Annotated in this window: 44 protein-coding genes and 1 tRNA gene (1 of these 45 only partly in view); 22 read left to right on the top strand and 23 right to left on the bottom strand. The window is 40.9% G+C overall.

Annotated elements, in window-relative coordinates; translation table 11 throughout:
• A partial coding sequence (locus AACU25_RS03160; RefSeq protein ID WP_339381998.1) for an AAA family ATPase occupies positions 1-2,103 on the top strand: 2,103 nt, incomplete at its 5' end.
• Between the two features lie 436 nt (positions 2,104-2,539).
• Here the strand turns inward: AACU25_RS03160 and minE are convergent.
• The 9 genes from minE to AACU25_RS03205 all read right to left on the bottom strand — a co-directional run bounded on the left by minE (position 2,540) and on the right by AACU25_RS03205 (position 10,563).
• Positions 2,540-2,851, bottom strand: a complete 312-nt coding sequence (minE, locus tag AACU25_RS03165; protein WP_045869513.1) for a cell division topological specificity factor MinE — start codon at positions 2,849-2,851, stop codon at positions 2,540-2,542.
• 33 nt (positions 2,852-2,884) lie between these two features.
• On the bottom strand, positions 2,885-3,691 hold the full coding sequence (gene minD, locus AACU25_RS03170; RefSeq protein WP_045869512.1) for a septum site-determining protein MinD: 807 nt from the start codon (positions 3,689-3,691) through the stop codon (positions 2,885-2,887).
• A gap of 44 nt (positions 3,692-3,735) precedes the next feature.
• A complete protein-coding gene (gene minC, locus AACU25_RS03175) occupies positions 3,736-4,977 on the bottom strand; it encodes a septum site-determining protein MinC (protein WP_096573871.1) in 1,242 nt (413 codons plus the stop codon).
• A gap of 237 nt (positions 4,978-5,214) precedes the next feature.
• On the bottom strand, positions 5,215-6,546 hold the full coding sequence (locus tag AACU25_RS03180) for a four-carbon acid sugar kinase family protein (protein WP_096573872.1): 1,332 nt from the start codon (positions 6,544-6,546) through the stop codon (positions 5,215-5,217).
• Position 6,547: 1 nt separating this feature from the next.
• Positions 6,548-7,216 carry a hypothetical protein gene (locus AACU25_RS03185; protein ID WP_096573873.1) on the bottom strand — a complete coding sequence of 223 codons (669 nt, stop codon included), beginning with the start codon at positions 7,214-7,216 and terminating at the stop codon, positions 6,548-6,550.
• 88 nt (positions 7,217-7,304) lie between these two features.
• The gene (locus tag AACU25_RS03190; protein WP_096573874.1) at positions 7,305-7,694 is read right to left on the bottom strand and encodes a type II toxin-antitoxin system VapC family toxin; all 390 of its coding nucleotides are present in this window, start codon (positions 7,692-7,694) and stop codon (positions 7,305-7,307) included.
• The gene (locus tag AACU25_RS03195) at positions 7,691-7,912 is read right to left on the bottom strand and encodes a hypothetical protein (RefSeq protein ID WP_096573875.1); all 222 of its coding nucleotides are present in this window, start codon (positions 7,910-7,912) and stop codon (positions 7,691-7,693) included. Before AACU25_RS03195 ends, AACU25_RS03190 begins: the two co-directional genes overlap by 4 nt.
• A gap of 96 nt (positions 7,913-8,008) precedes the next feature.
• Entirely contained in the window at positions 8,009-8,392 is a 384-nt protein-coding gene (locus AACU25_RS03200; protein WP_096573876.1) for a DUF433 domain-containing protein, read from the bottom strand.
• A 101-nt stretch (positions 8,393-8,493) separates the two neighbouring features.
• The gene (locus tag AACU25_RS03205) at positions 8,494-10,563 is read right to left on the bottom strand and encodes an SUMF1/EgtB/PvdO family nonheme iron enzyme (protein ID WP_190445905.1); all 2,070 of its coding nucleotides are present in this window, start codon (positions 10,561-10,563) and stop codon (positions 8,494-8,496) included.
• 272 nt (positions 10,564-10,835) lie between these two features.
• Between AACU25_RS03205 and AACU25_RS03210 the strand changes: the two genes are divergently transcribed.
• Positions 10,836-11,021 carry a hypothetical protein gene (locus tag AACU25_RS03210; RefSeq protein ID WP_190445906.1) on the top strand — a complete coding sequence of 62 codons (186 nt, stop codon included), beginning with the start codon at positions 10,836-10,838 and terminating at the stop codon, positions 11,019-11,021.
• A 565-nt stretch (positions 11,022-11,586) separates the two neighbouring features.
• On the opposite strand, the gene AACU25_RS03215 is transcribed toward AACU25_RS03210, so the two are convergent.
• Positions 11,587-12,063 (bottom strand): MarR family winged helix-turn-helix transcriptional regulator, encoded by a 477-nt coding sequence (locus AACU25_RS03215; protein WP_045869507.1) that lies wholly within the window; start codon positions 12,061-12,063, stop codon positions 11,587-11,589.
• A 329-nt stretch (positions 12,064-12,392) separates the two neighbouring features.
• On the opposite strand from AACU25_RS03215, the gene AACU25_RS03220 reads away from it, so the two are divergent.
• On the top strand, positions 12,393-13,754 hold the full coding sequence (locus AACU25_RS03220; protein WP_096573878.1) for an efflux RND transporter periplasmic adaptor subunit: 1,362 nt from the start codon (positions 12,393-12,395) through the stop codon (positions 13,752-13,754).
• 170 nt (positions 13,755-13,924) lie between these two features.
• On the top strand, positions 13,925-17,317 hold the full coding sequence (locus AACU25_RS03225) for an efflux RND transporter permease subunit (protein ID WP_096573879.1): 3,393 nt from the start codon (positions 13,925-13,927) through the stop codon (positions 17,315-17,317).
• Between the two features lie 101 nt (positions 17,318-17,418).
• Here AACU25_RS03225 and AACU25_RS03230 read toward each other — a convergent pair whose 3' ends face one another.
• On the bottom strand, positions 17,419-18,816 hold the full coding sequence (locus tag AACU25_RS03230) for a serine/threonine-protein kinase (RefSeq protein WP_096573880.1): 1,398 nt from the start codon (positions 18,814-18,816) through the stop codon (positions 17,419-17,421).
• 191 nt (positions 18,817-19,007) lie between these two features.
• Between AACU25_RS03230 and AACU25_RS03235 the strand changes: the two genes are divergently transcribed.
• Both AACU25_RS03235 and AACU25_RS03240 read left to right on the top strand, forming a co-directional pair.
• A complete protein-coding gene (locus AACU25_RS03235; protein ID WP_096573881.1) occupies positions 19,008-19,883 on the top strand; it encodes an MBL fold metallo-hydrolase in 876 nt (291 codons plus the stop codon).
• A gap of 253 nt (positions 19,884-20,136) precedes the next feature.
• Positions 20,137-21,171, top strand: coding sequence for a zinc-dependent alcohol dehydrogenase family protein (locus AACU25_RS03240; protein WP_096573882.1), 1,035 nt, complete (start codon positions 20,137-20,139; stop codon positions 21,169-21,171).
• 246 nt (positions 21,172-21,417) lie between these two features.
• Here the strand turns inward: AACU25_RS03240 and AACU25_RS03245 are convergent.
• From AACU25_RS03245 to AACU25_RS03275, 7 genes are all read right to left on the bottom strand, one after another.
• A tRNA-Met gene (locus AACU25_RS03245) sits at positions 21,418-21,491 on the bottom strand.
• 169 nt (positions 21,492-21,660) lie between these two features.
• Positions 21,661-23,991 (bottom strand): peptidoglycan DD-metalloendopeptidase family protein, encoded by a 2,331-nt coding sequence (locus AACU25_RS03250; RefSeq protein WP_096573883.1) that lies wholly within the window; start codon positions 23,989-23,991, stop codon positions 21,661-21,663.
• Between the two features lie 862 nt (positions 23,992-24,853).
• Positions 24,854-25,315: a tRNA (cytidine(34)-2'-O)-methyltransferase gene (locus AACU25_RS03255; protein ID WP_096573884.1), complete on the bottom strand. Its 462-nt coding sequence runs from the start codon at positions 25,313-25,315 to the stop codon at positions 24,854-24,856.
• A 333-nt stretch (positions 25,316-25,648) separates the two neighbouring features.
• Positions 25,649-26,788 (bottom strand): glutamate--cysteine ligase, encoded by a 1,140-nt coding sequence (gene gshA / locus AACU25_RS03260; protein WP_096573885.1) that lies wholly within the window; start codon positions 26,786-26,788, stop codon positions 25,649-25,651.
• Between the two features lie 460 nt (positions 26,789-27,248).
• Positions 27,249-29,177 (bottom strand): phospholipase D-like domain-containing protein, encoded by a 1,929-nt coding sequence (locus AACU25_RS03265; protein WP_321206814.1) that lies wholly within the window; start codon positions 29,175-29,177, stop codon positions 27,249-27,251.
• Positions 29,125-33,630, bottom strand: coding sequence for a translation initiation factor IF-2 N-terminal domain-containing protein (locus AACU25_RS03270; protein WP_096573887.1), 4,506 nt, complete (start codon positions 33,628-33,630; stop codon positions 29,125-29,127). Before AACU25_RS03270 ends, AACU25_RS03265 begins: the two co-directional genes overlap by 53 nt.
• Positions 33,631-33,894: 264 nt before the next feature.
• Complete coding sequence (locus AACU25_RS03275) at positions 33,895-34,812, bottom strand: histone deacetylase family protein (RefSeq protein WP_096573888.1); 918 nt, start codon at positions 34,810-34,812, stop codon at positions 33,895-33,897.
• A 158-nt stretch (positions 34,813-34,970) separates the two neighbouring features.
• Here AACU25_RS03275 and AACU25_RS03280 point away from each other — a divergent pair, with 158 nt between their 5' ends.
• The 3 genes from AACU25_RS03280 (at position 34,971) to AACU25_RS03290 (ending at position 37,554) form a co-directional block, all read left to right on the top strand.
• Positions 34,971-35,510, top strand: a complete 540-nt coding sequence (locus AACU25_RS03280) for a hypothetical protein (RefSeq protein ID WP_339381999.1) — start codon at positions 34,971-34,973, stop codon at positions 35,508-35,510.
• Positions 35,511-35,576: 66 nt separating this feature from the next.
• On the top strand, positions 35,577-36,602 hold the full coding sequence (locus AACU25_RS03285; RefSeq protein WP_096573890.1) for a mechanosensitive ion channel family protein: 1,026 nt from the start codon (positions 35,577-35,579) through the stop codon (positions 36,600-36,602).
• 304 nt (positions 36,603-36,906) lie between these two features.
• The gene (locus tag AACU25_RS03290; protein ID WP_096573891.1) at positions 36,907-37,554 is read left to right on the top strand and encodes a PAP/fibrillin family protein; all 648 of its coding nucleotides are present in this window, start codon (positions 36,907-36,909) and stop codon (positions 37,552-37,554) included.
• A 123-nt stretch (positions 37,555-37,677) separates the two neighbouring features.
• On the opposite strand, the gene AACU25_RS03295 is transcribed toward AACU25_RS03290, so the two are convergent.
• Positions 37,678-39,081, bottom strand: a complete 1,404-nt coding sequence (locus AACU25_RS03295; RefSeq protein ID WP_096573892.1) for an ABC transporter substrate-binding protein — start codon at positions 39,079-39,081, stop codon at positions 37,678-37,680.
• 287 nt (positions 39,082-39,368) lie between these two features.
• Between AACU25_RS03295 and argB the strand changes: the two genes are divergently transcribed.
• The gene (argB, locus tag AACU25_RS03300) at positions 39,369-40,262 is read left to right on the top strand and encodes an acetylglutamate kinase (protein WP_096573893.1); all 894 of its coding nucleotides are present in this window, start codon (positions 39,369-39,371) and stop codon (positions 40,260-40,262) included.
• 36 nt (positions 40,263-40,298) lie between these two features.
• Here the strand turns inward: argB and AACU25_RS03305 are convergent, their stop codons facing one another.
• Positions 40,299-40,736, bottom strand: a complete 438-nt coding sequence (locus tag AACU25_RS03305; RefSeq protein ID WP_096573894.1) for a hypothetical protein — start codon at positions 40,734-40,736, stop codon at positions 40,299-40,301.
• Positions 40,737-41,097: 361 nt separating this feature from the next.
• Here AACU25_RS03305 and AACU25_RS03310 point away from each other — a divergent pair, with 361 nt between their 5' ends.
• A complete protein-coding gene (locus AACU25_RS03310; protein WP_199347429.1) occupies positions 41,098-41,631 on the top strand; it encodes a tetratricopeptide repeat protein in 534 nt (177 codons plus the stop codon).
• Positions 41,632-41,901: 270 nt separating this feature from the next.
• On the top strand, positions 41,902-42,825 hold the full coding sequence (locus AACU25_RS03315; protein WP_096573895.1) for a DUF3153 domain-containing protein: 924 nt from the start codon (positions 41,902-41,904) through the stop codon (positions 42,823-42,825).
• A 137-nt stretch (positions 42,826-42,962) separates the two neighbouring features.
• On the opposite strand, the gene pdxH is transcribed toward AACU25_RS03315, so the two are convergent.
• The gene (pdxH, locus tag AACU25_RS03320; protein ID WP_096573896.1) at positions 42,963-43,607 is read right to left on the bottom strand and encodes a pyridoxamine 5'-phosphate oxidase; all 645 of its coding nucleotides are present in this window, start codon (positions 43,605-43,607) and stop codon (positions 42,963-42,965) included.
• A gap of 366 nt (positions 43,608-43,973) precedes the next feature.
• On the opposite strand from pdxH, the gene AACU25_RS03325 reads away from it, so the two are divergent.
• From AACU25_RS03325 to AACU25_RS03335, 3 genes are all read left to right on the top strand, one after another.
• A complete protein-coding gene (locus AACU25_RS03325; RefSeq protein WP_096583457.1) occupies positions 43,974-45,077 on the top strand; it encodes an AI-2E family transporter in 1,104 nt (367 codons plus the stop codon).
• Between the two features lie 462 nt (positions 45,078-45,539).
• Positions 45,540-46,370, top strand: coding sequence for a segregation/condensation protein A (locus tag AACU25_RS03330; protein ID WP_096573897.1), 831 nt, complete (start codon positions 45,540-45,542; stop codon positions 46,368-46,370).
• A gap of 226 nt (positions 46,371-46,596) precedes the next feature.
• Positions 46,597-47,763, top strand: a complete 1,167-nt coding sequence (locus AACU25_RS03335) for a nucleotidyltransferase family protein (protein WP_045869485.1) — start codon at positions 46,597-46,599, stop codon at positions 47,761-47,763.
• Positions 47,764-47,871: 108 nt separating this feature from the next.
• Here the strand turns inward: AACU25_RS03335 and speA are convergent, their stop codons facing one another.
• Positions 47,872-49,890, bottom strand: a complete 2,019-nt coding sequence (gene speA, locus AACU25_RS03340) for a biosynthetic arginine decarboxylase (RefSeq protein ID WP_096573898.1) — start codon at positions 49,888-49,890, stop codon at positions 47,872-47,874.
• Positions 49,891-50,142: 252 nt separating this feature from the next.
• On the opposite strand from speA, the gene ndk reads away from it, so the two are divergent.
• Positions 50,143-50,592 (top strand): nucleoside-diphosphate kinase, encoded by a 450-nt coding sequence (gene ndk / locus AACU25_RS03345; protein ID WP_045869483.1) that lies wholly within the window; start codon positions 50,143-50,145, stop codon positions 50,590-50,592.
• 174 nt (positions 50,593-50,766) lie between these two features.
• On the opposite strand, the gene AACU25_RS03350 is transcribed toward ndk, so the two are convergent.
• Positions 50,767-51,495 (bottom strand): TerC family protein, encoded by a 729-nt coding sequence (locus AACU25_RS03350; protein ID WP_096573899.1) that lies wholly within the window; start codon positions 51,493-51,495, stop codon positions 50,767-50,769.
• 504 nt (positions 51,496-51,999) lie between these two features.
• Between AACU25_RS03350 and AACU25_RS03355 the strand changes: the two genes are divergently transcribed.
• The 6 genes from AACU25_RS03355 to AACU25_RS03380 form a co-directional block, all read left to right on the top strand.
• A complete protein-coding gene (locus tag AACU25_RS03355; RefSeq protein ID WP_096573900.1) occupies positions 52,000-52,890 on the top strand; it encodes an alpha/beta fold hydrolase in 891 nt (296 codons plus the stop codon).
• Positions 52,891-53,440: 550 nt separating this feature from the next.
• The gene (locus AACU25_RS03360) at positions 53,441-54,499 is read left to right on the top strand and encodes a serine/threonine protein kinase (protein ID WP_096573901.1); all 1,059 of its coding nucleotides are present in this window, start codon (positions 53,441-53,443) and stop codon (positions 54,497-54,499) included.
• Positions 54,500-54,866: 367 nt separating this feature from the next.
• Positions 54,867-56,528 (top strand): AAA-like domain-containing protein, encoded by a 1,662-nt coding sequence (locus tag AACU25_RS03365; RefSeq protein WP_096573902.1) that lies wholly within the window; start codon positions 54,867-54,869, stop codon positions 56,526-56,528.
• Positions 56,529-56,741: 213 nt separating this feature from the next.
• The gene (locus tag AACU25_RS03370; protein WP_321206815.1) at positions 56,742-57,065 is read left to right on the top strand and encodes a hypothetical protein; all 324 of its coding nucleotides are present in this window, start codon (positions 56,742-56,744) and stop codon (positions 57,063-57,065) included.
• A 12-nt stretch (positions 57,066-57,077) separates the two neighbouring features.
• Positions 57,078-57,368, top strand: coding sequence for a hypothetical protein (locus tag AACU25_RS03375; RefSeq protein WP_321206816.1), 291 nt, complete (start codon positions 57,078-57,080; stop codon positions 57,366-57,368).
• Between the two features lie 105 nt (positions 57,369-57,473).
• Positions 57,474-57,671, top strand: the 5' end (the start) of a protein-coding gene (locus AACU25_RS03380; protein WP_096573903.1) for an AAA-like domain-containing protein. Its footprint extends 3,789 nt past the window's final position; only the first 198 of its 3,987 coding nucleotides appear in the window; it begins with the start codon at positions 57,474-57,476; its stop codon lies off the right edge, out of view.

Consider the following 57,671-nt stretch of genomic DNA (forward strand, 5'->3'; position numbering starts at 1 on the left):
CCGCTAGGCGTGGCGGTAGGCGTGGAGAGAGGCGTGGCGGCGGGCATGGCGGTAGGCGTGGCGGTAGGCATGGCGGTAGGCGCGTTAGGCGTGGCGGTAGGCGTGGCGGTTATGCGTCCAGAGAATTGGCTAGTTGGCTTACCTTTGAATTTACAAAAAATCCCAAATGGTAGTTTTTTACTTCCCCGTATTACTTCAATTCCCTTACTGAATCTTGATAAGCGGTTGCAGAATTGGCTGCAACAAGATTGGGAAACAGCTTTGCATAATACTAATGAATTGCTAGCTTATACTCTGCAATTTATTCCTGTTGTACAAGCAGTGAATAAAGTACTTGCCAAAATCCCATCAGAGGAAATTATTTGGCATATCTCTCGGCTAGTTGAAGCTCCTTTTGATTGGAACCTAGTACGTTTTGCCTCAACTTCTCTAGAAGAACAACTAAAATCAGACGCAGTCAAAGAGTTTTTTATTCTCCCTCGTTCTTGGAGGGAAAGGTTACAAGCTCGTTTGCTTACAGACCCCTGCTTAGATACTCCTGCTCGTGCTGCTGCTGCTGGTTTTTGGTATCTGCATGAAGAAGAACCAGTAAAAGCAACTGAAGCTTTTGCTGTAGTGCGTTCTCTTCTCTATGGCGAGGAAATGTATACCCTTGCTCAAACTCTTGCAGCATTTCACGAAGCTAAAGAACCAGTCTCTATTGCTGCTGTGCAATTACCTACTTTCCCGCCAGAACCCCTTTTACGCCCGGACACTTGGAAAGCTATTACAAGCTTGCGTCGAGTTGTTGAAGATGTCCAGTTTGTTAATCGCAGCGTATCTCGTTCAGCTAAGTCTTTGGCTCTCAATCGCGCTTTAGGTGAACTTACTAACATCCTGAATCAAGCTGACACTTTGCCGCAAGCAGAACGCGGACTAATTGTAGATATTGCCCAAACTTGGAAAGAAAGCTTGTTACAAATTGCTGGTGAGGTGGGAGCAGTTACCATCACCAAGCCTGTGGTTAATCCTTACATAGTAGGCGACCCCGTTCAAGGTAATCTCTTTGTTGGGCGGGAAGATATTATCAGACAGTTAGAAGAACTTTGGGTGATGGGTCATCAACTCCAGTCTGTAGTTCTCTACGGTCATAGGCGTATGGGTAAAACTTCTATCTTAGTTAACGCCGCTAATTCTCTAGGTTCAGGGCTTCAGCTAGTTTATGTCAACCTGCTGCGGTTGGGTGATACTCCGCAAGGAGTTGGCGAAGTGCTAATGGCAATAACTGATGAAATTTCCCAAGCTGTGAAAATTTCACCGCCAACTGATGCAGATTTGCTCAATCTTCCTTACCGGACTTTTGAACGCTATTTCAAACAGGTAGAAGCACAGTTAGAAGGTGGATTAATTATCGCTTTAGATGAGTTTGAGAAAATTGAAGAACTAATAGAAGCGGGAAACATCCCCCAAGATTTTATGGGATTTCTGCGGGGGTTGGTGCAAATGAGTTCTAAAGTTGCCTTTGCTTTTGCTGGTTTGCACACCTTAGAGGAAATGACGGCAGATTATTTTCAACCTTTCTTTGCTAGCGTCATTCCCATCCATGTAGGATTTTTGACACGTGCAGCTACTAGGCAAATTCTAGCGAACCCAGGTGAAGATTTTCTTCTTGACTATACCCCAGAGGCTTTAGATAAAATTTATGCTTTAACATCTGGTCAACCTTATTTAGTGCAACTGCTGGGATTCCAGCTAGTGCGCCGCTACAATGATTTTGTGTTTGAACAAGGACGTTCCCGCAGTCCGGTTTTTACGGTGGAAGATGTAGCAGCAGTTATCAGCGATTCTGAGTTTTTTAAGCGGGGACGCTACTATTTTGATGGGGTTTGGGGTCAGGCGGTGCGGGGTGCTAATGGTCAGCAGGCGATAATACAGGTACTTGCACCGCATCCTGAAGGGTTAAGCTTAGATGCTTTAGCTGAGTCTACAGGTATGGGTAGCGTACAGTTACAAGCAGCGCTGGATGTTTTAATGCGTCATGATGTGGTTGCAGAAAATGAGGGACGTTGGCGAATTATTGTAGAACTGTTTCGCCGTTGGGTTTTGCAAAAACATCATAGGTAATTGGTAATTGGTAATTGGTAATTGGTAATTGGTAAGGCGAATTTAAATAATGTTGGCGATAGGTAAATTATCTGGAGGACAAGGCAGTGCCCATACGTGTCAACTTAAGCTAAAAGCTATATACGGCGCGTGTTGTACAAAAACCCTCGCCCTCATCCCCTAACCCCTTCTCCCTCAGGGAGAAGGGGAATTGAATCTCTTGCTCCCCTCTCCCTCAGGGAGAGGGGCTGGGGGTGAGGGCAAAACCTTTGCACAAAGCGGGTTTTACGTTAAGTTGACACCAATGGGCAGTGCCTTGCCCCTACTATTTATCAGATTTTGGTGTTCAAGTTGGTATAAGTAGTAGAATAAAAACTTTTAATTTTTAATTCTCGCAACGATAATAGCTATTAGCAGTTAGCTAATTGCTATCAGATAAAAAATACTAAATGAACAACTATAAAAACGTTGTTTCGCTACTTTCTAATTCTTCTTCTTCATTTTCAGATTCTTTAACTCTCCGAATGGGTAAGTTGGCAATTAAAGCTGTGGTTCTTTGGTTACTTTCTAAAGAAAACTCCAACCCCTCTGTATCAACTTCTACATAGCGACAGACAATCTCGAGGATTTCTTCTCGCATTTTTTCTAATTTCTGGGGGTCGATGTCGGCGCGATCATGGGCTATCACCAATTGCAGGCGGCGTTTAACGTGGGTACGACTGGTATCTGGTGAACGAACAAAAAGTCTTTCTAGTAGTTCGAGAATCATTGCTAGTAGGTCTGCGGAGACGGGAAAATATGGTTAAGCAAGTTTTGTCCACAACAACTTTCTCAAACGAGTAAAAATGTTGTCGTGATGTGAGTCGAGTTCAAGAAAATCGACAGTTTCCCCTTCTAATCTCCGTGCAATGTTCTCGAAAGCGGTGGCAGCTATAGAAGGGTTTTCTGAGAGTACTAGAGGTTCGCCACGGTTGGTAGAAACAATCACACGCTCGTCGTCAGGGATGACTCCAATTAAAGGGATGGCAAGAAGTTCCTGAACATCTTGAACAGACATCATATCATTGGCTCGCACCATTGCGGGTCTGATGCGGTTGATTATTAGATGAATTCGCTTAATGCCTTGTGCTTCTAATAACCCCACTACACGGTCAGCATCACGGACAGCAGAAATTTCTGGTGTGGTGACAATGAGGGCTTCTTTTGCGGGTGCGATCGCATTTTTGAATCCCATTTCAATACCTGCCGGGCTATCGATGATCACGTACTGGTACTTTTGCGCCAGTGCGTTCACCAATAATTTCATTTGGTCGGGGGTAACTGATTCTTTGGTACGATTTTGGGCGGCTGGTAAGAGTACGAGATTTGTTTGCCGCTTATCTTTGACTAAGGCTTGTTCTAAGCGACATTCTCTGGCGAGAACTTCTACCGCCGTATACACGATGCGGTTTTCTAGTCCTAGCAGCAAGTCTAAATTTCTCAGTCCAAAATCCGCATCAACTAAGGCTACTTGACGACCAATTTTTGCGATCGCCATGCCTAAATTTGCTGAAACTGTGGTTTTACCCACTCCTCCTTTACCGGAGGTAATGACAATAATGCGAGTCATGATCGAAACACGCTCAATTAGGGTTTAGAAAATATAGTAATTACTTATGGCTCCAGATTCATCCTATTTAATTGACTTCGGGAAAAATCAATAGCCCTAGCGATGCGAATGCCTTGCGGTGTCATGTGCGCTACTTCAGGTGAAAACTGTGTAGGCGACTTTTCTGGGGCCCTGGCTACAGCATCGGCAATCCGCAGTTGGGTTGGTTCCATTTGCAGGGACATAATCAAACAATCGCGATTGCCACTAGCACCAGCATGGGCGATACCACGTAACCTTCCCCACACTAAAATATCTCCATCTGCAACTACGATACCACCTGGATTTAAATCTCCCAAGATGATGACGCTTCCGGGATGGCGAATTTCTACACCAGAACGTACTGTCATTTCGAGATAAAGTGCATCTGCCAAAGGAGTTGGTGCAACTTTTGGTTCTGAACTTAAGGAAGTTTCTAGTGGTAACTGTTCTACAGAATAGCCAGAGGAAACAGCTGCGATCGCAGTTTGACGGCGACTGGTAGCCACAGATTTTAGCTGGAGTTGGATTTCATTTAAGACCTCTGCTAGTTCTTGCAGTTGTCTGCTATCTAACAAGCGGTCTTTTGCTAGTAGATGCACTGGGGTATTTGGTACGCGGAAGCGATCGGCTTGTAAGCGTTGGCGCATCTGTTGCCAAATTTCATACCAGTTAAATTCTGCAGCAGGTACTTGTGCTTCGGAGGGTAAAATTAATAATAGTCTTCCCTCCTCAGTTTTCCATTGGACTTGGAGATCATTTTTGGCTTTATTGTCTGGTGATGGTGACTCTAGGGCATCTAAATCCGACAGGGTAGAAATTGAGTCTAAATCTGACATAATAGCAGAATTTTCCTTTTTATCAGGATTTTCTGCATTGGCGTAGGCTTTGCCCGCCGTAGGCATCGCATCTGGAGTCACAGCATTGGTATCCCCCTCAGGATTTTCTGAGTTGGTAATCGCTTCTGTAGATGGAGAATTTACATCCCCATCCAGGGTTTCTAAATTCGCTACCTCATCAGCAGGTGCAGAATTTACCTCCTCATCCGGGTGTTCTAAATTTGATTCCACATTATTAGGTATAGAATTTACCTCATCCTCAGAGTTATGCAACTTTGAGGACGCAGAATGTGTCTTTAAATACTGAAGAACAGAATTTAGTTCTGCATCTGGAAGAATAGAATTTAACTCTATACGAGAGAGGTTAGATTGTGAATCTGCATCAGAAAGTGCAGAATTTGACTCTAAATCGGCAGAATCAGAAGTCATACAGCACCAGCCAAAAAACAAAGAACAAACTGAGCAACGATCAATAATAGATTAGTTGCAACGCGCAATAACATCCTCACCCCAGAAACTACTGAGTGCAGAGTATATCAGAAGAATGATGAAGTATGAAGTATGAAATTAAAATATTCATCATCGCCAGCGCACACTACTTCTGCTTCTAGAGAAGCCACAAGTAGCTAATTGCATTTACATCCTTCACCTTTCCCCTTTCCCCTTTCACCCTTCACCCTTCTTAACTAATCTGCGATAACTTGTTGCCAAGGCATCAGCATCGCCAACATTACCAGGAAATAATACTACTGGCAAATTAGGAAATTGGGGATGGTCTGAGGGTGTTCGCACCATCGAACAACCAGCTAAAATTTGACCCATTAACCTAGCTGAAGTTAAAGCTAGTCCGGTACTTAAAACATCATTAGAGGTAATGCCGCCTTTGCTGATTAAGAATCCTATATCAGATGGTAAACCCCTAACAATATCCATTAACAAACCAGAAACTCTTTTGCCAAACTCTAGCCTGGTATTCACATCCTCAAAGGTAAGTTCTTGACGGCTGGTATAAACTACTGGTGTTTTGCCAGCGTCATGTACCGTCTTGATACTTTCTAGGATTTCGGTTAGCAGTGTAGCAGATTGATTCTCGTCATCATTAAGTAATCGCGCCACATTAACTTCAATTCCCTCTGTACCATCAGCTTGTAATAATGCTTCTAGCTGTTGCGTCGTTTTCTTGACGTGGGAACCGACAATCACTGCACCTGGTTTACCACCACGTACATACTCTGCCATATTTTCGGCGGCGATGGGTTGAGGAGGTAAGGCAGCTAAAGCAGTTAAGATACTGGCAGCACTGCGGAATAAAAAGCGTTTTCCCTGACTGGCGGCTGTTAAAATATCAGCAGCAAAGGTGTTGAGATCGGCTTGGGTTTCCCCATCAACAACAACGCACTGATTACCGCTAAGTTGTAACAACCTCTGCAAACTACCTGCACGGATATCATCTAGCAAGAATCTGGTGACAGACTCAGCCTTAATTTGTCCTTGGGTTTTTTCTTCTACATATTTCGGTAAATAACTGTGATGGTACCTGAAGACTGAATCACGAGCGAATTCAGTTTCATGCACTGGCTTAGGTTTACCATCAATGATTAAATAGTGGATGCTATCAATAGTGATGCGTCCCCCTTCAAAAAATGCCGGGACAAGAAAATGAGCATCAAAGGGGCCGAGTTCTTGAGCGATCGCATCTGTTTCAATGGGATAATGTCCCCTTAAAGTCGAATCAGAACGACTAACCACCAAAAAGTCGGTAATATTTTCGGCTTGTAACGCTACTTTTAAATTTTGACAGACTTCTTTAGTTACAGATGCCGCCGACTCTGGTGGCAGCGATCGCGTATTTGTCAAAATAAAGAAAATTGGTGAATCATCTCGCAAACCCAGGCGTAAAGTCTCCACATCCCAATGCATCAGCAGCAAACAACTGTGGACTGTTTGGGAACCCGTAGGATCATCATCCAGGACAATAATTTTTGGTTTGTTTGTCATGTCAACGTCGGGGAGACTGTAATTTGCTAATTTCTGCTTGCACATCTAAAGCAATCTGCAATGATTGATTGAGAAACTCAGCGTAATCACCAGCCTGACTACTTACTTGCAAGGCTTGGAGATTGGCTAAATTATTGACAAATAACTCTTGATTATTAGCAAGCAATTTTTTATTATCCCGTAAAATTCGTTCGGTTTTTAAAGCCCGAACTAAATCTTCGCGAATCAGTTGTAATGCGGAGATGACTTTATCTCTGTCATTGATGCTGCTTTGAGCATTGCCAGATGTCGCTAATTGGTCGTTAATATCGATAGCGTTGATTACAGAATGATATTTATCGACTTCATCTAAAAGGATTGTCAACCCGTGGGGACAAGTGAATTTTCGCCAGAGCGATCGCCCAATGATCACCGCAATGGGTACTAGAATTAATAACAGAATGCCTAATTTAATCGAAGAACCTATAGCTGGCAGAATAATAAAAGCATAAATTCCCCCCACAATAATCGGTGTTAGCGCCAGCGCCACCAACCCCTCATTCATAAAAAACCCCAATCGCTTCTCGCGGTCTGCCATAATAGAAGGTCGGAAAACGTCTTCTGGATCGAATCCAGTTAAGCGTCTCAATTCTCCTTTACTAATTTCCAAACCTAATAAATCCGGCTGCACTGCTGGATACTCCTTAAGGAAGCGCGAGTTGCGTATATATTGTAGTCGGGTTTGGCGTATATGATGGGATGAGAAATGTTGTTGATATTTATTTAAGAGTTTGTACGCCAGAATATGCCAGGATTTTTGCATCAGCAGTTAGTAAGGGACATCTGTAAATTCTGGCAGTAGCTACAATAACTTGGTCAAATGGATCTTTGTGAAAACCTGGGAGCTTGGTTGATTCAACGATAATGGGAATTGTTAGTTCGAGTAGCTGTACTCCTGGGTAAGCTAAAGCTGTAGTTAACCACTCTTCAATTGGAGACGGTACAGTTAATTTGCCAATCTCTACCAATTTGGCAACTTCCCAACAAGACATGATGCTGATTTCTAAACCTTGGGATTCATATTGTTGCAGCCAGTTTTGATATTGTTTAGTCAGTCTTGTATCACCTTGAACCCACCAAACCCATATATGAGTATCTAATACGATCATTGCAAGACTTCCCAATCTTCCAATGGCACAGCAGTTTCAAAAGGATCATCATAACGGTACGGTTCTTTCCCACGCAAAGGATAAGGATTCGCTTTTTGGCTATGAGTGTGGCTTTCTAAAATTATAATTTCCACGGCTTCCCCAGCCTGAAATGGTAAGTCTTTGATGAGCAAAGTTCCGTCTTCGGTTAAGGTTGCTTCAATTCGATGTGCTTTCATTGCTACTCTGCTAGTTCAGAATCTAAATAAATGAGCAATCGGCTTTATCTGCCGTATATTTTATTTACATCTTCTGTCTCTAGATGAAGCTTAAGCTTAACCATTCGCAATCTCTAAGGATTCTTCAGAAGCGATCGCTGCGTCAATCTGCTCCTTATTTACTGCATAAAAACTCAGAGCTTCTCTTACCTGTATTTCAGTCAGATCGTACTCATTCTTTATCTGACTTAAACTCATACCCCATTTTTGGGAAGCGATCGCCACAGTCTGCACTCGAATTCCCGTCCCTTTGATGATTGGTACAAGTTGCCCATTTGATCCCTGACGATAAGCAATCTGTGGAAACGATGCTTTCAGAGTACTTACTTTTTCTGTTACAGCCAACAGAATAAATTGGTCAAGCGAAATCCCCTGAATCTGAGCTAATTGCTCAATTTCTTGTTTCAACTGGTCAGGTAAATTTAGGGCATATGCTGTCATTTTCAGTTTTTAGTTTCTAGCGCTAAAAGGATCATATTCTAAATATCTCATTTTGTTGCCATCCTGCCTTGGAATCAATTTCAAGGCTAATAGCTAAAGTCCTAAAAAGCCCTGCCCGCAAACACCACAACCCGAAACCCCACGTTGTTGCTCCTGTCGTCACGCCCGAACCTGTAGCGATAAGCCGAGCGACAGTAACCAGGAAAGTAGAACCATGAGCCGCCACGCAGCACCTTTTGATTATCATTTTCAATTGACCAAGCACTGCCGTCTGCTGGTGCATTAGTATAGTTTCCGTGCCACTCATCTTTACACCATTCCCAGACATTACCACAAATATCAAATAAACCAAAAGGGTTAGCAGGATAATTTTCCACATCTGTTGTTCCCCCCACAATCCCCTGATAATTAGCTACATCCTTTGTAATGGTTTCGCCAAAATAATATGGAGTAGTCGTTCCTGCACGACAAGCATATTCCCATTCTGCTTCAGTTGGTAAGCGATAGATTTTCCCAGTCTCCTTAGACAGTCTGGCACAAAACTCAACTGCATCATCCCAAGAAACCTGTTCAACAGGTCGATTAGCGCCTTTAAAAGATGATGGATCGGGTTTTAAATCAATCTTAACCTTAGGTAAGGCGGTAACAGCTTTCCATTGGCTCTGGGTAACGGGAAATTTCCCCATGAAAAAAGGTTGAATCGTTACGGTGTGCTGTGGGCTTTCAAAGTCGTTGCGTCCTTGCTCCTTCTTTGGGGAACCCATAAGGAATTGACCGCCAGGAATTGCAACCATATCCAGCACTACGACATTACCAAGGCTTTCTGTAAAAAACTCAGCGCGTCCCCGACTACATTTAATTTCATGAACTTTTCCTCTTCCCCAAAATCCTGTACTTTTCACTATTGGGGTGGCGAACTCAAATTCAAAAGGCTGAGTGAGAATTTGCACAGGTGAGGGGGATTTTTGCACAGACACAGGTGTAGATGATGGAATTGGCTGTGGTTTCTGGGGAAATACCCGTGCTTCTATCGCTGCAATATCTTCATTCCGTAATCCTAAATATTGCTGATATTCTTGTAAATCTTTTTGCGTGGCTTGATTAAAAGGATATTGTTGCTTGATTGCATCAATCAACGCTTGTTCATAGTCTCGTAACTTACGCTGATATTCACGATAAGGTTGTAGAACTTGTTCGTGAATTTGTCTGGCTTCATCCTCAGATAAACCTAACTCAATGCGCTTAGATTCAAGTATTCTTAATGCAAAAACAGAAAAATTACCCTGACCTTGTTGTGCGCGAATTGTCGCTTCTTGAAAATATACTTCTTGAGCAGGATTAAAAATAATTGTTGGCGCTACTGGTGATGATGAAGCTGATGTTAAAGCTTGCAAAGCTTCTGTTGCATTGGCATATCGTAAACTGAAATGACGGCGTACCATCTTAGTTAATACCTCAGCCAAATGATCGTTCACTTGTGCTAGATGTCGCCAAATAATTTCACCCGTCAATGGGTCTTCTTGTAACTCAAAAGGTGAAACGCCAGTCAATGCTTGAATGATCGTCATCCCCAAAGCATAGACATCACTACCCAAACAAGGTTTACCACTGTTTTGCTCATAGGGCATATAGCCGGGAGTACCGATGATGATGCTGGACTTTACTTCACCTTGAGTGTTCACCATCAAAGTACCAAGTTCTTTCACCGCCCCAAAATCAATCAGGAAAATTTTACCATCCTGATGTCGGCGCATCAAATTTTGAGGCTTAATGTCGCGGTGAATCACTCCTTGATTATGTACAAAAGACAAAATTTCTAAAACATCTTGCAACAACTTGGTTGCATAACCCTCACTCAGTGGCTTACCAGGAATGATTTCTTTACTTAAGTCTTGTCCTTCAATAAACTCCTGAACTATATAAAGATTTTGATTTTCGTTAAAGTGTGCCAGTAATTGAGGCACTTGAGGATGTTTACCTAACCTTTCGAGAATAGCCGCTTCTTTGTCAAAAAATTGCACAACACGAGGATGGGATTGGTTAGGAAGTAGTTGCTTGACTACACATAAAGGTTTGCTAGGTTGCAAATTATCCCTAGCTAGAAATGTTGCACCAAAGCCACCCTCACCTAATTTACGAATGATTTCGTAGCGCCCAGCCAGTGTGTTCACGATGACTGTCAATCCATAGAAAACTAATGAATCTCAGTGTAATCGCCAACTATTAAATATGACAAGTCAATCTAAGCATTAGTAAGTGTAATTCGTAGCTATATAAGCGAAATCTACAGTTTTTACTTCTGATATTAAAATTGCGATCGCATCGGGTCACATTACGATTGCATCGCCTGACAATGCCAATGTATCGGGTCGCATTACGATTGTATTGCCTGACAATGCCAATGTATCGGGTCGCATTACGATTGTATTGCCTGACAATGCCAATGCAGCAAGTCGAATGTCGATTGTATCGCCTGACAATGCCAATGCAGCAAGTCGAATGTCGATTGTATCGCCTGACAATGCCAATGCATCCGGTCACATTACGATTGCATCGCCTGACAATGCCAATGCATCCGGTCACATTACGATTGCATCGACTGACAATTTATGATCGCATCGAGAATTAGATGCCACCTTCCCATAACATACAAAACATTGCGATCGCTTGTCTTTCAATTACGAATTACAAATTACGAATTACGAATTAATCCAAGTGGAACCGTTGGGAATCGAACCCAAAGCCTGCAGCTGTCCGTTTGTTGGTTTCAGAGCAGTCGAACACCAATCGCGGCCCCAATAATTTGATAGTGCCGAGAGAAATTGCTCAGATACACTCCCAAAAGTGATATCTGTATCGATTTCAAACTGGAAAGATTTTTTAGTATCTATATTACATTTGTAATACAAAGCTTACATTGTGTCAATGGCATACTACAAATTTTTTTCGCAAGTTTACGTAGGATGCGTTAGCGATAGCGTAACGCATCAGCCCCAAAGCTTTTCGTGCGTTACGGCTTACTGAAATTTTTTCACAAATCAAATCAGATTCCTATATGTTACAAAACCTAATTAGACTTGAAACCCTTACCAATCACCAATTACCAATCACCAATTACCAATTACCAATTACCAATTACCAATTACCAATCACCAACTATCTGTAATCGCATCACTCTACTTATTAAATTAGCTTTATTCAGTAATTAAATCTTCAAAAATACTACTCAGCGCTGTTAATCCTGCTGCTACACTCTGGATTTGCTCTTCTGGTAGATTAGCCAATACAGAAGCAATTCTTGCACTTGTCAACGCCCTAACCTGTTGCAGATGATACTTGCCTGTCTCAGTCAAATTCAGGAGAACATGACGACGTTCTTGAGGATTCTCTACTCTACTAACCAAATTCTTTTGTACTAGACGGTCTGTCAGATTTGAAGCTGTAGCTCTAGTTACCCCTAAATTTTCTGCAACTTGCGAAAGAGAAGCACCAGGATTGCGATCGAGGAAAGCCAGTGTCCGAAACTGCGGAATAGAAAGCGATTCTGGCAAAAATGAAGCATTCCGTCTCATTTCTGCGCGAAAGAACTTGATGATTGTGGGAATAGTTTCCATCATTTTGGCAGCGCATTGCTCTGGTGTGATTTCTGTAGCTAGTTTTTTGGTATTCATATTTCACGCAGTGCTAATGGACAGGAAGTAGCGAGACAAATCGATGAGAACGCCAGAGATTCAAGAAGATTAGCAGACTCCTTATTAATTATGAGAACTTCCTGCTGCCTCTTACAAATGACAAACATCAAATCCAAAAATATTTCTCAAGATAGATGTTGTGCTAACAGTTAGCAAAGCTAATTAATTTTAGCTAATATTGTGTTTGTATTTTTCAAATATCTGTTAAACCTTTATTGAGAGGCTCAAAATTAATGCTGCTGCTAGTCAGGATGAGATATTTATCTCGTAATTTCAAGACTAGACTTTCTTTAAATACGCAAAAATATATGTTGCCAGGACTTTTACCATTAATACCAAAACAGATCGGTAGAAACATCTTGCTATTGAGCTTAATTGCTGTATGTGGTTGTACGGCTACCGAGGCACAGTCTAATAAGCAACAAGGGAAGAATCAGCAGCGCGCTGTACCTGTTGTAGTAGCGACAGTAACACGTAAAACCATACCTGTTGAGTTACGACAAACTGGAACCGTCGTGGCGTATTCGACAGTAGGGGTAAAGTCACAAGTTGCCGGGCCACTCACAGGTGTTTATTTCCAAGAAGGGCAGAATGTTAAAAAAGGGCAACTATTATTCAAAATAGATTCTCGACCGCAAGAAGCGGCGTTAATGCAAGCGCAAGCCAATAAAGAAAAAGCGATCGCCCAGGTAAAACAAGCGCAAGCCAACCTCTCAAAGGCTGTAGCCCAAGTCAATCAAGCTAAAGCAAATCTCCTCAAAGACCAAACCCAAGCCAAAAACGCTCAAGTTCAAGCACAACGATATAGTACGCTATTGGGACAAGGTGCGATTAGTAAAGAGCAAGCAGACCAATTTCGCACGGCATCGGATGCCCAAAAAGCCACAGTAATTGCAGATAACGAAGGTATTAGTAACGCCGTGGCCGCAGTAGAAGCTGCAAAAGCCGATTTAAATAACGCTAAAGCCACAGTTACAGCCGCAGACGCAGCAATTGACAGCGCTAAAATCACCCTTTCCTATAGTTCGATTTATTCCCCAATTACCGGACGTACAGGTAGCTTGAAAGTCAATCAAGGCAACTTGGTCAAAGATAACGACACCAATCCCTTAGTGACAATCAGCCAAATTAGCCCAATTTACGTTACAACTTCCCTACCGCAACGCTTACTGCCAGAACTCAACAAATATCGGGCACAGGGAAAAATACAAGTTGATGCTTACATCCCCAAGGATGAACAGCGTCCCGAACATGGCGAACTTTCCTTTATAGACAGTGGTGTAGACCCCACCACTGGAACAATTCAACTCAAAAGCAGCTTTACTAACAGCGACGGACGCTTATCGCCAGGTCAATTTGTCAACGTGGTTGTCAGACTCACCCAAGAACCCAACGCCATAGTTGTACCAACCACAGCCATCCAGACAGGACAAAAAGGGCAGTTTGTCTATGTATTGAATCCTGCCGACCAAACTGTAGATATGCGTCCCGTTGTTGTGGGTAATGCTGTTAGCAATGAATCAGTCATTCAAGAAGGTTTAAAAGAAGGCGAACAAGTCGTTACTGACGGACAATTTAACCTTAGACCCAAAGCCAAAGTCCAAATAAAGCAAGCAGTCGGCACTGGACAAAGAACAGGAAACGTTAACCAAGGAAATCAAAGCCCCTAATTATAGTTTTTTTGTAAATATTTATACTTTTATATTCAAGAGTCAAGGATCAAAAAGACAAAGAGACGCGATGAATCGCGTCTGTACAAGAGCCAAAGGTCAAAATTTATTTCTCCCCTGCTCCCTGCTCCCTGCTCCCCTGCTTTTTCCCCATCCCCAATCCCCACCCCATGAACATCTCTGCGTTATTCATCCGCCGACCGATAATGACCACACTGGTGATGCTAGCCATCATGCTGTTTGGGTTGATGAGTTATCAATTGCTGCCAGTGAGTGACTTGCCAACTGTGGATTTTCCCACGATTCAGGTATCCGCTAGCTTACCAGGAGCCAGCCCTGAGACGGTGGCTTCGTCAGTTGCAACGCCATTAGAACAGCAATTTTCCAGTATTGCTGGTTTAGATTCGATGAACTCTACAAGTTCTCTGGGTTCGGCACAAATTACGCTGCAATTCAACTTGAGTCGGGATATAGATAGTGCGGCTCAAGATGTGCAATCTGCGATCGCTAAAGCAGCGCGTCAGTTACCCAGTAGTATGCCGAATCCGCCATCATACCGCAAAGTCAATCCAGCAGATTCGCCTATTTTGTATGTAGCTTTAAGCTCATCAGCGTTGCCCTTATCAGAAGTCGATAAATACGGGGAAACAATCCTAGCGCAGCGTCTTTCAATGGTTGATGGCGTGGCGCAGGTACAGGTTTATGGTTCGCAAAAGTACGCCGTGCGAATTTACCTAGATCCTCAATCTTTAAGTGCAAAAGGTCTAGGAATTGATGAAGTCGCAACTGCTGTTTCCCAAGGAAATTCTAATTTACCCACTGGTAACCTTTACGGCAAAAACCAAAACTTCACTATTGAATCCAATGGGCAATTAAACAATGCTGAAGCTTACCGTTCTTTAGTGATTTCTTATCGTAACGGTGCGCCTGTTCAATTAGGAGAATTAGGTAAGGTATTTGATAGCGTAGAAAACGATAAAGTAGCTAGTTGGTTTAACGGTACAAGGGCGATTGTCTTAGCAATTCAAAGACAACCAGGAAGTAATACTGTAGCAGTTGTAGACGGAATTAAAAAGATTTTACCGAGCTTCCGTGAGCAAATTCCGGCGGCGGTAGATATGACAATTTTGTATGACCGCTCCCAATCAATTCGTGAGTCAGTAAATGATGTCAAATTTACCTTGTTTCTGACAATTTGCTTGGTAGTTTTGGTTATTTTTCTCTTTTTACGTAACATTTCAGCTACCATCATTCCCAGCTTGGCAGTACCTTTATCACTAGTAGCAACATTTGGGGTAATGCTACTACTAGGTTACTCTCTAGATAACCTGTCATTAATGGCGCTTACCTTAGCGGTTGGCTTTGTGGTAGACGACGCAGTCGTAATGTTAGAAAACATTGTGCGTCACATGGAAATGGGCGAAAATCGTCTGCAAGCTGCCCTCAATGGTTCCAGAGAAATTGGATTTACCATTTTATCAATGACCATTTCGCTAGTAGCTGTATTTATTCCCATCATGTTTATGGGCGGTATTTTGGGAAGACTATTCAGTGAGTTTGCTGTTACTATTAGCGTTTCAATTTTAGTATCTGGATTTATTTCCCTTACCCTCACACCAATGCTATGTAGTCGTTTTCTCAAGCATGAAGGTGAGCATCAAGATTCAGAAAATGGACATCATCTAAATAATGATCATGTTATATCTAGCAATAGAAATCACGATTTAAAAAGTGATTATGTCATATCCAATGATGGATTTAACCATGCAGAAAATGGTCATGCATTATCCCAAGATGGATTTGATCATACAGGTAATGGTCATTCTACATCCAACAATGGAAATCATCATGTAGAAAATGGTCACGTCATCTCTAATGATGGGAATGGACATCAAATAAATAAATCCAAAAAACAGAAAGCTAAAAATTGGAAACGTCGCCTTTATAATGCTTCTGAATGGGTATTTGATACCATGCTGCGCGCTTACGAAGCCACACTAAAGATATCAATGAAATATCACCGTACAACGATGATACTTTCAGGCGCGATTTTAGTTGCAACCATATATTTATTTATTGTTGTTCCTAAAGGCTTTATTCCCAATGATGATACTGGACAGTTGAGCGTTAATACAGAAGCGGCTCAAGATATTTCCTTTGATGAGATGGTAAAACATCAACAAGTCGTAGCCAATATTGTCCGTCGCAACCCTAATGTAGAAGCAATTAACTCTAGTGTCGGTGCAGGTGGAGCTAATTCCACATCTAATGCTGGACGTATTTTCGTAAAATTAAAACCCCATTCCCAACGCCACCAAAGCGCTGATGAAATAGCGAATGAATTACGTCCTAAACTAACAGGAATTCCCGGAATTAGAGCATTTGTCCAAAACCCGCCATCTATCCGTCTTGGTGGACAGCAGACAAAAGCACTATATCAATTTGGTCTTTCTAGCCCAAATTTACAAGATTTATATCAATACGCGCCAGCTTTGGAAACAAAGTTGCGACAAATGCCAGAATTGCAAGATGTTAATAGCGACTTGCAAATCAAAAATCCCCAAATTAATGTTCAAGTTAACCGCGAACAAGCAGCAACTTTGGGTTTAACAGCTAATCAAATTGAAAGCACTTTAAATAATGCTTATGGTACTCGCCAAGTTTCTACTATCTATGCATCTGATGGTCAATATCAAGTAATTATGGGAGTAGATCCCCAGTATCAGTTAAGTCCCAATGACCTTGATTTATTAACAGTTCGTTCTACTAGTGGTCAAGAAGTACCTTTAAATGCTGTAGCAACTCTAACTAAAGGTGTTGGGCTATTAACTGTTAACCATTACGGACAACTTGCTGCTGTGACTATTTCCTTTAACCTCAAACCTGGCGTTTCTTTAGGGAATGTTACCGGAAAGATTGAACAACTAGCTCGTGAAACATTACCACCAACTATTAGTACTAGCTTTCAAGGTACAGCACAGGTATTTCAATCTTCGCTTTCTAGCTTAGGATTTTTACTAATAATTGCGATTTTAGTAATTTACATTGTGTTAGGAATTCTCTACGAAGATTTTATCCACCCGATTACAATTCTTTCTAGCTTACCTTCAGCAGGATTTGGTGCTTTACTCACCTTAATGGTGTTTGGTGTTGATTTAAATATCTACGCTTTTGTCGGCATTATCATGCTAGTTGGTATCGTTAAGAAAAACGGCATTATGATGATTGACTTTGCAATGGATGCCCAGCAAAATCAAGGTAAAACGCCCTTTGATGCCATCTATGAAGCTTGTGTAGTGCGTTTCCGTCCAATTATGATGACCACAATGGCAGCATTGATGGGTACTCTACCAATTGCACTTGGTTTAGGTGCAGGCGCAGAATCCCGCCGTCCTTTAGGTTTAGCAGTTGTCGGTGGGTTATTGTTCTCTCAATTACTAACGCTTTATATCACTCCAGTTTTCTACACATACATGGAATCATTGCGGAAGCGGTTGAATAAACAAAGTAGAAAGCAGAAAGATAAAGTTAAACAAGAACAAGAAAAGATAGAAGTCTTATGATTAAAATCTAATTATTGTCGTTCAAATTCTTACAGATAATCACGTTAAATTTGTTCAAAAATTTAACGTGGTTAGAAAAATATAATCAGTGATAAATTAATTCATAAATTAGTCAATCTACCTACCAGAGAAGATAGCCTAGAGACCCAATTACCAAAACCTTGGTATGAGATAAAAATTCCGCCAGGAAGATGCCCTTGTGGAGCGTTATCAGAGAATATTAGATTATTATATTCCTTCCAATAGTATTCATGACACCATCCAACAAGATTGCCAAAGTTACACCATATTTGATAATCTAGTTGAAATTTATTCTCAGTATTTAGCCAGATTTGCTGTTGAATTCTAAAGCCAAATTTTCCATTGCTGTGAGTGTTCCAAAGAGTATCAATTTGCTGGATATATTCAATAGGCAATTTTTTAATATCTTGTACATCTAGCCAACCTTGTTGTTGTCGATTAGAGAGCTTAAGCATTAGCTGAGTAGTTTCTTTATCAGCAGATCGCCATTTCTTCTGCATAAGCAAATCATTCAATTTACTGCAATCATCTCTTATTAGCAAAGTTGAATACTCACTAGTAGTTAAAAGTTTATTAGGTTGAGAATTAAAGAATTGCAAAACCTCCTCAACAGATTGATAGCGATTATTAACATAATCTTGAATTAATTTATCTAATGTTTGCCGTAGCTTAAAACTGATTGTTACATTTTTGGCTAAGAATTCACTCCATATCCATCTACCATTAATAGCATCATAAAGTTCATCATAACCGTCAGCTTTTGGCAAACATCCGGTTAATAATCTAATACAAGTTACACCCAAGCTATAAAGGTCACTAGCAGGAAATACCTGACCACGCATTTGCTCTAATGGTGCATAGCCATGTGTACCAACAGTAGTTCCAACTTTACCAATAATTGTTCCGATAGCTTGTTTAGAAACGCCAAAATCAATTAGCATTAACTGACCATCTTTATGGCGACGCATAATATTTTCTGGCTTGATATCTCGATGAATTACTCCTTGCTCATGGATAAATTGAAGAACTGGTAATAAATCCTTTAAAAGCTGTATTATCTTCGCTTCACTAAATGTTCCTTGCTGCTGTAATTCTTGTAGTAAATTGTGACCATCAATGAACTCTTGTACGAGATACAAACGCTGATCCTGTTCAAAATAAGCAATGAGGCGGGGAATTTGTGGATGTTCTCCCAAATCATACAAACGCTTCGCCTCTTGCTTAAACAATTCGGTTGCTTTTTCTAAAGCTGCTGTTCCTTGAACTTGTGGAAAAAATTGCTTAATCACGCAAGGTTCATCCATCCTATCCACATCTCTGGCTTCATAAGTCTTACCAAATCCACCCTCACCTAAAAGTCTAATCACACGGAAACGATTACGGAATAGAGGTGTAAGTATTTGTCCACAGCGAAGACAAAACTTATTGCTATCAGGATTAAAGGTATTTGAGCAATTAGGATTAGGACAGTAAAGCATATCTGGGTAGATATCAGCAGAGTGTGTATATGTTAAGTTTTCCCATTTCTATTTGCTGGGTTGAGATACTACCAAAGTTTTTGGACAAATTTACTTCCAGTGACTTGGATTGTCTGGGATGAATTTTGCTAGCGTGGTGATATAAGGTTTATTTTCCCTCAGCTATTAGCTAAGGGACACAGGGGTATAACATGGCTAATTTAAAACTGCGTCGCACCGAAAATGTCAACGGCGATTTTTATGTAGATTCTAGCTGTATTGATTGTGATACTTGCCGCTGGATGAATCCTGAAGTATTTTATCGTGTTGATGAACAGTCGGCAGTTTATCATCAACCTACAAATGAAAAAGAAAGATTAGCTGCACTGCAAGCACTTTTAGCCTGTCCTACTAGCTCTATTGGTACAGTTGAAAAGCCACAAGATATCAAAAATGCTCAACAGAGTTTTCCAATTTTAGTTGAGGAAAATGTTTACCATTGTGGCTATCATTCAAAAAAATCTTATGCCGCCGCTAGCTATTTTATTCAACATCCTGAAGGAAATATTTTAGTAGATTCACCTCGATTCACATCGCCTTTGGTCAAGCGTTTAGAAGAGATGGGCGGAATTCGTTATATGTATTTGACTCACAGAGATGATATTGCCGATCATCAAAAGTTTGCAGAGCATTTTCAATGTCAACGCATTCTGCACGCTGATGATATTTCGGCAGATACTCGCAATGTAGAAATACAATTAACTGGGTTAGAACCATTTACTTTAACAGAGGATATATTAATTATTCCAGTTCCTGGTCACTCAAAAGGGCATACAGTTCTACTCTATAAAAATAAGTTTCTGTTCACTGGTGACCATCTTGCTTGGTCAGAAAACTTGCATCAATTGAATGCATTTCGTGATTTCTGTTGGTATTCTTGGACAGAGCAAATTAAATCGATGCGGAAATTAGCTAATTACTCATTTGAATGGGTTTTACCAGGTCATGGACGGAGATTTCACGCTGATGTTGAAACTATGCAGCAGCAAATGCACAAGTGTATTGAGTTGATGGAAGCCGTTAAATAAATAATTACTAATTCGTAATTCGTAGTTTTATCTCCATCTTTCGGTAATTAATAATAATCCAATTACCCATTACCAATTACCAATTACCAATTACCAAATTTCTCGCCTTGCTCTCTGGTTTCACTAGAAAGGCATCCAAAATTGCCGATTTGTATTGAATTTAGCTGAAAACCTCTCTAAATGAGGAGGATTTTACAGCTTGATTGCGAGACAGTGAGTGGAAATGTCATCCAAAACTAGTGCAAGGTAGATTATGAAGGCAACTGTGTATTACGGAGCAGGTGATGTGCGGGTGGAGAATGTTCCCGATCCGCAAATTCAACAGCCAACAGATGCGATCGTGCGGATTACTCATGCTTGTATCTGTGGATCGGATTTGTGGTTTTATCAAGGTAAAGACCAATGGCAACCAGGATGGCGTACTGGACATGAATGGATGGGTATTGTCGAAGAGGTGGGATCGGAGGTGCGAAATTTCAAGCGGGGCGATCGCGTTTTAGCTCCGTTTGCTTTTTCTGATGGTGCTTGTGAATTTTGTGGCAAAAATCTGCAAACTTCTTGTCTACAAGGCGGTTTTTGGGGCGGTAAAAATGATGGCGGACAAGCTGAAGCTGTTCGCGCTCAGTTTGCTGATGGCACGTTGGTGAAAATTCCTGATGCTGTGGAAAATGATGCTGCCATGCTCAAGAAGATTTTACCGCTAACGGATGTGATGTCTACAGGACACCATGCAGCAGTATCAGCAGGCGTAAAACCAGGAAGCACAGTCGCGGTCATTGGTGATGGAGCCGTGGGATTGTGCGGGGTGTTAGCTGCTCACCGATTGGGAGCCGCCAGAATTATCATGCTTGGTCGCCATGATAATCGGCTGGCGATCGCGCGTAAATTTGGTGCAACAGATTTTGTCAGCAGTCGGGACGAACAAGCTATTCAAGAAGTGCAAGAAATGACAAAAGGCGGAGCCGAATCAGTTCTCGAGTGCGTTGGTACAGAGTCTTCCATGAAAACAGCGATCGGCATTTGTCGCCCAGGTGGAGCAATTGGCTATGTCGGGGTTCCTCATGGTAGCGAGACAATTAATTTGTCGAGGATGTTTCAGTCCAACATCACATTACGCGGCGGTGTTGCTCCTGCACGTGCTTATATTCCAGAACTGTTGATTGATGTCCTCGCTGACAAAATCGATCCATCGCTAGTCCTAGACGTTACCGTCGATATCAATGGCGTTCCTGATGGCTATCAGGCAATGAATGATCGCCAAGCTATTAAAGTCATGGTGAGCGTTTAGCGATCGCTACTCAATACTTTTAGGTGAAGGGGAAAAAGGGGAACGGGAAAAGGGAAAGAAATCACCTTTAACCTTTTTCCCAAAAGCTATTTTGAGTTCAACCGCTACTTTTCAGGAATTCCCAAAAAATAAATTCTCTTGGTCATGAACAATTTCGGTATTTAAACGTCATTAACTCCACCGATGAACGAAGTTACCAGACTCAGAGGTGGAGTTATAAATTCTTAACCAATTTTAGTTTTTTAATGGCTCAGGTCTGACTTGAACAGACGACCCCAGGCTTATGAGTCCCGTGCTCTAACCAACTGAGCTACTGAGCCTTGCTTTATCCAATGATTTCTAAATATAGCAGAAAAACTTCACAATTTCTAGTCTAATTGAAAATTAATTTTCTGTTTGGGGTTAGTGAATTGCTGTAAAGCAAAAGAGGGAGTTTAACTCCCTCTTTTAAAAAGGCAAGACAAGAATTGAATTCTAGACAGCCAGAAATTAGATTCGGTTCGCCAATAAAGTAATGGGGTTAACTGCGCCCTTACCTGTGGGATGAATTTCAAAATGGCTGTGTGGCCCAGTACTAAAACCAGTACTACCCATAAGAGCAATTGTGTCTCCTTGTCGTACTTGCTGACCTGGCTGCACTAAAATCTTGCTGTTATGACCATAGCGAGTCATGCTGCCGTCAGGATGACGGATATCTACGAGGTTACCGTAGCCACCGTTGTTCCAGCCTGCTTTTTCAATCACACCATCAGCAGACGCATAAACTGGTGTACCTGTGGAGTTAGCAACATCAATTCCTTTGTGCATTCTTCCCCAGCGCCAGCCATAGCCAGAGGTCAGAACACCTTTAGCGGGCCAAATGTAAGCTACAGAGGAGGAGGATGGAGGAGGAATAGCCTCGTCCAAAGGTTTAGGTAGATATTGGTCTACAGCTGACAAAGGCGGCAAACTTGGAGAAACGGTAGTTCCCCGCATCTTGCCTAAAGAATCAGAAGCATTAACGCCTCTGGGAGGTGTAGCAATCCGAGGTACAGATAGTTTGCGTCCAGGTGCTTGGTTGGAGAAGAACTCAGGATTTACTGGCTCGTTAGTTGGTTGAGTTGCACGGAACAGAGGCTTCACTGGTTGGAAGTTAACGGTTCCTCTAGGTGACGGTACAGGAATCTGTACTGCACTCCGTGAGAAAGTGGGGCTAGTAGCCAAATTATTGATATTAGCTACAGGAAGTACTGCTGCAGGCTGATTATTTTCGCTAACTACTGGTACAACAACTCCAGCTTGTTGAGCGCGATATTTTTCCCGCAATCTTTGGATTTCTGCTTGTAAGCTCTGAAGGCGCTCATTACTCTTAGCGCTTGCAAGCTTCTGTGGTTTTTGATTTTGCAGTTCTGCAAATATTTTTGGCACTGGAGCATCACCACCCATACCATAAGAGATACCAGGAGTGGGGGCTGTTTCCGCAGCCACAGTATTTGCGGGAATTTGATTGTTCGCTGTTGCTGGTGTTGGTACAGCGACACTGTTATTGTTAGCAACTGTTGGTAACTGTGGTGTTACAGGTAAAGTAACACTGTTATTGTTAGCAACAACTGGTAACTGTGGTGCCACAGGTACAGTTGGGCTGACAATAGCTGTATTCACAGGAGATGGCAGTGCTTTGGGGGTAGCCACTTCAGCCTGCTCTACAGTGGGGTTAATTGCTAACTTGGATGGGTTAGCTGCACTGCTGTTAACCCCAGTAGATGGCACAACCAATTTTTGGCTGATTTGCAGTTGATTGGGATTGCTCAGATGATTAACTTTGGCTAAATCTGAGACAGATGTACCATACTTACTAGCGATCGCAGCTAGTGTATCTCCTGGCTTAACTTCGTAAGCAGCAGTATTTGATGGTGCAGCAGCTTTGAGTGTAGCTGGTACAGGTGTAGCTACGGGAGCCGTATTCGCTTTTGCCTGTTTTAGCTTGGCGATCAAGCTTGCTTGGCTAGCATTTGTGGTGGTTGGTGACTGTTCCGTTGTCAGGTTGCTGGCGTTGATTTGTGGAGCTTTTTCAACTACAGCAGCTGTTGGTTCAGCCAACCCCTTGTTAGCCTCTGATAAATTCTGGGTCTCCTCAGACCGCAACTCCGCCAGACTTTCTTTTAAACGGTTCGATTTTTCTTGTAAGCGATTCAGCGCAAATTCTTGCTGTGCTTTCAGTTGAGCGGTAACTGCACTATCCACACCTTTAGTGTCTGTTACTGCTGTTAGGGATGCATTGGGTGAGCTAACTGCACTATTACCAATAGAAAGTTTTTGTACTTCAGGTAGCTTGTTGGTTGTTTGTAAACCATTTACTACTTGAGACTGCTGGTAGAGAGAAGTTTTATAAGTTGTTGTAGCTTTAGCAGTTGCTTCTGATGCTGGAACTGGCAAAGACATTCCACTGGCCGCAACCTGTAGTTTAGCTTCAAGCCCAGGCACTTGTGAAATTGCTGTTGGTTCCACAATCACAGGATTTTCCGGCACGCTCACGAAGGAGACGGTTTGGTTTTCCAGCGTTGTGGGAGCAAATTTCATCTCAGTGTCAGGAGCAGCTGGCATTGTTGAGGCTGCCTTTTGGCTGCCTACAGGAGCCGCTGCTTGGGCTTGATCGTTTTGCCGAGTCACCAAGAGGCTGGTTGCTCCCATTGACAGAGCCAAACCGATCATGGCGGCTTGTGTCCGCGCCCGGCGGTTAGCTACAGAATTTGCATTATTTGACGGTTCTACTGGGACACCATCATTGCTGGGAGTATTGTTCAGCACAGCTTTTACTCTCTTTTTCAATGCTCGTTTCAAAGACGACCTCCTAAATGTTCACTAGTGTTTAACTGACCTTGATTTTTTTTCAGTCTGAGACTAGTCAATGATTTAGATCACATCCAAAGATTGATCAAGATCACACCCACCAGAGATACTTACGCAAGATTAACCTGCTTCTCTGATTTAGACAAGTTCACACCTATTAGCAAAACTTTAAAATTGCTGTGCTGACTTGTCCGCTCCGTTCCTCACACCTTTAGGATTTTTTGCTGTTTGCATCTGTCTGCGCTTGCTTTGCTAAATTAACCGGGGCTGGACAAACATATACACTGTGCCATTTCCACTGGTTGCGATCAGCAATTAATTCGCTACGACTTCTAGAAAAGCAAATCCCCTGCTGTAGATATCTTCAAGAGATTTCCATCCAATCCGTCTACCCAACACGAGACTTTACGTTGATTATTCCCTAAAAGACAACCGTATTATCTCGCAGCTACTTTTTCGCTCCTTTTTTATCTTGATCGAGCAAAAAACGTTTAAATGCCTCATAGGACTAGCTTGTGACGTTTTTGTTCCCAAGATTAAGATAATTGAAGTTCATCAAAATCTATCATTCATTTGCGGAATCGTCGCTACTTTTCGATACAAATTTCTTATATAAGCTCACCTACATTCGTAAGTATTGTTTACCGAGCTTGGAAAAAGCTTTCAGAATCAAGTATATCTATTCACTTTATTGAAGCTGTAACAATCGATATATTTGGGTGAATTTGGGGGAAAGGGGACTGGGGAGATGAGGGAGGTGAGAGAGATGAAGGAGATTAGGGAGTCAAGGGACAAGGAGATACATACTATTACCAATTACCATGCCCTATGCCCCATGCCCTATGCCCATGCCTTATTGTAAATATCCCAATTGGCGGCGGGCTTCAAACAAGCTGACAGCAACACTTACAGACAGATTTAAGCTGCGAACATTGGGTTGCGCCATAGGAATATAGAGAGTGGTATCACAGGCTGACAAAGCTGTGGGCGGTAATCCTGTGGTTTCGCTACCAAATAGCAGCCAGTCATTATCTTGAAACTGAAATTGAGCATAATTGGAACTGCCACGTACAGAGAAGCCCAAACATCGACCGCCACGTTGCTGATGTACGGTTTTAAAGTCTTCTAGCGTTTCATGATAGTTAAGTTTGACATAGGGCCAGTAGTCTAAACCTGCTCTTTTGAGGTAGCGATCGCTAATTTCAAACCCCAAAGGCCCTACCAAATGTAATTCTGTACCCGTAGCAGCACAAGTCCGGGCAATATTGCCTGTATTCGGCGGAATTTGGGGATTAACTAAAACTACCTGGGGCATTTTCTCAGTGGTAAAAATGTAGTAGAAACAACAATGTATTAATTCGACACATTTTACCAATCTATGTTGATTATCTATAGGTTTTCTTAATAATTATGAAGCTAATTCTATTGATTAGTTTTTTAAAACATAAAAAAATAAACTCTTAAAAGGAAATCTAAGAGTATTCATAAGATAAAACAATCAATTATTAAATTTTTATGATCAACTAGTGCCATCACGCGAAAATCAACTTACTAAAATTTTGGCATTCAGGCGCTAGTTGGTCGTGTTCCTGGGTCTCCCAAGTATTCAAAAAAATCTACCATTTGTAACTGGGGAGGGGATGGGGTGTTACGCCATTGAGGGGGAACACAATTTATCTTCTAATTCCACTTCTCGTTCTTTAGCAGTAACAATTGCTTGGGTAATGACACGTTGAGCATCAACCCCGACTGCGTGTAATTGTAACCATTGTTGGGCTTCATTACCTTCGCGCAAAATTTTCTGTAAAGGAGAAAGGAAGCAATTAAATCCTCGTTCTTTAGCGATCGCCCAAAGTTCTTCATACATTTGAGCGATCCAATCTCTGGCAATAATAGTTTTGCCATCTTGCCAATGTGTCAATTGAGCATCCAAACTATTTGCTGCGGCTACTACTTCGTTACTAGCAGTAACAGCAATTAGTTCTTCGGGGGTAAAGGTGCTTTGGGTTAACGGATCAATGTGGGTGTTTTCTATTATCTGCAAGAGGCGAGCTTCCAGCAATGCGGTAATTGCGAGTAAAGCGATGGGATCTGAGACTAAATCGCAAATTCGCAGTTCTAGGCGATTTAAATCGTAAGGACGGCGATCTCCATTAGGACGCACTGATGTCCACAAATGACGGACATTTTGCATGGTTCCAGCAGCTAGCTGTTGTTCTACCCATTGAATATGATCGGCATGGCTAGAAAATAGAGGTACATGGCTAGGAGTTTGGGGGAAGAGTCCCCAACGAGTAGAGTGATAGCCAGTAGCTTTGCCATCAATGAAGGGGGATGAGGCGCTGAGGGCGAGGAATAAAGGTGCTTCGGTACGAATGACGCGACAAGCCCGCATTAAGACATCTGGATCGCTAATGCCTACATTTATGTGTACGCTAGCGGTCACTACTTTTGTACCGTAAGTGTTCTCAATGTAATCATGATAAGGATTTTTTGGGTCGGAACGGAAGAAGCGATCGCTCCTACCCAAAGACAACGTACTACCTGGAATTAAAGTATAGTCGCCCAGTTGCGTGAGGTATTTTCGTAGTTCTTGGCGAGGACGTACCAAGGCACACAGTAGCTGCTCAAAACTTTGTAAAGGTTTCGTAACATATTCAACGTTACGGCTATCTGGCTCTCGCATAAAACTTGGCATAGCCTCAACAATCTTGTCAGAGAGACCGACGATTTCACCCTGAGGTGTGCCCGTATACATTTCAATTTCAAAGCCTTTTAATAACCTCACCTTTTTCTCCTCGGCTCTCCTAGCCTATAAATTGTATCGAACACGACGATTTTCTGCATGGATGTGGTAGCCTAGTCCAATTCAGATTTTTTTACCCAGAAACTAAGAAACACAAGCATTTCGCCGATTTGCCTAAAAAGCAGCAATACTAAAGGCATAAATAATTTATGCCCTTAGTATTAGTGATTCATAATAAGTATTTCTCAGCGATCCATCTCTGCTGATAGACCTCATGAGCAGCCTTCTGCATTAGGGAGTATGTAACAGTTAAGCGTATGATTCCCAGGCGATCGCTTATATAGGATGAACACCAATTTTGTTTAAAGGCAAATAGTTACCCCATATTGATATATTCCCATAAATTTAGTGCTGATTTGCGTCTGAAAATCGTATTGTTAAAGCCCAATTCACACAGAGGTTTTGGCCCTTTAACTTGTTATAAATTTGTGAAATCTTGTATTTACTCCTTGACTTTTTTCCTCGTCTTCTTTTCGGTTGGTACTTTTTTTATTTTTGTTGCTGGTTCCTTTTTAGCAGGTTGCTGAGGGAAAGTCTGTTGCGAGATAAAATCATCGACTGAATCATTTTCTTGAGCAATCTGAAGACGAAGCAACTCTGACCATACTTCATTATTGAGCAAATTGACAGCAGTGTCACGATTCTGTGTGGCGATCGCATTAATAAATTGACGCAATCCCTGTTGCAATGAATCAATAAAGGGTGCTTCTGGTGTTACCTGACTCAACAATGAAAGTGCTAAGTTTAAACTTACTAAATTATCAGGTGAGTTTTGGGAATTTAATTTCGGCAAGAGAATATTTAGCCATACAGGAAGCAATTCTAGCCAGTTATTTTTCTCTATTTCTTTCAGTGCTATATTTTCCATTCCCATAGCATCCCATAGATACAGAGAATCTTTAGCTAATTGAGTGTCACGATTTTCTAAAGCCTTTGTCCATAATTGTTGAGTGTGTTTATGGAAGCGCTGGGTGAGAAATTCATAAGCTTCATTCACTTCCTGAGGAATTGTCACTTGATAAAAGAACTCACCTAATGGTATTTGTCCGCCGCTATATTCAAGCCATTGGTAGGAACTACAAATATAAATTTCTCTATCAACTATTACTTCTTTAATATGGGAATCGGCTAACTCAGCTAACTGTATATACGGTAAGTCTGCGGGTGTTTTTATGGCTGGTATTTCGGTTGATATTGGTTGTTCTATTTGCGGCGATATTCCATAGCAAATTAAAATTGAAACTCCGCGTTTTGCTGCTTGTTCTAACACAGCTAAAATTTCGCTATTGGTAATTACATGATTTACCCAAGGTGAATAGATAATTATCTGAAATTTCGCAGCATTGAGAATTTCTAAAAAAGTTTGATTAATTTGGCGATCGCTTAACTGTATAACCTTACCTGAGTCGCTAGATTTTCTGCGTCTCGTGCTAGGTTTGAGATGATTTTCTAAAGCTTGCTGCCGAATCTTGTTAAATCTAGACTCTATTTCGTCATTTTTATGATTACGAGCTGCCTCTAACTCAAAATTGGGAGATGTGTTTGATGATTTGCACAATTCAGATAAAGATATTTTACCTTCAGATAGCAGGGTATCTAGCCATTTTGAACTAGAATCTAAAATTTCCTTTCCGCGCCGCAGTTGCATAGTAATTTTGTCTTGATTAGCATCATAAATTACAAACATTGAGATTTTGCGCCAAATAATTTGCGGATTTTGTAATACCCTAAAAGCTGTGACAATCTTCCCGGCTTCAGGTACATGAAGCGCCACATCTGAAGCTTGGAGGCTCTTTTGTATATCCTCTAAACTTACGGAAGATATATCTTTATTTGGCAAATTGATATTTAAAAAATTTGCCAGATTGGGTAAATTGAGATTTATTTCATTTAATGGTTCAGTCTGAAAGGTAATATTGTCGCTGAAAACATCTGTAATTGCATAAATCTGTACAGCATAGGGTGGTTGTGGTACAGAACCTTTTTTATAAAATAAGCGCCCTTGTTCTGTCACTGTAATTGGCGATTTAGGTGCAAGAGTTTGTAACCTTTGCAAAGTTTTGATTGTACTTTCCACAAATATGCTATCTAGCCCCAGAATTGATGCTAATTCCTTGGCTGTTGGTGGCGGATCAAATTCTATTCCAGCGCGAATGATAAACTCTTCTAAAACATTTAACGGACGAGGTTCCGTGATGGTTAATTCTACAGTTGTTTGCTGCAAATTGTAGCGCAATTGACGCGCGGCTAAAACTGATAAATGCGGATTTTGGGCTGTAATTTCTTCAACTAAATTTTTGAGACTGTCATCTATGGGTTTATTTGAGGATGTGAGAAACATCAACAAAACCTCCATGATGACTAACAACATTAGCAACTTCTGAGTACATATTGCCAACTTTACCAGGTTGCTTGGTAAATAAATCGTGACAGCCTACAATTACTAGCAATTCTTGGGCGCGAGAAAAAGCGACATTTACCCGTTCTGGTTTTTTCGCAAATCCTACATCTCCTTTATTATTGTTGCGAACCATGCTGACAATTACAACCGGGCGTTCCATACCCTGAAATCTATCAACTGTACCAGTACGAATTTGCAGTGAAGGGAAGAGTTCTGATTGTAAGCGTTCATCAATTTTTCTGAGTTGAGCACCATAAAATGTAATTACAGCAATTTCTTTTTTCGGTTCACCACAGGCGACTTTTGCAGCCCAAGAATTTTCAAATTGCTGACATAAAGCTTCAATAACGTCAATTTCCTGAAGGTTAAATAAAGAAGTACCTTCGCGCTGTTCTTGAAATGCATCTTCTTTGGGCATTTTCACCCAAAGTAAATGGTGTTGAGGTTGAACTATTTCCCCGACTAAATCATGGGCGCGTTTGATATCTGGCTGTAAAATTCCACATTCCAATTTACCCTCATAAAATTGATTGATTGCGCCCATAATATTGGGGTGCATTCGATATTGGGTAGTTAACATTTGTTTGATGCTTTGATCTGCATCTTCAAATTGGCTTTTGAAGAGAGATTCTTCTAAGAATTGTAATTCTTCTCTGCTACTGCCAATTTCTTGCACAACTTCTTCTAAAGTACTAGTATCTAGCATTGGTGGTAATTGTTTATGATCACCCACCATGACTAATTTTTTACCCTTCAAAGCTGGAATTAGCAATTCTGGTGGCGTACATTTACTAACTTCATCAACAATCACCACATCAAAGCACTGAAATTCTTCGGAAAAATCACGATTTGCGGCTTGCACACAGGTGATACCAACAACGTTAGCATTATCTAAATATACCTGTCTTAAATCGTGGCGATCGCGTTCTGAGGGGTTGCGTACTTTTTCAATCCAATCTTGAATAAAATTACCATAGCGATTGAGGTAAACTTCATCTTGAGTGAGTTGCTCTTGTAAAGCCTCAAATTGAGATTTAATGCTGCGTAAAAATTCTAAATTATATAAATCAGTAGTATAACTTGGAATTTTAAATTTATCAGATATTCCTTGCCATTCTATCTGCCACCAGTTGCGCTCTAATAATAAAGTCTCTGATAATTCTGGTTGCGTCTGTTCGGATATTTTATTTAATTTTAGTTTTAAAGTCTCAAGCTGTTGTTGAACAATTGTTGTTTCTTCTTGCAAGATTGATAATTGCTCAATCAAAGAAAATTTAATATTTTCTAATACAGCAAACGGTTCAAGAGATGTAATTAAATTTTCTATCTGACTTAGTTGATTAATCCAAGTATGGACGTGTTTAGAGAATTCCTGTGGATGCTCCCAAATTTTAGCTTGAGTTGTGAGATATTGGTCAACTAAACTACGTAATTGCTGAGGAATGTTTGGCTGTTGGTTGAGTTCTTGCAAAGTATTGATTGCTCTTGCCAGTTTCACATTAGCATCTTGTCTGGCTGTTTCTATCTGATTTTGAATATTCAATATTTGCTGAGATACAGTTTCATGATTGTGCAGTTCATTTAACTGTCGTTCTAGATGTTGTAAATGTTGTTCTATTTCAGTTTTGACTTTAAAAACGCATTGACGCGCATTGTTAAGGATGCTTTCTATAAGTTCTTGGGTAATTGTATTGAGAGTCGCTTCAATATTATTGGCTTTCCATAATGCGCCATAGGTTTGCTGAATTCTATTCAAGAAAATTTGGGCTGCATCAACTATAGTTTTTCGCTGATTTTGCGTTAAATATTGATAGTTATTAAGCTGTTGAGCAATTTCTTGCCATTGAGTGCAATCACTCGTTTTCAAAACTAAAGGAATCTTGCTAAAATTCTGCTGGAGAAAATAGCTAAAACTATGCTGTCTACCTTTTCTATCGCTATATTCTCCCTCAATTTCGTAAGCGATCGCCTTTGCTAATAAATCCCAGTCTGGTAGATTAACTGTATAATTACTTGGCATCAATGATATTTTTAAATAATTAGCCAGCATCACCAATCCTGGCGGTAATTGCATTAGTTCTAAGGTTAAAGGTTGATTAGTCTGCCGAGAATTATTTAAAATTTCCGATAGACGCGTATTAGCTGTAGCCTTCCATTCCTTGACAGCAACGATAACTGTCTCAAGTTCCTGCTTGCGAGTTTCCCAATTTTGAATAGTTTGCTGTAGAATGTGCTGTTTACTAAAAAATTGCTGATTATCTTTTTGTAACTGTTGTAAATTGCTGGAATGTTGTTTAAAAACCTGAACTGCGGCTGCAACTTCTAACATTGCTACAGTTGCACTTTGAGCATAAATTAATGCGGTTTTAAAATCAGGGATTCCCTTGGCGACAGAGTCACGTAACCACACAGCCAATCCAAAAGCACCACATTGAGGGCGAAGAAAGCCAAGTTTATCAGTCAAGGTAATAGCTTTAGCGACATTTACTAAAAAATCTTTAACTAAAGTATTCCCTTCAGTATATGGGCGTAAATGCGGTAAAAAGTTGGTAATTTCTGGAGCTTCCCAATTAACTATTGATGGAGAATCTAAAAGATTTTCTAAACCAGAAATTAAGGTGTCAATTTCAGTCTTTTTAGCTAATGCATCCTGATAAAGCGCTTCTTGCTGTTGCAGATTAACTTGTAATTTAGCTCGTTTATGCGTTAATTCTTCCTGGTTTACTTGGAATTCTTCTTCTGCTTGGATATAAGCTGTAAATCTTGGATAAAATGCCAATAATTGACGATAATTTTCTAAATTTTGGCGGCGATTACTGAGACGAGTTTCACAGTCACTAGCAGTATTATCTAACCATGTGCCAATAACTTGGTCTTCTAAAAACGGCTGTCCTTCTTCGCCAACTTTCTCAGCACGTCCCTTACGTATCGCCCGAATTACAGGGTTATGAACTAATCTACTTAGGGCGTTATCTACTGCTAAATTCGCTTGGGAAGCAATCAAAGTCCGCCCACCTCGCAAAGCAACTTGATAACAAATCTCAGCAATTACGGTTGTTTTCCCTGTACCAGGTGGCCCCTGAATTAAAACTAAATCTTCGGCGGAAAGTACTGTTTCTACTGCTGCTTTTTGACCAGGATTAGCAGATGATAATAATAAATCTTCTACTGGTAATTCTACAGTGTTATGAATAGGTCGAGCCTGAGCAGCATCAAATAAGAAATTACCTAAATAAGGATTTTGTGTGCGTCCATTATTTAAATCATCTAAAGCTTTTTTCTTACGTTGGATTTGTTTAATATCACCAACTGCTTCAAAACATAAAAACCCAGTATCAGGAAGTTGATAACGTCCGCTTGTCATGTAATCAGCAAAATCGCGTTCCAGCCTCACACCAATGATGCGATTTTTGAGATCAATTTCTTCGAGTGAACCTAATAACCGACTTTGCTGCCAATTTCTGCCATTGGGTGCAGTTTCAAATAATTTGATGTCTTCATTTCTTGCCTTTCTTACCCGTTCCCAAAAGTTTTCAATATCTAACAAATTTTCTGGTGAACCATCGAGGGTAGCTGAGTTAACATCAATTTGAAAACTGATGCGTCTTTTAAAGTTATAGTTATGCTGACGGTAAGGCACACAAAACTGACGCGCTTGAGCAATTTTCTCTTCAATCTGTAAAAATGCTTTCCATGCTTTTAGTTGTTCTTCTGTAGGTACAAAGTCGCCACAAATAGGCGTGTTTTTTAATTGTGTAAATACAGTTGAGGGAATACCGATATGATGCTCATGGTTAGGCAGAAGCCGTAAGCGCAAGGGTACAGCATAAGCATCATTATTTCCCCGTGAAATTGGCAGTAAATAAGCAGATAAAATCCTTAAACCTTCGTAGCCATTGGGATGTACTGCAGCTTTAAATGCAAGAGTTTTACCTAATTTTTGCAGTCTCAAAGGTAACTTATTATTCTCAGAATCAGTGGCGATAATTAATTCCCAAATTTCTTCTTTGGCTGCTCTTCCTGCACCTTTACGACGTAAATAAAACAGGCAAGGATTTTGACCAACGCATTCCCACATTAATTCATGGGCGTATTCTCGACGTTCGCTAAAATCAGGGTATTCTGCGACTGTATCCGCGCCTGCTAAATGCCGGATTAAACTATCAATTGTTGAATTGACGAACATATAGCCCCAATCTTCTGAGGCAATTTTCATTTTTAAGGAACTAGTTTTGCGAGTAGTAGCAACTTTAGAAACTGCCGGTTGAGCTGCTTTGCGAACACGTTCTGCTTCAAATTCTGAAATTGTGCTGCTAGGACTTTTAGCGACAATATTAAGTTGCTGGCATATTACTAATAGCTTCTTGCTATCTACATTTATTTCCTTTGAAAGTTCGTAAATTCTAACTTTTGTTTTGTTCATCCAGTAATCTTCTGTAATATTTGATATTTATGAGAATAGAACTATTGCTAAAGCTAAAGATGATGTCCGCAAAATTTCTCTCAAACTCTTATTCTTTTGTTACTTTTCGATGATTTGTAGTTCATTGTTGATAAAATACATGGAGGTTTTAAGTATAAAAATTGCACGCAGAGACGCGGAGGCGCAGAGAGCAAGAGGGAGATTTTAAAGTTGTAGATCAGGGTGTGCGATTTTTCATCCTAAAGTTGAGGAATGACTATAAGTTTATAGTTTATATTGTCTGTACACTTCACTAGCAGCACGATGTACTAAAGAATGTCGCCAAACGAGGGATGACAAATCGTCGGCGTAACCACCACCAATAACACAGGCGACGGGATAACCAGCACTGACGCAAGTACTCAAAACCTGCATTTCACGACGGAATATCCCAGTATCGGTTAAAGCTAATTTTCCCAGGCGATCGCCTATATGTGGATCGACACCTGCGTCATAAAAAACGATATCTGGCTTCACCTCTGACAATAAATCAGGTAGATACTTTGCTAAAGTTTGCAAGTAGGCATCATCTTCCATCCCTTCTGGTAAAGGTACATCCAAATCGCTGCTTTGCTTAGTACCAGGAAAATTCACTTCACAATGCATAGAAAATGTGAAAACGCTGTCATCATCTTGGAAGATAAAAGCCGTACCATCACCTTGATGTACATCTAAATCAACTATTAAGATTTTTTGAGCCAGTCCGAGTTTTTGTAAAACGCGAGATGCGATCGCTAAATCATTGAAAATACAAAAACCAGATCCATAACTGGGAAAAGCATGATGAGTCCCACCAGCCGTATTGCAAGCTAAACCCTGGCTCAGTGCTAGTTGGGCAGTCAGTATTGTACCACCGACCGCTACACAGGTACGATTCGCCAATGCCGGACTCCAGGGCAAACCAATACGCCGCTGTGCTTTGGAATCTAATGTTCCTTCACAGTAAGCTCGAACATAGTCACCAGTATGAACCAACTCGATCAATTCGGTTGGTGGAAGCACAGGCTTATGAAATTGCTCAATTTGCGCCACCCCATCAGCTATTAACAATTCATATAACTGTCGAAACTTCACCATCGGAAACCGATGTCCCTCCGGTAGCGGTGCAACGTAATCTGGATGATAAATAATCGGTAAGTACATCGTTGTTTGGTAATGGGTAATTGGTAATTGGTAATTGGTGTTTGTTATTTCCCCTCATCTCCCCAATCCCCAGTCCCTAATCCCCAGTTCCCAGTCCCCAATCTCCCACAGTTGTCTACACTAAGAAGTGACAATGAAAACATAGTAAGGAAGCCTGCGTGCTTGATTTGTATCCGATGATGCAACTAAAAACTGTATGGCAATTAGGTAGCAATAATCCAGAAAATCAACATCACCTAGCTACTATTCGCCAATGGTGGGCAAATCTCAACAGTAAAAAAGTTACTTGGCAACAGAGAATAATTACTGAGAATAGTGAAGTCGATCAATTAGATTGGGAACCCAAGCGGTTTGATGAAGCGTTTGCGATCGCAAACCCAGATATTCGTGGTATTACACTCTATTGGCGTAAACCTGACTCTTCTGTTGAGCGTAACACCACGCCACATAAATTAATACTTGATAGCCTCAACCAATATTTATATATTTTTCCTAAGTCACAAAAAGAACTAGTTATCCGTGTAGGTTTTCCATCGATTGTTTATGAAACAATTTCACTAACAAATCCCCAATATTTATATAATTCATCTGGTGAAAATTACATTCTCACTTTGCAGGATGCATCGCAACAGCTAGAAGTCAAAGTTAGCATGAGTCCAGAAAATCTCAAACAGCTACTTCGACAACTCACAAGGTAAAATTAAGCCAACATACGTTACCCTGACTGAGTACCCTAATATTAAATACTTCATTTCAAGTTGATTATGATGCAATGGATTCTGCCAGTTGTATTTGTTCTTGCTGGCTTACTAGCGGGAATAATTGCGGAGAAATTTTTCTTCAAGAAGTTGAAAACATTTGTTCTCAAAACAAAAATTCCTGGAAGCGAACTTATATTTCTTTCATTGCATCGCATGACATTTATTTGGTTCGTACTGGCAGGATTTTCTGCAGCAGTTCTTAGCGCTCCCATCAAACCAGATATTGCCACTGTCCTGCATAAAATAGTCACTATAGTTATACTTTACTCAGTCACAATAGTTTTAGCTAGATTGACTGCTGGTTTTGTCAATTTATTTATTACTAGATCTGAAGGAGTTTCAGCATCACTCATTTCTAATATTGCTAAGACTGCTGTTTTCGTTTTAGGATCGCTAATTTTGTTGCAAACAGTGGGTGTAGAAATTACACCAATAATTACGACTTTAGGTATTAGCGGTTTAGCAGTGGGTTTAGCTCTCAAAGATACGCTAGAGAATTTATTTGCGGGCTTTTATCTGCTAATTTCTAAACAAGTTAGAACTGGAGATTATGTCAAACTAGCAGATAGTCATGAAGGATATGTGATAGATATTTCTTGGCGAAATACAACTATTAGAGAACTTTCAAATAACGTCATCATTGTACCTAATTGTAAATTATCTTCAGCAATTTTTATTAATTATCATCTGCCAGTTAAAGAAATTACTCTGACACTTAATGTGGGAGTTGATTACGAAAGCGACTTAGAACAGGTGGAAAGAGTAACAGTAGAAGTTGCTAAAGAAGTGATGGCAGAAATCGCACCACAATTAATCGCCAATGAACCATATATCAGATTTCACAAGTTTGGAGATTTTAGTATAGATTTTACGCTTTATATGCGCGTCAATGAATTCTTTGACCAACGCATTGGCAGACATTTATTTATTAAAAAATTACATAAACGATATCAAGAAGAAGGAATTAAAATTCCTTTCCCTGCTAGAGAATTGTATATACCCGAAAATGCTGCCAAACTTGAAAATTAAACACTTGGCAATATTATTGAAGTTGTAAGATTTTTTGTGTTCGTGCAGTATTTACAACAATATAATGTCTTTATTCCTACATTTAAACCTCGAATTTTTCAGGATATCTCAAAAATTCGAGGTTTTAGCATTTATAAAAGCAGACAAAATTTATAATAGATAAAGTATTGATCAAGTGGATCTTAGTTAGGCTGTGTTACAGCTATGAAAAGATTGAGGAATTAGAGATAATGATATTGAGCCGTAACGCATCATTTATGAAGCTTTATCTGCTAATACTACTATCAAAGGAGAATCAATAACCTTGAATACTCAACTAACCCTTAAAGAACAATTTCTAGCCCAGCTTGATAAAATTCAAAAGCACGGTGATAGTTCTCACGTTACCAATGTAGAGCTAGACGAAAATACTGCCACAGAAATTGAAAAATTAACAACGGAACTCGAAAGTATTAATCCCAATCCCAAACCTCTGCTCAATGCTATTTCTCTGCTAGATGGAACTTGGTTACTGAAATACTCCACTGCTAGAGAAATTAGGGCTTTAGCTTCTCTACCATTAGGGTTAAAAGTCGGTAAAGTATATCAAGTAATTAATGTTGCCAACAAATCATTCTTCAACATAGCTTTTGTGCAACATCCTTTGAAAATTATATCAGGATACGTGAAAGTTGCAGCTAGCTTTGAGCCTGTCCAAGAAGATTTATCGAATCTACCGGACAAACGTATCCAAGTAAATTTTGAAAAACGCTACTTATCAATTGAAAAAATTCTTGGTATTAACACCCCCCAACTCAACCCATTTAAAGTTGTTCCAGCTAGTAATCCTAAAGGTAGGCTTCCAACCCTAGATATTACTTATTTAGATGAAACTTTAAGAATTGGGCGTGGTGGAGATGGTAGTTTATTTATTCTAACTAAATCTCAAGATTTACCTGATCACTTTAGATAAATTTGAATGCGTAATTCGTAATTCGTAATTACAAAATACTGGCAGAATCTAAGTTGAGAGGTTTGAATATTTTGCAGAACTTTCAGGAATTAGATTACTCAACTTAGCACTCACGACTCAGCACTACAAAGGCATAAAGTCATACCCAGTCGCAGATTTATTGCTAGGTTGAATTTTTACTAAAACTGCTGTGCCATTGCGATCGCCTGATGGTAAAAATTGGATTCTACCTGTAGCACCATTAGCAACCAGGCTGGGACTATGCAGCGCTTTTTCTAAGCCATCGCGGGTGCTATCTTGTTGTAAACCTTTAGCGATCGCAATTGTCGCATCATAAGCTGTAGCAGTTCGCCAATTTACATTTCCGCCCCAAAGTTTCACCGCATTCTGTGGAAAAGGATTACCTGGAATTGCTTGCGGATGCCAAGGTATAGCTAAAACTAAGCCATTCACATCACTTTTGCCTACCTGTAGAGTTTGGAATGTGTAGAGTGTGGGGCTAGCAAACAGTGTTAATTTACCGCTATTTGCGGCTGCTAAATCTAAAGCTTTGTTAATCCTATCGACATGAGGCGCTAATACTAAGCTATCTGCACCACTGCTGATGAATTGGGAAATCAAGGCACTGGGATTAAAATCAGCCGCAGCAACATCGCAATTTGTGGGGTTAACTTTACCACCGCCAGCAACGATACCTTTGATAAACTCATCCTTGAAAGATTGAGTATCGATTGATTTTGAGTCTGCACAAATAGCAATATTGTTTTTACGCGCCGTTTTAATAGTGTAATTAGCAAGGCTGGCGGCAAATGAGCCATTACTAGGTACAGTGCGAAATATATAATTACCAATACCAGAGAGATTTTGTGCTGTGCTGCTGGGAGAAATCATCACTAATCCTCCCTCTTGGTAAATTGGTGCAGCCGCAATCGAAGCATTACTAGAGTTATGTCCCACTACAGCTAGAATGCTCTTATCTTGGACAAATTGCTTGGCAATCTGTTGAGCTTGGTTAGCCTCATTATCATCGTTAGCGATCGCCACCTGCAAAAGTTTACCATTGATACCACCGCTACGATTGACTTCATCTTGCGCCTGGGCGACACCCCGCAGAATTTCTTTTGCCACATCTAAATTCCCGCCGATAGGTACACTCACGGCAATTTTCAGGGAATTAGTATTTTTTGTCTGTGAATTATTGAAATAAATTAAGCTTTCTGGATCGTTGCGGTGTTTTTGCAGCGATGATTTTAACTTGGTGCTAGCAGTAGCAAAATCGCCCTTTGCAAAAGCTTGTACTCCTGCTTCTTTATCAGCACTCGTATCAGCAGCCACTAAAATTTTCCCGCCTAAACTGATCCGCTGTGATTGAGAACCTCCGTTACCTGGTTGCGAACTATTCCCAGATATTAAGGAAGTCAAATTGTTACCGGAAAATTGATTCCACACCCACAAGCCCAAACCTAACACAGCCGTAGTACAAAGCAGAGATAAAATTAGCAGCTTAATTTCTTTCTGAGAATTCATAAGTTATTGATATAGATTGCTCGGTAGAGTTGGTATTTTCTCTACTAAATACAATCAGAACGAAGAAAATAGGCAAACCTGCAACTCAATAACAGCTTACCGCGATCGTGGGGGTTGGGGATTAGGGATTGGGGACTGGGGACTGGGGACTGGGGATTAAGAAGAAACACCAATTACCAATTACCAATTACCCATTACCCATTACCCATTCCCAATTCCCCATTGTTACCAGTTCCAAAGTCTTCTACACTGACTGCATAGGTTTTAAGTCTTAAAAGCTCCTCGTAATGGTCAACGATACTGAGTACATTAGGCAAACTGAAGCCACTCGTGTAAAGGTACTTAGCGAAGCTCTGCCTTATATTCAACAGTTCGCCGGTCGTACTGTTGTTGTAAAATATGGCGGTGCGGCGATGAAAGATAGCACCCTCAAAGATCAGGTAATCCGCGATATTGTCTTCTTATCCTGCGTCGGCTTGCGCCCGATTTTAGTCCACGGTGGCGGCCCAGAAATTAACAGTTGGTTAGATAAGCTGGGAATTGAACCGCAATTTAAGAATGGTTTGCGAGTTACTGATGCGCCCACAATGGATGTTGTGGAAATGGTGTTGGTGGGTCGAGTTAATAAGGAAATTGTTGAGCTGATTAACCAAGCTGGTGGTTTGGCTGTGGGACTCTGCGGTAAAGATGGTAATCTCATCACAGCCCGCCCCCAAGGTCAAGAAGGTATCGGTTTTGTTGGGGAAGTCAGCAATGTCAATATCAAAATTTTAGAAACTCTAGCTAGTAATGGCTATATTCCAGTTGTGTCTAGTGTCGCCGCCGACGAGACAGGACAAGCTTATAACATTAATGCTGATACCATCGCTGGAGAAATTGCAGCCGCTTTAGGTGCAGAAAAGTTGATTTTACTGACTGACACCAGAGGTATTTTAAAAGATTACAAAGATCCTTCTACTTTGATCCCCAAAGTGGATATACCCGAAGCGAGAGATTTAATCGCCACGGGTGTAGTTAGTGGGGGGATGATTCCCAAGGTCAATTGTTGTGTGCGATCGCTTGCTCAAGGAGTCAAGGCTGCACATATAATTGATGGTCGCATTCCCCATGCTTTGCTATTGGAAATCTTTACTGATGTTGGGATTGGAACTATGATTCTCGGTTCCCAATTTAGACCTTGATTACCTACTGGTTGGGCAGTTTGCCCAACCATAAAATTACCAAGGGTAAAGAATATTGACTTGCGATCGCCCTCTGAATGGTTGATTATATCCAGGATGACGGTCAAATACTGGATTTCTGATTGTTGAGTTGCGGAAAATGGGGTTAACTACAGAGGGTGTATTTAAACTCGGATAGATATTATTCTGTCCCTCTTGTGGATAAGTGTAGATTGTAGTTGTGGGATAACGGTAATCATTGCGTTGGCGATAGCGGTAATTATTATCCCAATGCGTTCTCCCTCTCACCGGATTTACACGTATATGATTATACCTCTGATTCCCATATCCGAATGAATCATCGAAGTGTGTTTGCCTTCCACCATTAATAATAATCACCGACTGAGCAGCAGCAGGGGCAATAGTAGCGCCGAGTAATGCCAGAGTGAGGCCTGCACCCAGCCAATTCCGTTGTAAATCTTTAATCTTAGCCATATTTTGCTTCCCCAGTTTGATCGACTGAAATTTTCAGTAGCTGCTGATTGTTGGTATCTGAATGATTGGTTTACTAACTTTTTATGGATTTCTGATCAGTACTTCAGTGCTGATTAAGAAAATTATTTTTCCATCAATGTTAGTGTGCATTTTTTAACATACCTCAGTAGTGCATCTTTAGTACTGCTGCGGTGATTAAGAAATATTGAAAAAGTACAGGTAACTATTTTCATAAAAATTTTAGCTAGTCTCGTGAATTTCCACATCCATCTAAAGGTAGGGGTAGTTCATTTGTGCTATGTACCCCGAAAACATTTCCTAATGATTGCTGACATTGGCACAATAAATTTAAGAACTACTGATGTGTGTACAGAACGTGAATGCAGAAAGTTTAGAATTAGCCAGATCTCGCTACCAAGCAGGGAGAGTTGCTTTTGAAAATGGGCAATACCGAGAAGCTGTGGAGAATCTGGAAAAAGCCAGCGCCCTCTTGTCTGGTAATTCTCGCTTTGGGGGCGAAGTGCAAATTTGGCTGGTAACCGCTTATGAAGCTGCGGGAAGAACAGAGGATGCGATCGCCCTTTGCGAACAACTTAAACGCCATCCCTACTCAGAAACCAGTAAACAAGCCCGGCATTTACTCTACATCTTAAAAGCACCGAAGCTGAAAAGACCCAGCGAGTGGATGACAGAAATTCCCGATTTGGGTAAATTACCTGAAAATGAATCACAAGTGCGGATATCTGTCAAGCCTCGCCCAGCTACTAGCACCAAAAAACCGGAACCGGAATTTGTGGATCTCAGCCAAGTCAATACCAAAGATAACCGCTTTATTTGGCTGGCGTTAATTGTCATCGGGTTAATCCTGGGATACTTGGTTTGGCTAAATGTTTAATTGTCAAAAGTCACAGAGACGCGATTAATCGCGTCTGTACAAAAGTTAAAAGTCCAAAGTTTAAAACTTTTGGATGTGGATTTTCCACCTATATCTCTCAGGTGGGAAAATAACCATTGGGATTGAAAAGGATGAAGTGTAAAGGATGAAGGATGAAAGTTTTTCAATATTTAGGCTCTATTGATTTATCTTTGGGTTAATTTCATACTTTAGCCCTCATACTTTATCCTTCATCCTAGAAAATCTGATACTTGAGGAGACTAATTATTGATGAATTCTTCATATCTAGGAAAAGTTCTCAATTGGTTAATTAAACCATTAAGTTTTGTTATAAAAAAAAGAGAATTGTTAACAAAATTTGTTGGACATAAATCAATTAACGCCATATTTTCTTTCTCCCAAAACAGCAGCAATACCAAAACACCAAAACCGATTTTGTGGGTAGTCGTCTTAGCATCCTTACTGTTAACTGGTTGTGTGCAGTATGACGTAGGTGTGAACTTTAGCAACTCCAATCATGGGGAATTGGTGCAGCATATTAAATTAGGAGAAAGGCTCACCAGTTTTAGTGGCGACTATGTTTATGAATGGTTGAATAGTATAGAACGCCGTGCCCGCAAACTGGAAGGCAAAACAAAACGAATTTCGCCTGAAGAAGTGATTGTGACGATTCCTTTCACGAATGGGCAAGAATTACAGGCAAAATTTAATGAGTTTTTTAGCTCCCACATCAATCAAAACACTGAGCCTGTAGCCGCTGAATCTGATTCAGAACTACCAAAAGTTGAATCTAACTTACTCATAGAAGAGAACAACTTTTTACTATTGGTACGTGATCGCTTAATTTATGATTTAGATTTGCGATCGCTCTCGCTAATTGCCAGTGATGGTAATGTTTTAGCTAACGCAGGTTCAATTCTCGATTTGGATTTTAGTTTAAAAACCCCATTGGGAGCGCAAAACATCCCCATTGGTGAAAATCCCATTGAGCCAGAAAAGATTAACAATCAACTAGTGTGGAAGCTAAAAACTGGTGAACTCAACCACATAGAAGTAGTTTTTTGGCTTCCTAGCCCCCTTGGTATTGGTGCATTGCTAATTGCTTTGTTTGTCTGGGGTGGAATATATCTCAGATATACATTTATGCCAGATCCCAGACTGCAGTTTGCACCAAAACCAGCAGTATCAGAATAGTTCTGAGTGCTGAGTGCTGAGATGAGAATAGAGTCTCTAGCAAGAGATGTGACTAGTTTGACCAATTCCAAACAAGCTTTTGACTCTTAACTCTTGTACAGACGCGATTAATCGCGTCTCTTTATACTCAGCACTTATTAAGGAGATAAACGCTCAATTTTCCAATTGCCATTATCTAGACGAGTATAAAGCAGGCGATCGTGTAAGCGACTGGGGCGGCCTTGCCAAAACTCAACTTCTACAGGAATGACACGCAAGCCTCCCCAATTCACAGGCCGAGGAATGTCTTGAGTTTCATATTTGTCCTGTAATTCTTGCAAGCGCTGCTCTAAAACTTCTCGGCTTTCTATCACCTCGCTTTGATTAGAAGCCCATGCACCCAAGCGACTATTTTCAGGACGGCTGTAAAAATATTGATCGGATTCCGCTTCCGAAACTTTCTCCACCTGTCCTGTAATGCGAACTTGGCGTTCTAATTCCGCCCACCAAAACACTAATGCAGCTTGCGGGTTTTCTGCTAGTTCTTGACCTTTACGGCTGTTATAGTTGGTAAAGAAGACAAAGCCTCGCTCATCAAAATTTTTCAGTAGTACCATTCTGGCCGAGGGTTTACCGTCGGGCATAGCTGTAGCCAGAGTCATGGCGTTGGGTTCAGGAAGTTGGGCTGCTAGCGCCTGATCGAACCATTGTTTAAATTGCATAAAAGGATTAGGATTAACCTCAGTTTCGCTCAAATCTTGTAGAGTATAGTCTTTACGAAGATCAGCTATGGTTGGATTCATGGCGATGTACTTCCCTGGTATTTAGATCAGTTTTGTAGATGTCTTTATTCAAAATATCTTTTATGGTCAGCGCCAATACCTATTGAGCAATTTTTTTCTAGATTTATAGAAAAAATATTGCATCTGATACCAAATTGGGATAAATAATATTGTCTGAGATTGCCAGAGCAGCTTTTTGGTCAAGACTTTCAATATCAGAGGTTGTTTGAAAAGTGATTGGTTGTGTTTTTAGCACTTGTTGATCCCCCCAACCCCCCTTAAAAAGGGGAATTTAGGAGGAGCTAAAACGTTTTGCTACCAACCAGAGGACTTTTAACACATCCTCTAAAATCCACAATCTAAAATCCAAAATTTAAAATCGATATGATCCGCCGTTCAGCCTCCCTTCAAAGTTTGTTAATTTATGGTCTGAGCGGCCCGATTATCGCTCTTAATGTCTGGTTATTGTCAGTAGTGTTTCACTATTTCCAGCATCCCATCACTATCCTCAGTTCTGCAGCAATTCTGGCTTTTTTATTAAATTATCCGGTGGAGTTCTTTAAACGCGCGCGCATCACCCACACTCAGGCGGTGATTATTGTTTTGCTGGTCACTTTTACATTAGTAGTGATTTTGGGTGTCACATTAGTACCCATGCTACTTGACCAAACAATTCAACTTTTAAATAAAATTCCTGATTGGTTAACTAGCAGTCAAAGAAATCTCGAACATGTTGAAGCTTTAGCAAAACAACGGCGGTTACCCATAAATCTGCAAATAGTGGCTAATCAAATTAATGCTAATATCCAAAATTTGGTGCAGCAGTTAGCTTCGGGTGCGGTGGGATTTGCCGGCACACTGCTCTCAGGAATACTGAATGTGGTGTTAGTAGTGGTGCTAGCGTTTTATATGCTGATCTATGGCGATCGCGTCTGGGCTGGTTTGGTCAGTCTGTTACCATCTAATATTAGAATTCCTTTAACAACATCCTTACGATTAAATTTTCAGAACTTCTTCCTTAGTCAGTTGTTGTTAGGGCTATTTATGGTAGTGACTCTAACACCAATTTTTCTAGTTTTGAGGGTACCATTCGCCTTACTGTTTGCCATAGTTATTGGCATAGGCGAACTGATTCCCTTTGTGGGTGCAACTCTTGGCATTGGTTTAGTCACAATCCTAGTACTGCTCCAAAATTGGTGGTTAGCAGTGCAAGTTGCTTTGTCAGCAATTCTCTTGCAACAAGTTAAAGATAACTTATTAGCGCCTAAATTACTAGGTGATTTTATCGGACTCAATCCCATCTGGATTTTTGTAGCAATCTTAATGGGTTTTGAAATAGCAGGTTTACTAGGGACACTTGTTGCTGTTCCCATTGCTGGCACTATTAAAGGCACATTTGATGCTCTTAAAAGTGGTGAATCTGGTAATTTTGCTTCACATTTTTCTATTAATAATTACACATCTGATTTTGATGAAGAAAGTAAAAGTTAGAAATGGGTAATTGGTAATTGGTAAACCTCAGAGTGTGGAAAATATCGAAGAGGTAAAATATCAAATTATTTAAAAAATTAAAAAACTGCCAGATTTACTGAACATCTTAGATAAATAAAGTATTTTAAATTACGTTATTTACTTATTTGAAAGTCTAAAAACCTCATGTTATACTTCATCGATTATGGTGAGAATTATACTATTTGACTTTCCGGGTGCAATAAATGTATTATGCAAAATTCTACAAAACCAAACTTGCACAATCGAAAATTACCATTCACAATGAGAATAAAAGTGATTGCTTGCTAGTTATTAAGTATCATTTATTACAAAATATTCTAATTGAATGACATAGGTAAGACCTGTGCTAATTTTTATCTACAATACCAGCAAGGAATTCTTGCCCAATAAATCCAGTGTTAAAGTTAGGCACTTTTTAACTTAATTACTCAAAATTAATTAATGGATGCGTCCGAGCTATTAGAAACAATTACACTTCTGATCAAGCAAGCTGAACAAGGAGAAATTGACCCTTGGGATGTTCAGGTAATTGAGGTAATTGACCGTTATTTAGAACTAATGGCACCGCAGGCCACAGCTAGAGGCTATGAAGCCGATTTATCTCAATCTGGACAAGCTTTTTTATCAGCATCAATGTTGGTGTTATTCAAAGCCAATACCTTGATGCAATTACAGTCAGCCGCAGATGAACAAGAACTGATACTTGATGACGCACTGCTAGAAACCGAAAATGGGCTATTACACCCCGTTAATCGTCTGCCTTTAGAGCATCATTTGCGTCGTCGTCCAGCCGCAATGCCACCGCCTAAACGTCGGGTAACTCTGCAAGAGTTAATTGACCAATTGCAGATCATGGCGAACCAGCTCAAACTTGTTCAAAAAACTAACAAACCAGTCCGTCCTCGCCGTCAGCCGACTGTGCAAAGTATGCGAGCTGCGCTAGAACTGGCACACCAAGAAAACTTGACGGAAGTAGCTGGAGAACTAGAGCAAGTATTACAGCTGTCGGCACAAAAATTACATTTGGAACAAAATTATTTGAATTTGGAACAGCTTGTGGAGTTATGGGTCGAGAGTAAACAGCCATACGAAAATGGCTCTGCTCATACATCACCACATAGCCACTTAGTTAGCGTATTCTGGGCACTGCTACTGCTATCAGCTCAATCCAAAGTAGAGCTATTGCAAGAGGAGTTTTACCAAGAAATTAAAATTCGGTTACTGATAGATTCAGCGAACACTCACAAACCTGTGGAGCAGCCTATGAATTGAGAAATATCTATCAACTTATTTAGATAATTTATAGACTACGGTGCCATCAAACCCAAAGTCTAGGTAAATTTAAAAAGTAAGCCATTGCTCGTTAAATGACGATGCCGATAGATGCAAAAATCAGCAAATTCCCCTAATCTGTGCTATCAGGGATGAATAAAAAGAATAAACCAATGAAGTATAACTTGTTGAAAGTAAACTGGCTTGTGGTTGAGGAATAATCTTTATGAAGGCGATGATTCTTGCAGCGGGTAAAGGTACTCGAGTCCGTCCGATTACCTATACAATCCCCAAACCGATGATTCCTATACTGCAAAAACCAGTAATGGAATTTTTACTTGAACTGTTGCGTCAGCATGGCTTTGACCAAATTATGGTCAATGTGAGCCATTTAGCAGAGGAAATTGAAAACTATTTCCGTGATGGTCAGAGGTTTGGTGTACAAATTGCCTATTCCTTTGAAGGGCAAATTGTGGACGGTACACTGGTGGGGGAAGCAGTCGGATCTGCTGGCGGGATGCGGCGTATCCAAGACTTTTCGCCGTTTTTCGATGATACCTTTGTGGTATTATGCGGTGACGCGTTGATTGACTTGGATTTAACAGAAGCAGTCAAGTGGCATCGAGCTAAAGGGTCGATCGCGACAATTATTACGAAATCTGTTCCCAAGGAAGAGGTTTCTAGCTATGGTGTAGTCGTGACTGATGACGACGGGCGTGTGAAAGCTTTCCAAGAAAAACCCTCAACCGAAGAAGCCCTCAGTACCAACATCAACACCGGGATTTACATCTTTGAGCCGGAAGTATTTAAATATATTCCCTCTGGCATTGAATACGACATTGGTAGTCAACTATTCCCCAAACTCGTAGAAATTGGCGCGCCTTTCCATGCGATCGCAATGGATTTTGAATGGGTAGATATTGGTAAAGTACCAGACTACTGGCGGGCAATTCGTGGTGTACTGCTAGGCGAAATCAAAAACGTGCAAATTCCTGGACATGAAGTTGCACCTGGAATTTATACTGGCTTAAACGTCGCCGTCAATTGGGACAAAGTTGATATTACAGGCCCAGTTTACATTGGTGGCATGACCAGAATTGAAGACGGCGCTAAAATCGTCGGCCCGGCGATGATTGGCCCCAATTGCTGGATTTGTAGCGGGGCGACAGTAGAAAACAGCGTGATTTTTGAATGGTCGCGCCTCGGCCCAGAAGTTCGCCTCATCGATAAATTAGTATTTGGGCGTTACTGCGTCGATAAAACTGGAGCCACCATTGATGTCCAAGCAGCAGCCTTAGACTGGCTGATCACTGATGCGCGTCAATCTCCACCATCTCATACTCCAGTAGAAAGACAAGCGATCGCAGAATTGCTGAATACGACTGCTATTTAGGGCATGGGGCATTGGTAATGGGTAATGGGTAACGGGTAATTGGTAATTGGATTTTCTGCTTGTCCCCAGTACCCAGTACCCAGTCCCCAATCCCCAGTCCCCCAACCCCTAACTATTCAAATACGTGTATCTTCTCAGACTTTGCTCGTAAGTTTGTAGGAGCCGCTGAGATTCTGCTAGGGTGATGCGCTTTTCCTCCAGGGCTTTTTCACAACGCTGACGGATGTTTTCTACCATGTCTTCAGAATCGTACTGCACGTAGCTGACTACTTCGCTCATGGTATCGCCTTTGACGACATGTTCAATTTGGTAACCTTTGGGGGTCAATTGAATGTGAACTGCGTTAGTGTCGCCAAATAGGTTGTGTAAATTACCCATGATTTCTTGGTAGGCTCCACTGAGGAACATTCCCAAATAATAGGGTTCGCCTGGTTTAAAGGTGTGTAGTTCTAAAACAGATTTGACATCACGCAAATCAATAAAGCGGTCAATTTTGCCATCACTATCGCAGGTGAGGTCTGCCAAAATTCCTCGGCGAATTGGTTCTTCGTCTAAACGGTGGATGGGCATAATCGGGAATAATTGATCAATCGCCCAGCAATCTGGTGCTGATTGAAACACCGATAAATTAGCGTAGTAGATGGAAGCCATGATTTTTTCTAGGTCTTCCAGTTCGTCTGGTACGTATTCCTGCTGTCTAGTGATGTTTAAAATTTTCTGACAACAAGCCCAGTAGAGACGTTCAGCTTTCGCCCGTTCTCTTAAGCGTAAAATGCCCAAGTTGAAGCGGCTGATGGCTTCTTCTTTAAATTGGGCTGCGTCGTGATAAAACTCCTGATAATTTTCTTTGTTAATCGATTGGTAGGTTTCCCAGAGGTAATTAATAATTGGCGATTCGCCTTCTTGTGGCGGTTCTGGTGTATCGAGGGGGACATCGCTGGTACTGAGAACATCAAAAATCAATACCGATTGATGGGATGCGATCGCTCTTCCACTTTCACTAATCAGTGTAGGTACGGGAATTTGCCGTTCGGCACAGGTATCTTTTAACTCTGCCACGATGTCGTTGGCATAGTTTTGCATATTGTAGTTTTTCGAGGCGTAGAAGTTGGTTTGGGAGCCGTCATAATCTACACCCAAACCACCACCGACATCGAGATATTTCATATCAGCCCCCAGCATGGCCAACTCTACGTAGATGCGGCTGGCTTCTTGGATGGCATCTTTAATCACGTTAATGGCTGAAATCTGCGAGCCGATATGGAAATGCATCAGCTGCAAAGAATCGAGTAGGTTAGCTTCGCGTAACTTGTCAACCGCCTCGATGACCTCAGGCATAGTCAGGCCAAATTTGGCGCGATCGCCACTCGAGCTACCCCAGCGTCCCATACCTTGAGTACTGAGTTTAGCTCTTACTCCTAAGATGGGTTTAATACCTAACTGACGATTAGCCGCAATGACTAAATCAACTTCTTCAATTTGCTCTAAGACAATAATCGGTGTTTGTCCTAGCCGTTGAGCCAACATTGCTGTCTCGATATATTCTTGGTCTTTGTAGCCGTTGCAAATTAATAATGCTCCTGGGGTATCCAAGATAGCCAGAGCAATCATTAATTCTGGCTTAGAGCCAGCTTCTAAACCAAATTGATGCGGCTTACCAAATCTGACCAAATCCTCAATTAAATGGCGTTGCTGGTTGCATTTAACAGGAAATACACCACGATAAACACCAGGATAGTTATAGCGAGCGATCGCCTTCGCAAAACAAGCATTTAAACGCTCAATCCGGTCTTCCAAAATGTCTGAAAAGCGAATCAACATCGGCAGACCTAAATTACGCTGCTTCAAAGCGTTGACCAATTCAAACAAATCCAAAGAACCACCGCGATCGCCTTTCGGGGAAACAGTGACATGACCAGCCGCGTTAATCGAAAAATAAGGTTGTCCCCAGCCTTCAATTCGATATAGCGCTTCGCTGTCCTCTATTTTCCAAGCGCGAGGCGAATCATCAGTGATAGTACTAGGCGCTAACAGCTTTTTTGGCTTATGGTTTTTCACTTCCGGTTTGTGTCCATTAGACGGCAGCTTAACTATCTCTTCAGATGTAGCAGTTGACTCAACACCCATTTATTCCTGACCTCTGTGTTTCACCCACGAATTTTCAATTTAACGCATTCATTTGCGATCGCATATGCACCCAGAGATAATTTCTGAGATAAACTCTGATTGGTCAAGAGTCGTGTGTTACTAGTCATTAATTATTTAGTCATTCGTCATTAGGGTCAAAATCCCTCAAGTATCCACAAATGACAAAGAATTAAGGACAAAGAACAAAAGATAATTGATCTTGAAAAATTTATTAAGTTTTCGGAGATAGCTTTGGAACGCACATTTTTGGCAATTAAACCCGACGGCGTACAACGCGGACTAGTCAGCGAAATTATCGGTCGCTTTGAAAAAAAAGGCTTTACCCTCGTGGGTTTAAAGCTGCTTCACCCCAGTCGGGAATTAGCTGAACAACATTATGACGTTCACCGCGAAAGACCCTTCTTTGCAGGATTAGTCGAATTTATCACCTCCGGCCCTGTAGTAGCGATGGTATGGGAAGGTGAAGGTGTAATCGCCTCTGCAAGAAAGCTGATTGGTGCAACCAACCCCCTCAACGCCGAACCTGGAACCATTCGTGGCGATTTGGGGATCAACATTGGTCGCAACATCATCCACGGTTCCGATGCTCCGGAAACAGCGCAAAAAGAAGTTGCTCTGTGGTTTAAGGATGAAGAATTAGTTAACTGGAAACCAGAAGTGACTCCTTGGTTGCACGAGTAGGGAGTTAGGGACTGGAGACTGGGGACTGGGGATTGGGGATTGGGGATGAGGGGAAAAGGGGAAAGGGGAAAGGGGAAAAGGAAAAAAAGGGAAATTATTATTACCCATTACCCATTACCCATTACCCATTACCCATTACCCATTACCAATGCCCCATGCCCAATGCCCCATGCCCTACTTCTGTACTTCCGTTTTTTCTGTCAATTCTTGGGGTACTTCTTCTATGTTTGTGCGTTTTGAAAAGCCCCAAGCTAGGATCAGACCGATCGCAGTAATCATTAACCATTCGGGTGGAACTAGGCTATCGTTGACCACCTTTAATAACAAACGCAAACCTACAAATGCCACAGTTATATAGCCTGCGTCTTCTAGGTTTTCAAATTCGTCTAGCCAACGGATAAATAATTCTGCCATGAAGCGCAGGGTAATGATCCCAATGGTTGCACCTGTGAGTACTAACCACCTTTCTTGAGAAACTGCGATCGCAGTTGTTACGCTATCTAAAGAAAATGCCAAGTCTGTAAAAGCAATTACTGGTATTGCTTGCCACAAAGATTTAAAACGCGGCCCGTGATGGTGATTTTCTTCGTCTGTTTCTTGGGACGTGAAGTGTTGGAATACTAGCCATAGTAGATAAGCCGCACCCAGAAGTTCAAATTGCCATAAATTTTGTACCCAAGTAGCTGTCAGGATTAATGTAATCCTGAGTACATAGGCAACAACCAATCCCAAGTTTAGCGCTTGTCGCTCAACCTTTTTATCTTCCAATCCTTGAGCGATCGCAGCGAGAGCGATCGCATTATCAGCAGATAGCACTGCTTCTAAAAACACCAGGATAAGCAGAACTATAGGAGCTTCAACGCTAAAGTGAAAATGAAGATAATCAAAAATTTTGTCTAGCATTCCAAGTATCTCAAGCAGCGAAAATTAAAAATTAACAAGAGCAACGAATTTCATCCTCTAAAGTGCAAGCAATTGCTACTTTTATCCAGCTTAACGTGGCTGTGGTTGATTCTAAAGACTCTGGAATTGGCGCAATTACAGGGTAGTTAGAGTTTGTTGAGTGTAGCATGACACACCAGAAGTCTTAATATTCTCTTAAAAAAACTCTCTATAAATCAAGTACGGAAATACCCAAATCAATTCCTATCTACCGATTTGTTGCAAAAAGCTAGGATCTAGGCAAAAAGTTTTGTTGAATTGACTCTTACTCGATTTCATACCAATTTCAGCTTTAAAGGCACAACATTTTTGGAACCAGACAATTAATTGATATGACAAATCACAACCCGAAAAATAATAACGCAGCCCTCAAGACGACCGAAAGGGTTGAGAAATAGCATTCTCTCTAAGATTGTGGCTAGTGGGAGGTATTACTATAAAAACAATACTTTAGGAATCTTAATAATGAATTTAACTACCCAACAGTTACCTTCAGCCACTTTAGAAAAATTCCTTTGGACTTGGCGGGGCTATAAAATTCAGTACACTGTTATGGGGACAGGAGAACCCCTAGTACTAGTACATGGCTTTGGCGCTTCTATTGGACATTGGCGCAAAAATATTCCAACTTTAGCTAACGCTGGTTATCAAGTGTTCGCTGTAGATTTGTTGGGTTTTGGTGGTTCCGAGAAAGCACCAATTGATTACAGCCTAGAAATCTGGGTAGAACTGCTCAAAGATTTTTGGTATGCACACATCAAACAACCTGCCGTATTTATCGGTAACTCCATTGGTGCATTAATCAGCTTAATGGTACTGGCAGAACATCCAGAAATTGCTGCAGGTGGTGTTTTAATTAACTCTGCTGGTGGTTTAAGCCATCGTCCCCATGAATTGAACCCACCATTAAGGGTTGTGATGGCAGCATTTAACAGAGTAGTGCGATCGCCCCTCACAGGCAAGTTTGTCTTTAACCGCATCCGTCAAAAATCCCAAATTCGCCGCACACTTTATCAGGTTTATCGCAACCGGGAAGCTGTTACTGATGAATTAGTTGATTTACTTTATACCCCAGCTTGTGACCCTGGCGCGCAGAAAGTTTTTGCATCAATTCTTACAGCCCCTGCTGGGCCTACTCCTGGGGAACTTTTGCCCAAGGTTGAACGTCCTTTATTAGTAATTTGGGGTGCTGACGATCCTTGGACACCAATTACGGGGGCAAAGATTTACGAAGAAGCGCGTGAGAATGGTAAAGCCATCAAAGTTATCCCCATTCCCAACGCTGGTCATTGTCCTCATGATGAAGTTCCAGATATTGTCAATTCCCAAATTGTGGATTGGCTAGCGCAAAGGTGATGATTTCGCGCATGGGCATCTTTAGATGTCTATGCGCCTTTGTGACAAGGTGCGATTAATTTGTTAGCAATCCACATCACTTCAAGAAGTCTGGAGTGTAAAGGATAAAGGATGAAACAAAATGCAAGTTATACCAATTTGAAAAAAGAATGCGACAGATAGTAGGGGCAAGGCACTGCCCATTGGTGTCAACTTAAGCTAAAAGCTATATACGGCGCGTGTTGTACAAATACCTCGCGCCCTCATCCCCTAACCCCTTCTCCCTGAGGGAGAAGGGGAATTGAATCTCTTGCTCCCCTCTCCTGCTGGGAGAGGGGCTGGGGGTGAGGGCAGAACCTTGCAACCAAGCGGGTTTAACTTGAAGTTGACACCAATAGGCAATGCCTTGCCCTCTAGAATATATTGATGTGTCGCAAATATTATTTGAATTGGTATTACATCTATGACGATTCATAGTCATAGTAGAGGTAATTTCACACTTCATACCTCATACTTCATCCTTTAGCCTTCAGCCTTCATTTGACCAAATCAAATTGTGTGGTAATTGTCTATGGGACTTGATGTGCAAAATGGATATCAAGGGAAGATTCCTGTCAATAAATATCCAGATTTTTCTCAGCAAGGCTATCAAGTTATCCGAGAACTAGGACGCAATCAACAAGCAGGACGTACTACGTATTTAGCTCATGCGCTTAAAACTGAGCAAAAAATCGTAATTAAAGAGTTCCGTTTTGCCAATGCGATTCCTGATTCGTCAGTTGTAAAAGCTTATAAAAGTGAAATTGCAATTCTGCAACAAATAAATCATGAACGTATTCCCCACTATGTTGATTCTTTTGCAACATCAGCGGGTTTTTATATGTTGCAGGAATATAAAAATGCTCCTTCTTTAGTTTCACAATATAGCTTTCATCCAGAAGACATCAAAAAAATCGCTATCTCAGTATTAGAAATTTTGGTTGATTTACAAAAGCGAGTTTCTCCAATTATCCATCGGGATATAAAACCAGAAAATTTATTAGTTGATCAGCAATTAAATGCTTATTTAGTAGATTTTGGTTTGGCTCGCAACAAAGGGGAAAAAATGACTCTCAGCAGTTTTGCTGTTGGCACACCCGGTTTTATGCCACCAGAAGAACAATTTGGTTATCCTTTAACAGAGGCATCAGATTTATATAGTTTAGGAGCAACATTGATTTGCTTACTGACTAATACTCGTTCTGTAAATATTAGTCAGTTGATTGATGATAAATATCGCTTCAATGTGCAAAAAATACTGCCTCAAATTAACCCATGTTTTCAGCGTTGGCTAATGAAAATGGTAGAACATAAACGCCAACATCGATATGGGAATGCAGCAGTTGCTTTAGAGGCATTAAAAACAATTCCAGTATTGGGTAATGCTACAGCTTGGGAAACTTTAGCGGCTAATATCAAAACTAAAAAGAAAATTTTTGTATTGGGATTAGCAACTATTGGTACAATCGCTACTGCTGGGAAAACCTTGATGATAGCTCAATCTGAAAATACTAATAAGCAAGTGCTAGAAGCAAGAGAATGTCACGCATTTAATGCAATTGCAAGTTGTCTCAATAAACCCAACCATTAAGAGACCATTTATAAAGTGAAACTTCTGTAGGGTGTGTTAGGCGCTGATTTCCAATATGATTTATCAAGAGAGAACTATCCTAGCGCCTAACGCACCATCCACGCGGCGGTGCGTTACGGCTAAATTTCATTGTCTCTCAGCTCGAAATCATTTCATAGCCGTAACACACCCTACAGATGAATAGCACTTACTTTAAGTAAACATTGCTGCTCAGATCCCCGACTTTTTGAAAAAGTCGGGGATCTAAAACCTGCTAAAGTAAGCGACATTTCACCCTACAGTATAGAATTTACTTCAGGTGAATAATACGCTGTTATAGTAAACTGCCTTTAGCAAATCAACTTGCTTGCAGTAATTTTGACAGCTTGTGAAGAAAATCCTGATTTTATCTGCTAATCCTACGAATACAGACAAACTACGCCTGGATGAAGAAGTGCGGGAAATTCAGGCTGGTTTGGAACGCGCCAGAAGCCGAGATCAGTTTGAAATTATCACGAAATGGGCAGTCAGAACTGACGATTTACGGCGTGCGCTTTTAGATTATGAACCGGAGATAGTTCACTTTTCTGGGCATGGTGCGGGAAATCAAGGTTTGGCGTTGGAAAATAATGCTGGAGAAATCCAGTTAGTAAGTACGGCTGCGCTGGCAAGATTATTTAAATTATTTAAAAATCAGGTTGAGTGTGTGTTGTTGAATGCTTGTTATAGCGAAGTACAAGCTGTAGCGATTCATCAACATATTGATTGTGTAGTGGGTATGAGTCAGGCGATTGGCGATCGCGCGGCGATTGAATTTGCTGTAGGCTTTTATGATGCACTGGGGGCCGATAGAACCTATGAGGAAGCTTATGAGTTTGGTTGTACTGCTATTGATTTAGAGAATATTCCTGAGTCGGCAACCCCAGTGTTAAAAAGTAGGAATAATTTAACAGATAACTCAGAAACGAATCAAGGAACTTCTCAAGAATCAACATCGGCAGTCAAAGTAATTTCTTTAGAAAATCCTGAAGGGCAAGTACCTCTAGATTCTGCTTTTTATATTGAGCGTCCGCCGATTGAAACGGACTGTTATGAAACTATTCTCAAACCTGGGGCATTAATTAGAATTAAAGCACCTCGGCAGATGGGTAAAACTTCTTTGATGACGCGGATTCTCAATCATGCTCATCAACATGATTATCAATATGCATCTGTGAATTTTCAATCAGCCGATGCAGAATTTCTGAGTAGTTTGGATTTATTTTTACAGTGGTTTTGTGCCAGTATCACTAATGAATTAAATATTCCTGTGAAGTTAGAAGATTATTGGCAGGGGGTTTTGGGTAGCAAAAATAAATGTACAAATTACTTTCAGCGCTATTTATTACCTGTAATTAATACTCCTATTGCTTTGGGTTTGGATGAAGTAGATGAAGTTTTCAAACATCCCGTAATTGCAGCAGATTTTTTTGGATTGTTACGGGCTTGGCATGAACGGTCAAAAAATGAATTAGTCTGGAAAAATCTTAGGTTGGTAATTGCTCATTCTAAAGAAGTTTACATTCCATTAAATATTAATCAGTCACCTTTTAATGTGGGTTTACCAATTGAATTACCAGATTTAAATCACTCACAAGTGCAGGATTTGGTCAAGCGTCACGGTATAAATTGGTCTGATTCCCAGGTGGAAGAATTGAGAAAGTTGGTTGATGGTCATCCTTATTTAGTGAGGGTAGCACTTTATGAAATTGCTCGTGGTAGGATAACGCTGCCGAAACTACAACAAATTGCGGCAACAGAAGAAGGGCCTTATAGCGATCATTTGCGTCGCCATTGGTTAAATTTGCAAATAGATGCAGAGTTATTAGCTGCAATTGCACAAGTAGTAACAGCAGATTCTCCTGTGAATGTGGGAGTAGAAGCAGCGTTTAAACTCCGTAGTATGGGACTGGTGAAATTTCAGGGTAATGATGTGATACCTTTGTGTGATTTATATAGACAATATTTTTCTGCGCGCCTCGGAATTAAACAAGGCAATTCCCCCACATAAAATATACAGTAGGGTGTGTTGTCGCGCAGCGCAACGCACCGCCGCATAGATGGTGCGTTACGGCTAAATTTCATTGTCTCTGTGTCCGAAATCCTTTTATAGCCGTAACACAACGCCACTTGCTACAACGCGGGAAACCCGCGCAACGCAGTGGCTCCCCTACTTTATAAATGGTCTCTTATTTATCAATTTCTAATCACTAGCAATATATTTATGGTTCAGATTATTCAGGGTAAAGATGTCAGCCTCAATCAGTTGATTGAGGAATTTGATTTACAACGTAATGATGATGAAAACTTCTTTCGTGAATGGCAGGAGAATTTACCAGAACTGAATGATTTAGAAAGGCAAAATATTGCAGAAATCAAAACCGAATATCAGCATTTATCTCGATATCCCATTTTAGAACCTGTAGTCAAAATGGTGGTACTTTCTCCACTATTGCGTCTAGCAGGGTTTTATCAACCACCTTTCTATATTGCTTCTGAGGAAGAGGTGGAAATTTCTTCGGAAGATGAAGGCACAATTATTCGATGACGCATTGATATATTGGTATTTCATCCACCATTATGGGTGCTGGTAATTGAGGCAAAAAGGGCGCAATATTCTTTAACTGTTGCCATTCCCCAAGCTTTAGCTTATATGTTAGCTGATACCAATACAGAAAAACCTGTTTTTGGCTTTGTCACTAATGGTAATGAATTTAGATTTATCAAACTGATCAAAGGTGTAATTCCTCAATACGCTCTATCCGATTTATTTGCTTTAGATAGCCGAGATGACCTTTATACTGTCATCAAAATATTAAAACGCCTAGCTGATTTAATTCGTAATTCGTAGGCATAGGTACGCTAACCCACATCATTTACCAGACAGTCAACAGTCAACCGTCAACAATCAACAGTCAACCGTCAACAATCAACAGTCAACCGTCAACCATCCCTTATGACAAAGTACCAGTATCAAGTCGGGGGGAGTTTGCCCCAAGATGCACCCACATATGTCAGACGACAAGCTGACGATGACATCTATGCAGGCTTGACTCAGGGTGAATTTTGTTATGTTCTCAATTCGCGGCAGATGGGGAAATCTAGTTTGCGGGTGCAGGTGATGCAGCGCTTACAGGCGGAGGGGTTTGCCTGT

The sequence above is a fragment of the Tolypothrix tenuis PCC 7101 genome, assembly GCF_963874875.1.
GTDB lineage: Bacteria > Cyanobacteriota > Cyanobacteriia > Cyanobacteriales > Nostocaceae > Aulosira > Aulosira tenue.

Excerpts from the sequence above, each read along its gene's own strand:
- AACU25_RS03355 (WP_096573900.1), top strand. The coding sequence starts at position 52,000 with ATGAATTTAACTACCCAACAGTTACCTTCAGCCACTTTAGAAAAATTC.
- AACU25_RS03295 (WP_096573892.1), bottom strand. The coding sequence starts at position 39,081 with ATGAATTCTCAGAAAGAAATTAAGCTGCTAATTTTATCTCTGCTTTGT.
- AACU25_RS03195 (WP_096573875.1), bottom strand. The coding sequence starts at position 7,912 with ATGAAAGCACATCGAATTGAAGCAACCTTAACCGAAGACGGAACTTTG.
- AACU25_RS03315 (WP_096573895.1), top strand. The coding sequence starts at position 41,902 with ATGAATTCTTCATATCTAGGAAAAGTTCTCAATTGGTTAATTAAACCA.
- AACU25_RS03370 (WP_321206815.1), top strand. The coding sequence starts at position 56,742 with ATGGTTCAGATTATTCAGGGTAAAGATGTCAGCCTCAATCAGTTGATT.
- argB (WP_096573893.1), top strand. The coding sequence starts at position 39,369 with ATGGTCAACGATACTGAGTACATTAGGCAAACTGAAGCCACTCGTGTA.
- AACU25_RS03200 (WP_096573876.1), bottom strand. The coding sequence starts at position 8,392 with ATGACAGCATATGCCCTAAATTTACCTGACCAGTTGAAACAAGAAATT.
- AACU25_RS03350 (WP_096573899.1), bottom strand. The coding sequence starts at position 51,495 with ATGCTAGACAAAATTTTTGATTATCTTCATTTTCACTTTAGCGTTGAA.
- speA (WP_096573898.1), bottom strand. The coding sequence starts at position 49,890 with ATGGGTGTTGAGTCAACTGCTACATCTGAAGAGATAGTTAAGCTGCCG.
- AACU25_RS03270 (WP_096573887.1), bottom strand. The coding sequence starts at position 33,630 with ATGAACAAAACAAAAGTTAGAATTTACGAACTTTCAAAGGAAATAAAT.
- AACU25_RS03220 (WP_096573878.1), top strand. The coding sequence starts at position 12,393 with ATGTTGCCAGGACTTTTACCATTAATACCAAAACAGATCGGTAGAAAC.
- AACU25_RS03310 (WP_199347429.1), top strand. The coding sequence starts at position 41,098 with ATGTGTGTACAGAACGTGAATGCAGAAAGTTTAGAATTAGCCAGATCT.
- AACU25_RS03335 (WP_045869485.1), top strand. The coding sequence starts at position 46,597 with ATGAAGGCGATGATTCTTGCAGCGGGTAAAGGTACTCGAGTCCGTCCG.
- AACU25_RS03360 (WP_096573901.1), top strand. The coding sequence starts at position 53,441 with ATGGGACTTGATGTGCAAAATGGATATCAAGGGAAGATTCCTGTCAAT.
- AACU25_RS03275 (WP_096573888.1), bottom strand. The coding sequence starts at position 34,812 with ATGTACTTACCGATTATTTATCATCCAGATTACGTTGCACCGCTACCG.
- AACU25_RS03285 (WP_096573890.1), top strand. The coding sequence starts at position 35,577 with ATGATGCAATGGATTCTGCCAGTTGTATTTGTTCTTGCTGGCTTACTA.
- AACU25_RS03265 (WP_321206814.1), bottom strand. The coding sequence starts at position 29,177 with ATGTTGTTAGTCATCATGGAGGTTTTGTTGATGTTTCTCACATCCTCA.
- AACU25_RS03255 (WP_096573884.1), bottom strand. The coding sequence starts at position 25,315 with ATGCCCCAGGTAGTTTTAGTTAATCCCCAAATTCCGCCGAATACAGGC.
- AACU25_RS03305 (WP_096573894.1), bottom strand. The coding sequence starts at position 40,736 with ATGGCTAAGATTAAAGATTTACAACGGAATTGGCTGGGTGCAGGCCTC.
- AACU25_RS03215 (WP_045869507.1), bottom strand. The coding sequence starts at position 12,063 with ATGAATACCAAAAAACTAGCTACAGAAATCACACCAGAGCAATGCGCT.
- minD (WP_045869512.1), bottom strand. The coding sequence starts at position 3,691 with ATGACTCGCATTATTGTCATTACCTCCGGTAAAGGAGGAGTGGGTAAA.
- AACU25_RS03230 (WP_096573880.1), bottom strand. The coding sequence starts at position 18,816 with ATGCTTTACTGTCCTAATCCTAATTGCTCAAATACCTTTAATCCTGAT.
- AACU25_RS03210 (WP_190445906.1), top strand. The coding sequence starts at position 10,836 with ATGCAGCAAGTCGAATGTCGATTGTATCGCCTGACAATGCCAATGCAG.
- AACU25_RS03190 (WP_096573874.1), bottom strand. The coding sequence starts at position 7,694 with ATGATCGTATTAGATACTCATATATGGGTTTGGTGGGTTCAAGGTGAT.
- AACU25_RS03235 (WP_096573881.1), top strand. The coding sequence starts at position 19,008 with ATGGCTAATTTAAAACTGCGTCGCACCGAAAATGTCAACGGCGATTTT.
- AACU25_RS03240 (WP_096573882.1), top strand. The coding sequence starts at position 20,137 with ATGAAGGCAACTGTGTATTACGGAGCAGGTGATGTGCGGGTGGAGAAT.
- minC (WP_096573871.1), bottom strand. The coding sequence starts at position 4,977 with ATGACTTCTGATTCTGCCGATTTAGAGTCAAATTCTGCACTTTCTGAT.
- AACU25_RS03180 (WP_096573872.1), bottom strand. The coding sequence starts at position 6,546 with ATGACAAACAAACCAAAAATTATTGTCCTGGATGATGATCCTACGGGT.
- pdxH (WP_096573896.1), bottom strand. The coding sequence starts at position 43,607 with ATGAATCCAACCATAGCTGATCTTCGTAAAGACTATACTCTACAAGAT.
- AACU25_RS03330 (WP_096573897.1), top strand. The coding sequence starts at position 45,540 with ATGGATGCGTCCGAGCTATTAGAAACAATTACACTTCTGATCAAGCAA.
- minE (WP_045869513.1), bottom strand. The coding sequence starts at position 2,851 with ATGATTCTCGAACTACTAGAAAGACTTTTTGTTCGTTCACCAGATACC.
- AACU25_RS03225 (WP_096573879.1), top strand. The coding sequence starts at position 13,925 with ATGAACATCTCTGCGTTATTCATCCGCCGACCGATAATGACCACACTG.